The following is a 57,671-nucleotide window of genomic DNA, read 5'->3' as shown; positions in this document are numbered from 1 at the left end:
AAGGGAACGATCGCTATGTCCAAGGCGCATCACGAGGCGACGATTTCAAACGCGAGCGCCAGGTTTTAGTCGATGGGCAAAATCCATATGCGGCGGTGCTGAGCTGCGCCGATTCACGTGTGGCGCCTGAACTTGTCTTCGACAGCGGACTTGGTGATCTGTTTGTCTGCCGCCTCGCCGGCAACTTCGCCAACGATGACACGCTCGCCAGTATGGAATATGCGGTCGCCGTGCTGAACACGCCATTGATCCTGGTACTTGGCCACGATCATTGCGGTGCGGTAGACGCCACGATCAAGTCGCTCCACGACGGTAAGCCGCCGCCGGGTCACATTTCATCCCTCGTCGCTGCGCTTGCGCCTGCGGTAAAAGGATCTCGTCAGCAAACCGGCGACACGTTCGCCGATGCGACCCGGCAAAATGTAATCGATAATGTCAACAAACTCAAATCGACGGGACCGATTCTGAACGCGGCAGTTGAGCAGAACAGACTGAAGGTGGTCGGGGGCCTGTATCGGCTCGACACCGGCAGGGTCGATCTGCTGAGCTGACGCTGGCGCCTTCACGCACCCGGCTGATCGTTTGCTGCCTCACACATGGCTTCGGTCGAGTTCCGCGTAATTGGCTCGGCCATCGGCTGCATCAAATGCACCGAATGCAATCCGCTCCACAATTGTCATAGCTTCGGGAAGACCCTTTGGTATGCGCGGCCTCTTAATTCTCCTTCTATTCTACGTACTCATGTTGGCAACGCGAGGCCAGCACCAAGAAACACTCATACCGCGGCCGACAGCATTCATGCCTCCACGTTGATGCGCCAGGCCAACAGAGGTGGTTCAAGCGGCAGATTGCGGTGCCAGGCATGCTTGGCCTGAGCTTTCGGCCTCCAAAACACGCGAGAACACCGGGCGATCCGGTAAGCCACCTATGGTCCTGCTTATGATCTCACCCGGCTCAGCCAGGGCCGAAGATCACATATAGCGGGATTACGACCACGGCGACTGCCCAGCCAACCGATGTAAAGAAAAATGCTACTCGCGCGTCGGCATCGGACGGTCCCTCCTGCACCTGCCATTTGGGAGACCGCCAGTGTCGGAAAAGCAGCCTCGTTGTATCTGTCTTGGGCCTGTAGCTTGGATCAGCATAAACAGAAACCTGTCGCGCGTACGACAACTGCGACCACCGGTTTGAGTCGCGTTTGTTGAACGCCTGCCGTCTGACGTCTCCGCTTCTGACCAACAGTTCACCGACAGTCGCGACAACGGCAAATTGCGCTGCTGGCAATGTCAGGGAGCGGGCCTGAAACTCCACTAGGCAAGCCGAGTCCCACTGGTCCGCGGTCGAGGTCCACTTCAGTCGTTCTGCTCCGGCCGTGTTCGGTTGATGACGTCTTGTGCCTGGAACCAGACACGGGGGCGCGAGCATCCTGCTGGCGCGGCACGGTCCATGTGATCTCGCTCGATTCAGACAAGGCCGGCAGACCATGTTTGATGGCACGTCGATTGCTGGGAGATGGAAGAGGAGCCGCAGGCTTGGGCGACCTCGCAGCAACTCAGGAATTCACAACGTGGGCCGAGGCGGCCCGGCCCCAAGTGTAACAAATTGTCCGTTGGAGAAGACATGACACGAGATGCGCTGCCGTCGACCGTCGGAGATATAGTGCAGCAGAGCCGGAGCGATCTCGCCGCTGCATATGGACTGCTTTGCCTATTCAGCTTCAATGACAACATCGACAGCGATATCTCGCTCAGCCTTGCCGGCTGCCCTCAAGACCTTTTCTTTGAGCCAACCCGTTCGGGATGCGGGTTGGAGCGGCAACCGCCTGCAATCTCATCACAGTCGATATCAACTGCGACAGTTTCGACGATCTCCTCCGGCTGGGTATCACTCGGCCGGCTTCGCCCTGCGCGCGCATTCCATATCAATGACGCGCGGCGTCGATCGGCTCAAGACAACGAGGACAGTTTATGAATGCTCCACCAGAGAAGATCACTCCAGACCCCGACGCCACGGCTGCGACTTGGGATAATCTGTCGCCGCTACTGGCCGATATCCGCGCGCGTCGAAACGAGTTCGCCCGCGCGCAGAAGATTCCAGACGAGATCATCGAGGGCTTCAAGCGCGTTGGCGTCTATCGGGCTATGGCCGCCAGGCGATTCGGCGGCGAGGAGCGAACGCCCGCCGATTTTTGTCGCCTGATCGAGCGCATTTCCGAAGCCGACGGCTCCGCCGGTTGGGTCGCCAGCTTCGGCGATGGGGCTCGCTACCTCGCTGCTCTTCCGGACGACACGCTTCGCAAGGTATACGCGAATGGACCTGACGTGGTGTTGGCAGGTGCGGTTTTCCCGCTCCAGCCCGCAAGGCGAAGCGCCGACGGATTTGTCGTGAACGGCGTGTGGCCATTCGCCAGCGGCTCACCAGGCGCGGATCTGATAGGCGTTGGCATCACTGTGGAAGACGATCCGACCGGTGGCCTTGCGCGTGTAGCCGTGATGCCGGCCGAGAAGGTGACAATCCGCCCCAATTGGGACGTCATCGGCCTGCAAGGCACCGGCAGCCACGACGTCGTTGTCAACGATGTCATTGTGCCGGAGGAATGGACCTTGATCCGCGGAGGCCCGCCGACACTTGACGGGCCGATCTATCGTTATCCGTCCGTGGCTTTCGCTGCGCAGGTGCATGCGATTGTCGGCATCGGTATTGCGCGCTCCGCGCTAGACGAGGTGATCGCCATGGCCGGAAGCCGCGCCTCGATCACTGGAGCGCCCGTGATGGCAGAGCGCGGCTATATCCAGCTGGAGGTGGCCAGAGCGGAAGCCACGCTGCGTTCCGCCCGTTCCTTCTTCTATGAGGCCACCGATGAGCTGTGGAAGGAAGCGCTCAAGGGTGCGGTAATCCCGAGCACGACGACGCTGATGCGACTCGCCGCGACGAACGCCGCGCGGCAGAGCGCTGAGGTCTGCAAGATTGCGAGCGGTCTCGCGGGAACTGCGTCGCTCAATACCACCAGCAATTTGGCGCGCGCCATGTGCGACAGCTTCGTGATTGCCCAGCACGCAGCTTTAAACGAGGGAACGCTCCAGAGCGCCGGCTGCCTCCTGCTCGGAAGTGCAGCACAGCCGGGCTTTCCATGAAGTGGTCCATCCACGAGCAATACCGCGCCCCGCAGCAACGGACTGCCGGACCCGCGTCATGATGCGGTCTGCCGCTGGAGGACCAGGCGGCCTGCCAGCCTTGTTTAAAGGACAAGAGAGCCTTGAGCTCAGCCGCCTCTCGAAAGCACCACTGCATATCCGTGGAGCATCCCTTCTCAGTCGCAACATAGCGAGCCCTCTCATAAGCCTCTACGCCCCTGCCCTGATCATTATCGTGTCGCGCACGATCCACTTGCATTTCAGCGCAACGGCTCGCAGTTCAACTCACGAACCTTGCAGGCAATCGTCACTGAAAGAGACGAGCGACGTCCGCCCGCCATGTCGGTACAGGGACAGACACGCCCTTTTCAAGCACCATGGCAGCAAGACGGGACCGTCAATTGGAACACATTGACCTATCCGGCGCGATCATGCCCGCACCTCGCAAATGTTGCTTCCTTCGCGGTTGGGCCGCGCTTACCCTAACAGGTTCAAAGAATCATGATCACCGTAGATAGGCACTAGCCAGCTTCTCGAAAGCCAAGCTTGGTAGCTGTCGGCGCCACAGGGATTTCAAGGTCCATCGTATCTCCACCCGCGCTTACCGTCGCTCATCGATCGTCTTCCAATGCGGCGTGCAGCGCCGCCGCTGCTTCCGCGCGGTAGGCGCCGCGAAGTTTCGCGCAAGCCGCCCATGCTTTCCCCGGCGCCGGATCCCGAACGATAGCGGCGACTTCGTTCGATCTGAAGTCGACGAACTCGGTCCTCGATCGCGACACACAGCGGTGCATCATCGACTATGGCTACCGCCAGCAGGGGGCGATGATGATTGAAGGCGCGCGGGCGCTCGGCATTCCGGGGGCACCATTCACGCTGCTTTGGGTCGAGAGCAAGCGTCCCCACTGCGTCCGCGCGCAGACGCGCAAGGACGAGCATTTGGCGCGCGGCCTCCCCTGAATGAACTCGCCGCGAACACGTTCTGGCAATGCTTTCAGACCGGCGTCTGGCCTGGCCCGGGCGACGATAGCGCCGACGCCGAGTATGTCGATTTGCTCGACTGGTATCGCCAGTCAGTTGAGACTTGAACTTTATGCGGATCAGCTCAAAAGGCCTTGAATCGGACGTAACGTCACGTTGTACCATTTTGAAGTAGCTGACGAGGTTGCTCGGCAAGCCGGACCGGCCCGCTGTTTGCTGATATCGGTGAGACGAAGATGCCAATGCGGTCGATGTGTGTACAGCAGAGGGCGACGCAGGTGCGACAATCGCCGCCTGCGGGATCGCTCGAACGGGCTCCGAGTGCTCGCATGCGAACAACAAGATACTTCTTCCAAGCCCCAGGGGGATGCTGGCGATCATTGATCATTTCTTAATTAGAATTTGCGGTGAACGTTTTGCCGCAAATAACCGTCGGCAGCTCTCCCTCTGTCGACGACTGACTTCCGCCCGGCCATCGCAATGAGGCCGGGCTTTTTTTTACCACCAATGAACGACAGTTTGGAGTGTACTGGCCCTGTGGCGGATGAAGGCTTGGGGAGACAGAGACAAACGTAAGCCATCAATCAGGAGGATAGTTCGTCACATGCTGAAATCGATCGATCCGATCCTTACGCCCGACCTGCTCTGGCTGTTCGCCTGCATGGCCATGGGGACTGCCGCTACCCGCATTGCCGCGGCGCCCCTCCTCGCATCGCCTGATCCAGCTGCCGGGCATGAGCCATGCAGAGGACCGTCCGCGCTGTCATGATGCTCTATCCGCTCGACGATTACGATCCCGATCTCGTGTGCGCGATGATGCCGGTCGACGACCCCGAATGTGTGACCGAAGTGCTGCTGGCAGAGATCGAGCGCTGGTCGGCCGTTCATCAGTCCCGGCAAGCTCTCGTGGCCGGATTTCTATCGCGCGGCGGCCTCGAGCTTCGGCGTCGTGCAGGTGGGGACAGCAGTGGATATGGGTGCTTTCTGATCAGGAAGGGCGTCATCAGCTAGAGAGATTCTGCGCAAGATTGCGCAGAACTATGCACCCGAATTTGAATTGCCTCTGCGCAACCGACCGACTATCGTCGATCCATGTCTCGCCTTCTGTGTCTATCTGTTTCTATCATCATGTCGCTGCTGCCGGTCGTCGCGCACGCTGCGCCAATTCAAAAGCGATCTAAGCCGGTCTGGCAGGGATATGGCTTTCTGCCTGGCTATCGGCAGCCGCTGAGCAACAGCATTCCGCTCTACAAACAGAAGGACGCGATGCGTCGGCTCTCGCGCGCCGACCGGCGCCACTGGTATATTGACCCGGTTCCTCAGTATTACGGTTGGGATGGCGAGTGGCACTATTTCGGCGACCCCGGCTTCCGCGGCGGCCGCTACAATGGCGGCAGTTTCGGGCCGTGCTGGACGCGGACGCCGATCGGGCCGATCTGGAATTGCGGGTGATCGGACGGCGCGGCTAGGGGAAACTCCGGACAACCTCGATGTGGCGAACAGTTCGGCATTGAAGGCATCGAGGTCTTCGGCGGGAATCCAGTACTCCAGATGTGAGCGACCGCCAGCCTCTTGCACGTCGTACTTCGCGGGGAAGTCACGCGATCTCAAAGCGCATCACCAAGGCCGAGCCTCGCTGGGAGATTTCAGTGGTGCGCGACCTTGATGGCCTAGTCTCCGGTTAGCACGGGATACAAGGTCGGCCGCCAAGCGCCGCGGCAAAGCGCGCATGCCGCGTGGATCAGTTCTTTCGGACCGACGGGATGACAGAGGGTCGGTGGGGACATGGTTGTCTGGTCGGGCTCTGGTCTCTACATACACTGACGCGTTGCTCGCTGCACCACCGCAACAACGTAAGCGCTTACCCGAAAACCCTATTGATGCTGGGCTGACGTTTTGCGGAATCTGCGTGACATAAGGGTCGTCGATTCCGCTTTGGCGATGGCTAGCGTTGATCGCCTCGAGTTCTTGGACGATGTAGGCGAGGGGGTTCAAGTCTTGAGCTTGCAGGTGGCAACGATCGACCGAATGAAAGCCCAATTTTGACTTCAACCTCATGATTGGCCAAGAGCCATTTTTTGGTCAAACAGATCGGCCGGACCGCGCTTTCAATCGGATTGGTGTCGAGCTCGAGACGCCCGTGACCGAGAAAGCGCGTCAGTCCCAGCCAATGATTGAGCGCGTAACGGATGTCCTCGGCGAGCGTCGAGCCGCTCGAGATCATCGACAGCTGCTTCTCGAACCATGGCTTCAACGCAGCCACGATGGTCAGCGAATGCGCCCTGCGCGCAGACAGCCAGACGTCCGGCGATGGGTCGTGGACGGTGGCTTCCATCGTGTAAACCGGCGCGATCTGCCGTACCGCAACCTCGGCGACCGGCGACTTGCTGTTGCAAAGCGCGAATCCGCCCATCTCAAGGAGCTACGAGAACTGATGCAATTGCTTTGGCATTTGTTCGAAGCAGTACACCAGCTTCCCAGAGGGCCAGACCATACAGCAGCCGTTCAGACGATTAAACGCTTCGAGCGCCGGCTGGCACCGTTGGTTCAAGCATCTGAAACGGCTCGGGCTGCTGACCGCGAAGTCGTCGGTCGTGGCGGCTAGCTAAATAAGTGATTGCCAGAAACCCATCACCCGCCCGACGCGGATGTCGAGCGTGGGGTCTGCAATGGAGAAACCGGAGTCCCCGTCCGGCTACCGATATCCCCTCGCCTAAATCAGCAGTTGTGCAGCTTTGGGTCGCATAGAGCGCGCTGGTCAGGTCTGCCAGCGATGAATGAGGCGCTCGATATGAGTAGAACTAGAAGCGCGTATTTTTGAGCAATACATCACCTTCCACTGCGCGTGGATAGTGGGCCGCCACTTCAAATGATGGTAACAGGTCCAGAATGGCTTGCAGGGACAACTGCCCTTCGTAGAGCTCGCGGTCGCTATATTCCGTGTAGATGAAGCGCGTGTTGCTCAAGGTCCGCACGCCGCCGGCGATAACATCGGCTTCGGCTCCCTGGACATCCATCCAGATGAAATCGACCGTGTTCAGCTTGGCTTCGCTGCACCAGTCGTCCAGCCGCCGCGTTTCAACCGAGACAGGGCGATCGAACCGAACCCAATCATACTCGGTAAGATGATTCTTCGGGCGGCGTATTGAGCCGGAGAGGTCCCATTCCTTCGCATCACCATCTGCATTGCTTGGATGGAAGTCGATCATCCCGTTTCGATCACTGATGGCGATTTCAAGCAGCTTCACCCTATTGAGGGATGGGCCCAGTTTCTTCTTGAAGCGCGCGATCGCTCTGGGGTCCGGCTCAAAGCAGTAGAGCTGAGCTTGCGGGCACAGGTTGAGAAACTGTTGCGTATCGGTCCCGTCATTGCAGCCAATATCCAGGATGACGGGATTCGGCTTCTGAAGAAGTGAGACGATGTACTGGTGTACTTCTACAGACGACACAGGTTCTTTTTCCATTGGGCGCGGGGATCGGGTGAATTTCGACTTCGAAGCCGCAATCACACGCCGGACGCGCCGGCACAACGTATATCAAGGTATACAATTCATATGTCCGTCAGTCCTCTTGATCCATGACGGCTATTTGGATGCCATCGACATCAAAAGGGAAGCCTGTCGGACCGAGAGGTGCAGCGACTGCCGTCGGCAGATGCGCCCTCTATGAGCCAAATCGTCGCCTGCGGTTCTTTTTCGGGGCTGCCGAAAGATCGGCTTCGCTCGACTGTCACCTGTCGGCTATTCTCCCTGGCGTGCCGGGCAGAGTGATCTCTCGTGCGCAGCAATAGCCAATGCGACATCGAGCGCGGCAAACAGCGTGGTTGTACCATACCGCACATAGCTGTGCGTGCGACGTTCCGGTATGCCAGGCATCATCGGCAAGACCGGTTGCTCGCGATCGAGTGCCTGGATCTGACTTTTCTCATCGACGCTGAGGACAATGGGCTCGGTTCGGTGGGGACAGGTAAAGCCCGACAATATCGCGCACCTTATCAACGAATAGCGGATCGCTCGGCAGTTTAAATGTCTGAATGCGGTGCGGCTGCAAGCCGAACACCGTCCACGTTCGGCGGATCGTGGTGTGAGAAAAGCTAGTTTCCGCAGCCATCGAGCGGATCGACCAGTGCGTCGCGTCGGGCGACGTCCTACGCATTGTCCGCTCGATTACCTCAGCAACCTGATCGTCGTCGATGGTTCGATGGCGGCCAGGGCGGGCTTCGTCAAGCAGGCCATCACAGCGATCCTTCAAGAATCGGTGGCGCCACTTGCCAACGGTGTGTTCATGGATGCCAAGTTCGGCAGCCACAGACTTGCTTGGCAGACCATCTGCACACCGCAGGATCGCGCGGCACCGCTCAGATGGCGATCGGGCTACACGATGACGACGAACTTGCCTCTCCAAGTACGCCCGCTCCTGCGGAGTCAGCACCAACGGCGCGATCGGCCGGCCTCTCACACCTGCATTCGCCACAAGCGCTCTCCTATCTAGAGATTCGAGCAATCAACTAATGCGACGAATTTGCGTTCCAGATGACTAGATGCTGCCGTCAGACGAAGCAATCATGTTCAGCCCGGCCGCCCTCGTCGAAACACGCGGCGCTTCGATCGGTGTAACGGCCGCCCGTTCAATGTTGAGGAACGATGGGCTCAATCCGGGCGTTTCGACGAGGCAATGTCATTTTCGCAACAGCTTGGCGGGCTGTGTACCTGAAGGCGTTTGCTTCCAGACAAAGACACGCGCAGGACAGGCAGCGATTCAGCAGAACTGCAGGGATGGATCGTTCAGCTCATTTGGCCTGACTCTTGCTATGATTGGGCTGGTCACAATGTGCCTATCTCGAACTTGTTCAAACGCTCAGGAGACCTGTATGACTTTCCGTCCGCTTCACGACCGCGTCGTGGTCAAGCGCATCGAGGCCGATGAGAAAACCGCTGGTGGCATCATCATTCCCGACACTGCCAAAGAAAAGCCCTCGCAAGGCGAAGTCATTGCAGTTGGTCCGGGCGGCCGCGATGAGACCGGCAAGCTGATTCCGATCGACATTGAGGTCGGCGACCGCGTGCTGTTCGGCAAGTGGTCCGGCACCGAGGTCAAGATCGACGGGCAGGACCTATTGATCATGAAGGAGAGCGACATCATGGGCGTTCTCACCGATGTGTTTTCCAATAAGAAAGCCGCGTAACCCAGCGCTCGCACAGCTCACTCCCTGACGAGCGCCCACCGGGCGCGCTGAAGGATGAGAGAATAAGGACTGAGGGAATTCTTTATGACAGCCAAAGACGTCAAATTCGGAGTAGACGCGCGGGATCGCATGCTGCGCGGCGTCGACATCCTCGCCAATGCCGTGCAGGTCACGCTCGGTCCGAAGGGCCGCAACGTGGTGCTCGACAAGTCGTTCGGCGCACCTCGCATCACCAAGGACGGCGTTGCCGTCGCCAAGGACATCGAACTCGACGACAAGTTCGAGAACATGGGCGCCCAGATGGTGCGCGAAGTGGCTTCGAAGGCGGCGGATGCTGCCGGCGACGGCACCACCACCGCGACCGTGCTAGCCGCCGCGATCGTCCGTGAAGGCGCCAAGTCGGTTGCCGCCGGTATGAACCCAATGGACCTGAAGCGGGGGATCGACCTCGCGGTCGAGGCCGTGGTGGCAGACCTCCGGAAGAACTCGAAGAAGGTCACTTCGAATGAGGAGATCGCCCAGGTCGGCACCATTTCGGCCAACGGCGATGCCGAGATCGGCAAATTTCTTGCCGACGCCGTCAAGAAGGTCGGCAACGAAGGCGTGATCACGGTCGAGGAGGCCAAGTCGCTCGAGACCGAGCTCGACGTCGTCGAGGGCATGCAGTTCGACCGCGGCTACATCTCGCCCTACTTCGTCACCAACGCCGAGAAGATGCGCGTTGAGATGGACGACGCCTACATCCTCATCAACGAGAAGAAGCTCTCCTCGCTGAACGAGCTGCTGCCGCTGCTCGAGGCCGTGGTGCAGAGTGGCAAGCCGCTGGTCATCGTCGCCGAGGACGTCGAAGGCGAAGCCCTCGCGACCCTGGTCGTGAACCGCCTGCGCGGCGGGCTGAAGGTCGCGGCCGTCAAGGCTCCGGGCTTCGGCGATCGCCGCAAGGCCATGCTGCAGGACATCGCGATCCTGACCGGCGGCCAGGCGATCTCGGAAGATCTCGGCATCAAGCTCGAGAACGTCACGCTCAACATGCTCGGTCGCGCCAAGAAGGTGATGATCGACAAGGAGAATACCACGATCGTCAACGGCGCCGGCAAGAAGGCCGACATCGACGCTCGCGTGGCCCAGATCAAGGCGCAGATCGAGGAGACCACCTCGGACTACGACCGTGAGAAGCTCCAGGAGCGTCAGGCCAAGCTCGCCGGCGGCGTCGCGGTGATCCGCGTCGGCGGTGCGACCGAGGTCGAAGTAAAGGAGCGCAAGGATCGCGTGGATGACGCGATGCACGCGACCCGCGCGGCCATCGAAGAAGGCATCCTGCCGGGCGGCGGCGTCGCCCTGCTCCGTGCCTCCGAGCAGCTCAAGGGCCTGCGCACCAAGAACGACGACCAGAAGACCGGCGTCGAGATCGTGCGCAAGGCGCTCTCCTGGCCGGCCCGCCAGATCGCGATCAACGCCGGTGAAGACGGTTCGATTGTGGTCGGCAAAGTCCTCGACAACGAGCAGTACTCTTATGGCTTCGATGCGCAGACAGGCGAGTACAGCAACCTTGTCTCCAAGGGCATCATTGACCCGACCAAGGTTGTGCGCATCGCGGTCCAGAACGCCTCCTCGGTGGCGGCGCTGCTGATCACGACGGAAGCGATGGTTGCCGAGCTGCCGAAGAAGGCCGCGGCTGGTCCAGCAATGCCTCCGGGCGCCGGCATGGGCGGTATGGACTTCTGATCCACCCGCTCAAAGTGTCGATGACATGCAAAACCCTGGCAGGAATGCCCAGGGTTTTTTGCTTCAGGATGCAACGTAGCGTACGCCGCCCCCAAAGGCCCGCCCCATCGGCCTATCCAGATGAGCGGCGGTAGAGCCCAGGCCTGATTTGCTTGTGACTTTTCTTCGGGCGGCGACAGGTCATCGGCCAAGGTAAAACGGGCTCAGCACTGCGATGGAACCGGGCCTGTCACTATTTGACTCTCACGAAGCTTGCCTCTGCTCATCCGAGTGTTCGAACCCTTCGTCTGGGGCAATCCGGTGCCGCTCTACCCGCTTTCGACCTTCTTGCCTACTTTCCTGTCCTGACGCGTAGTCCCAAGCGCCCAAATGCCCTTTCCTGGAGTTTCGCACTTACATCTCATGGCTACAGGGCTTGTTTGAAATCCTCAGCGAGAATGCTCCTTGTCAAAAACCACAAGGTATCCCGCGGAAGTGCCATGATGAATGTACGCTTCATTTTGTCCTCGCGGACGGGCTCCGCTTCGCCTACGGGCCCCCTCAACTCCGCCGCAGCGTTCTACCATGGATATCTGTTCCGCGGTTTGGACCGCCCAGGAATGGAGTTTTACGACTCTGAACACGTTGGCGGGCTTGTTACGCTGACGTGGTTTTGCAGCAAAATCGGCCGTCTGTTGCCGATTGCCGCCCAGGGGCGTTCTTCATTGTGGTATTTGCGCCAAGTCTCCACCTTTCCTGGGCGTCTGCAAGGCTGAGGAAGCAATCGGTGTTGAGGCATTCGGCCCTGAAGCGACCGTCGAACACCTCGCATCGGCGTTTGGCTTGCCGGGTTGCGAGAAGTCCAGCGTGACGCCGCGCTGGTTAGGCCGCAGGTCAAGGTTTGCGCGACAATCACTCAATAGATGCGGATCGGCTTCATGGAGCTCTCTCCGTGCAAACGGCACGAATCTTGATTCGTTTCTCGCACAGCAGCAGCCACCTTGTAACTGTCATCAGCCCCAGGCCACCCGAGAAGGACATGAGGAAAGCCAAAGTTCTGATCGACCGCGACTTCACCATTGGTTACACCGACCCGCGTCTTTTTGGTGCTTTCATCGAACATCTGGGCCGATGCGTCTATGGCGGCATCTACGAGCCCAGCCATCGGACCGCAGACGAGAGGGGTTTTCGGAAGGACGTGCTGGCGCTGGTGAAGGAGCTCGGCCCGACCCTCGTTCGATATCCTGGCGGCAATTTTGTCTCGGGGTACAATTGGGAGGACGGCGTTGGGCCACTGGAGACGAGGCCGGCGCGCCTCGACTTGGCCTGGTTCAGCACCGAGCCGAACAGCTTCGGCACCAATGAATTCATTGACTGGTGCAGGGCCGCCGATGTCGCGCCGATGATGGCCGTCAATCTGGGGACTCGCAGCGGTGATGCCGCTCGCAATCTGGTCGAATACTGCAACCATCCCGGAGGAACTGCGTGGTCGGAGCTCCGCCGCAAGCACGGCTGGCAGACGCCGCATGGGATCAAGCTGTGGTGCCTCGGCAACGAGATGGACGGGCCCTGGCAGATAGAACAAAAGAGCGCCGCCGCTTACGGGGCAGCTGCAAGAGAGGCGGCCAAGATGATGCGGCGGGTGGATCATAGCATCGAGCTTGCGGTGTGCGGTTCATCGTTGCGCAACATGCCTAGTTTTGGCCAATGGGAAGAAACGGTCCTCGAACATACCTTCGATTACGTCGACTACATTTCAATCCATACTTATCTCGAGAATTACAGTCAGGACACTGCATCGTTTCTCGCGAGCACCGACCTGATGGACAGCTTCATCGATGAGGTCGTCGTCCTAGCTGATGCGGTTGCGGCCAAGCGGCGCTCCAAAAAGCGTCTCATGCTGAGCTTCGACGAATGGAACGTCTGGTATCGAACGCGCAGCGAGGCTGCCCCGGCAGACCGCTGGCCAGTGGCACCACCCATCCTTGAGGAAATCTATACGATGGAGGACGCGCTCGCCTTCGGCGGCGCCTGCATTTCCCTGCTGAATCACGCCGATCGGGTGAGAGTTGCCTGCCTGGCGCAACTCGTGAACGTCATCGCGCCGATCATGACCAGGACGGGCGGAGGTGCGTGGCGGCAAACCATCTTCTTTCCTTTTGCGCATATGAGCCACTTTGGCCGCGGCAGGATTTTGCGCGCGCAAGTCGAGTCGGAGGCCTACTATGCGTCATACAACAATCCTGACGGTAGACCGGCCGTGCCTGACGTGCCGTATCTCAAGATAGCGGCAGTCGCCGAACAAGGCGGCGGCTTGTCGCTCTTTCTGCTCAACCGTGATCTGAAGCAGGAGATGGAGGTGAGCGTCGAGGCCAGAAGCTTCGGTCCCCTGACAGTTCACAAGCGTTTCGAGCTCCGGCACGATGATCTGATGGCGGCAAATACCGAGAATACGCCGGATAAGGTCAAGCCGACGCCGTTGCAAAGCGTGGCCTTTGACCGCGGGAGGTTGCGGGCGAGGCTCAAGCCGGCGTCTTGGAATGTGATCTACCTGGCGGCAGACTGAGAAGATGAAGCGCCCGCCAAAGGCAGCGCCAAAGGATAAATCACCATCGTGGTTTAAGGTTCTTGCTTGAGCACGACTTCCGCGAAAGCTATTAGGCCGAGAGCGTGAGCACATCGCAAAAGCTGTGGCCGCTGCCGGTCGTACCAGGGCCGATGATCGCGGCCAACGGCATGGTGATGGGTGGTAGCCCCTGCCGGGATCAGCACGTCCGCCCCAGCCGGCGCCTCACTCGGCCCAGCCTTACCTGCATGGTGTACGACCAAATTTCAGGCCGCCGTATTCCGCCGCTGCACCACGTCATACCATGATCGTCGGTCCCTGCCCGAAGCAATCGGCCCGTTCGAGAGCGACCCGCCCCCGCGTGAGCGAGGTCGCAGCGTTTATCTAGGTCCACGCCACTCTCGTCGACACCGCTCCAGCCGTGGATGATCTTGGCAGGCCGAAGCACGTACATTTACGAGCCATCTGCCTTGCCATCTCCCGGCGCAAGCATGACGTGGCACCCCATCGCGAATTTCAGCGCTGCGGAGGACGTCCTGCTGAAACTTAGGGTGGTCATCGAGGCCACTCTTGAAAACGGATGCGCAGTGGTGTCCGCGAGCATAAGCTGAACCGCACAAATGACGATCATGGGTCCTGCACCAAGGAGCCAGCCCAGCGATCGAACCGCGGTGTCGGTTCACATCGAACTGCCTTCCTGCCTTGACCATTGTCCGACATCACCGTTCGAAGTCCCGGGTGCCCGTCGCGAGAGATCAAGTTCGGCGGCCGTGAACACGATGCGAGCGATCTGCTTGCAGTCTTGAGCGACAGATCATTCGCTTCGTTGGTGCTGCGTGTATGTCCGCGCTATGCCGAGCAGCCACGGAGTGGCGGTGAACATGATTTGAATGCCATATGTCAGGTATGCCTCGCTATGCTGGCGATCGGTGCACGACGGATCTCTCCCCAGGAGGCTCTCTTTGGGACGAAACACCGATCGACAACGCTGAGTGAGTCTTGAGGAGAATGGAAGGTCACTGAAACGAGCGTGCCCTCTGGTAGGTCATATCGACAAGGCGCATCTTGATGGGAGCCCGCGCGGCGGCCGCAATAAATCCGGGTCCCGGACAACGTGCTTATACTGCGCTTGCGTCCACACTATACCAACGTGTGGCCGAGCTAGCCACGGGGATGAATTGGCGCGAAGCGCGGCCGGGATCATTGTGGGCCTTATGGCTATGAACACTCATGTTTACGCTCAATTCAGGGAGCCGCAGGAACGCACAGCTCAAGGCCGTGCAGATGCACTATACTCCGGTTTGATCGCTGACCTCAGTCAGCTGAATTTCGCAGACGCGGATGACCGCCGAGCATTCCCGCCGACCCTACACAGCATATTGGCAAGGCATGGACTCTTCGGGCTCACCACACCAGGAGAGCACGGCGGATTAGCTCTTCCCTTGCAAGAGGCCATCGAACTCATCTCCGCCACTGCATCCTTCGATGTCTCCGCTGCCTCGACCCTCGTCATCCATAACTTCCTGGCATTGCCCTGCATCGAAGCGGCACCGCACATCCCCGAACAAAAGCATATCATTTGGGGTGCAACACGCGGCGATCTCTGCGCTTTCGCGTTGACGGAGCCTGGAGCTGGCTCTGCCCCGAGGCATATAGAGGCTTCGGCTCTCATGCACGAAGATAAAGTTCGTATCTCTGGCCGCAAGATCTGGATCGGCCTCGCTGACTGGGCTCGCTGGATCGTTTGCTTTGCGCGCGCGTCTGGTCCCGATGCGAAAGGTCGGCTGGTTGGTGTACTCGTTGACAGGCAGGCTCCAGGCCTAAAGGTCACGCACGAGCATCGCACACTCGGTCTACGTGGCATTATTCAGAATACTCTGGAGTTTCAGGATGTCGAGGTGCCGCGTGCTTACGTGCTCTCTCGCGATCAAGACGGGTGGGGCGCGGCGGCGTCTAGTATGAACCGCGGCCGAATCGGTGTGGCTGCTATGGGTCTTGGAGCGCTTGAGCGCGCTATCCAGCTCGCAGCCTCTTATGCAAGCCATCGTCGACTCGGTAAAATGCGCATGATCGAGAACAGCTACATCGAGCAGTTATTTGGGCAGATGGTGCTGCGGCGGGAAGTAGTAAAGGCGATGCTGGCTGCATCCTGCCGACTTGTTTCGGCGCAGGGCGCGCCCAACGTCCACCTTGCATCGGCAACGAAGGTTTTGTCCTCTGAGTGGTGCGGCCTTGTCGCTGATCAATGCGTCCAGCTGTTAGGTGGCCGTGGTTACGATGAGGGAACGCCTTTAGCCAAAATCTATCGAGACGCTCGCATCCTCCGCATCTTCGAAGGTCCGACCGAGGCGCTCCTATCACATCTCGGCCGCTGCCTCCTCTCTAAAGCTACGCGTGACGAGATAGCCGATCTCTTTCGGTCAGTTGGTGCGGCATCAGTCCATGCTGCTGCAATTGAGGAACTCTCTGCGCTCAATGAGACAGACGGTGCCGTGCTGATCTATGCGGGTTGGCTCACCACACTGGGACTGGCACAGGCTGTCATGTCTGCTGGTTGCTTCTCTGGCTCAGATTGCGCCGGAGCAGCCGCTGACCTGGTCAGTTCCGAACTAGCAACTCTCCGTACTCGCGCGCCGGCACGGCAATCTTTCGAAGGCCGCAATCTGGCGAGTCGGACTCTAACCACCTTCCTTCAAGACGCGGCTTGTTCCATTCGCTCACCCGTCCTCACAGATGACTACCTCAAATTGGTGCAGTATGTCTGACATCTAGCGGATGCCGGACCTCTTTCGGCGCGGTCCGCGCGACGACGCAGCTTTGGAAAGCCGAGGCCTCCCTGAGCACCGCCACCTCTGAATCCGGCAGCCTCTGCTATGAGGCCCTAACCCAAGCTAGCTCCCCGGGCAGCGCGTGGCCGCAGCAAAGGCTTGCGCGTTCAGGAGGAGCCGGCACCGCCTCCTCGACCGGCTGCGGCTCGACAACGGTGGGCCGCCTCGGCGTCCTGCAAGCCGACTCCAGCCCGGCTGATCGAGGGCGGGTCGAGCTCGCCTTCCGCTGGATGCACATGCGGCGCAACTTCTACGAACTCGCGACAGCCGGCGCCGCTCCAATCGCGAGCGAAACGCTGAAGCACGTGCCGCATTCTACGCGATCGAGAACGAGATCCGCGGCCGCAGCGCGGAGGAGCATCGCCTCGTGCGGCAAGCCGACCACTGTCCGATATCTTCGAGGTATGGCTGCGCGCCAAGCTGGCTCTTATCAGCCAGAAGATCAAGCTCGCCGAGGTCATCCCCTACGCCCTCGCGCTGGCAAGCTTAACGCGCTTCATCGATAACGACCGCATCGAGCTCGACAACAATACGGTCGTCAGTCGCAAGAACGCGCTGTTTGCCGGATCCGACGGGGGCGCCCAACATTGGGCCGTCCTCGCAACCTTCGTCGAGACTTGCAAGTCAACGACGTCGATCCACTCGCCTATCTCACGAACGTCCCGACAAGGATCGTCAACGGGCATCCAAACCGCGAGATCGACCAGCTACTGCCGTGGGCCTACCGAGTTCAAGCCTTCAAAGCCGTGGCCTGAGAACGACGCTCTGATGTCCACTGTCAAGGATTAGAACGCAGACCATCGTCCGATCGTCGATCGGCGGTTCATAGAGATGGTCGTGCATAGGTAGAGGCGGAACCGTAGGACGTCGGTGATCAAGCTCTGATGCGCGGATTGGCTACCGCATTCCCGATTGTGCGTCCGAGGTCTGCTCCTATCTTACTGCGGGCGTCGGCGCTCTTGCCGGCCACAAAGCGTCTGACGGGCATTTCCTCTGCCGTGGTCCCGCCTCCGCCCATGCACGATGATGAGAAGTACGCCCAATCAGGCTGTCGTTCTGCCTCAATGTGCGCTCCGTCTTTAAGGGCGCCAACTCGGGTGGGTTCCAGATACAGAGCACCGACCCACACCGGCCGCTTTTCGTTGGGTGAATCGCGTCGGGTTCGTCAGCTTTCGGAAAGCTAGTGCGCGTACAACTCCGTTGAAGCTAGCGGCGCGTGGTAGGGACAGCGCTTGCCCCGTGTATGCGTGGGGCTTTTGGGGCGCCGAGTCACGTCTCTGCTAACTTCAATCAGTAGTGCGGGCGTGGCAGGGACAGCGTCTGATCCATTCCAGCCCGACCAGCGCCGAGTCGCGCCCGCGCTGCTTCCGGTGTGAGACTGGGATCATATCCAAGCCACCGGGCGACGTCTTCCAGATCAAGCTCAATAGCCACCTTACGCCCGCACCGCGGCGAGGGGCTACGGGCCGTAAATTCAGAATGTCACCCCGCATTATTCGGGAAGTAAACTGGCAAATGACCTTGTAGTCCAGCTGGTGGCAAAGCTGGACCAATTCCAAAGAGTTATGGATCAGGCTGGCGACATCGCTGCCGGTCTGCTTGAACCGTGAGGCTTAGAACGAACACAGTGCATAGCCTTATCACTGTCCTTCGGGGTTTTGAGGTCTTCGCCAGAGCCGGACGTCAGCGGAAGTGCAGGGACGAGTACAAGGCGCGGATTGTTGCGGAGCTCGTAGCGAGCGTCGACTCGGTTTGTTCGATAGTGCGACGGCATGCATTGGCGCCGCAGCAGCTGTTTGGCTGGTGACGTCGGTACAAAAGAGGGCGGCGATGATTCCGAAGCAGACGAACTACAGCTTTGCCGGCTGTGGTGAATGCCTGGTGCCCGCTCTTTAGCCCTGAGCGCAAAGGGGCGCGTAAGGCATCGAAACCCACGCGAGGAGCTTAACCTTCTTTCAGGCAAGCTCTAATGGGTCGTCGGTCCCGCTTGAATGCAAGCGCAGATCATTCAGACTTTGACGCGCGATGGCACATCAACCTGAGTGATCGGCAGCCTCTATCTCTGAACATTCGACCCCGCTGCACTGCTTTCGAGAGTTTCCGTCGACCGTACCGCTCCAACATTTGAAGGGCCGCGGTGAGCTCCGGCATCACGTCGGGCGCACGTTGAGAGCGGCAGAATCCGTGTTCCCGGCCGTGGTGCTGCACTGTCGGAGGCGATGCGGCTGTCCGGTATCGATCACGAAAGGATCCGCGCCTGGGATCGGCAAGGTCCGTCGGAACCTCCGAAACACTCACGTCATCCTTTGTGTGACGACCGTCGATATATCAAGTCCGTTCGGCGGGTTGCTGTAACGGTCGGCAAGACTTTTGAACAAGTCACCCATCTGATCCGACCGAACAGTAAATTCTCCATAGTTAGGATCAAAGAGGGTCGTCATTCCATTCGATGTCGACGTTGCGATCATGTGGGCGCCACCTGCGGCGAAACGCAAGCTGACCAAGTAGATCGATGGATCGTGGGTGACCTCGTTCACGATCTTGTCAATGCGCGAAGATGTACCAAACCTATATGGCGTTTGTTCGGCGGACGGCTCTAGGCCGGCTTCGCGTAAAATCGTGCTTCTTGCCTGAGGATTGTGAGAACCTTCCGCCGTCTTGAGGTCTTCATACCGCTGCTGCAGCCCTGCCGCCGAGCTGTGAGTCTCAGTACCCGGGCGCAGCGCCCTCATCCGGGATGAAGGGCTGCTTGGGAGATTGCGGATCCACTCCGCTGCCAATCCAACGCAGATGCCGTTGACATTGGCCTCGGGCAATTCAGCAGTCCTGTAATCGAACAGAGGAGGGATCGGCCTTGCTGGAGAGGATGGAGTTGAGCTGGAGGACAGAGAGGATATGCTGAGATCTGAGGTGCTTGGACTGTAAATGTTTGCATCGGAGGTCTGTGGCTTGCTGCAGCAGAGCCCCATTTTGTCGGGCAATTCCCCAGGTGGCAAGCTCTCCCGTCGAGCGAGATCCGTCAGTGTTTGTGCAAATTCGCTGCTGTCTGCCGGCTGACTCGGTTCGTTAGTTTGATTGAGGCGTGTGAATAGGCCACTAACTCGATTATACATGGCGGTTCGCCTGCCTCTTCAGCGTACGTTTCCTCAGAGCGAGGGCGGGCTGCTTACGCCCTGCCTGCGAATGCTATTGCGGCAAGCTGACGACGAGCTGACAACCAAATAGGCTTGGAGAAGCTACGGCCCCAGTTGGCTATTTGGTGACTCGACCGTCTCTGCTCATCAGCACCGCTCCAGATGGGTAGTAGCCGACGAGCTACCGGCTCTTGCAAAGCGACCGGTAGGCCTAGCTCGAGCAATTCCGGATGCAGTCAGGGTGACACCGACCCCGGCTCGTGGCCTAGGCGGCGCCTGGACAGCGCCTTTCAAACTTGAATTCGGCCGTCGCTTTGGCTTCGATCTCGCCATTTCGCGTTATGCCGTTCGATCGGCACATGCTTTTCGTTCCAAAGAGTGCGCAACCGCTTCGTCGGATCGTCCAGTGATTGCCTTGTGACCGGTCGCCGGCCCGGTGAGACGTCGTTGTTGCTGCCGAACCGACGTTCAGCACGGATCCGCAAACACTGATTTGAATGCCGTCAAGACGCCAACTCCAATTCGTTCCTTCGACAATGATTGATCCCAAGTGTATACGAGACCTCTCTTGAACCGGATCAGTGCACTGTCTGCAGCTCCTCTGAAAGCAGTGCACAGTGCAACAGGTGACCGGTCCTGACGTTTATCCGCTTGTGACGCCTCATTCCGGCGGCGCCGAACCGGTGCTTCTGCACCCGCTCGGCCTCATCTTCCGCTCGGATATCGTTAACTCAGCTCATCATGCTGTCGCGCTCATCTGGGCAAACAACATTGCCGCTTCTGATGGCCCTAACCCAACGATGCCTACAAAGCTCGGCGGCGGCATTGGGATGTCCCGATGAGTGGGTCTCCACAGGTGCAGGCAATATCGGCTGTTATTGACATACTGCGAATGTGGTGGATGCAACTGCATGACGCACTCCTCTTCATCCCAGAACAGGTCTTTGACAAAGCACATCTCTTCCCAATTCGGACAGCGCCGCGGCGTCGAGACAGCGACATTCTCCCAGCCAGGACGGACTAATCCACTTATCTTGAGTTCACACCCGCAAGGACCCTGCAAAAAGAACAGGCCGCAAGGACCGGATCCAGGAAAGGTAGCGAACTGGCCGTATTGCACGCGGCCGGCCTCCAGCTTCTCTATGATTCGCGCTCGCACGCCCCCTCCTTTGCCTCTCGGATGGCCTTAAAGTCGACGTAGATGACGTTGTCTCGCAACTCATCAACCGGCTCGGTCCTCGGCCCAGCGCTCCTATACCAGTCTTCAGCGAACCATTCGAGAAAGCCGCAGATGTCCATCATCACTCGTTCTCCTCTTCTTAGCCTTTTAACGCCCGCATTGTGGCCGACTAGCGCTCTCAAGGGCCGCTGCTTGTCTGACTACGAGCCGTGCACGATTTGCGCGACGGCGACTCAGCCCGCAGATTGCACCTTCCCGCTCTTGGTGGTCCGACGGGCTCGCTCACCGGACAACTCCATCATCAAGCCCCTCTCCTGCGAGGCATCTTGCTTGCCAGCCAGTACTGGCCGCACATCGGCTAACAGAGCGAGCGCATCAGCAGCGGTAATATCTACGATCGAACTTTCGCGCTTCAAGCAAGCGTTCCGGGCCGTGCCGATTCATGTCTTATGACGACCTGCTTGAGCACATGAAATCGGCGGCTCGTGGCCCGTCACCTCGTCTTCAATGAATCGATCGTCATCATGTCATGCTCCCTATAATGGCCTTTGACCTCTACATTCCATGATGCCCCGCAAAACCAGTGGCGGCACCAGGTGACGCTGCGCGGCGATCTTGATGCTTTGTGAGGTCGTACTTGATCATTTGCAAGCCTTCTCGCCGAGTCTGAAACAGTGCCAATGCGCCATCTATGTGACCGCGATTGAGTCGCATGAGGTCAAATCGAACGGGCTCCCACCAGAGCCGCGGAGCCCTGGCATGAACTGTCTTCGAGCTGATAACATCGAGCGGATCGACTGCCTGTAAGCTAGCGATCAGAAACAATGATTGGTCGATTCTCATTGACTGCAACTGCGACCGTCGGCCGACCTTCGTCACTACGATGCAACTCCTAACGCATTGTTTCTGGTATGGCGCTCGCGACGCGCTCACCCTTTTGCTGCTGATGCGGGTGTTCTCTTTCAGACGTCGACGTCGCGAATCCGACCACGGGCAGCGACGCCGTGTCGTCAACGCCGACAGACGCGCTTTTTTTTGCATCAAGGCGGTACCGGCACTTCTCCGTCGTGGCACGTAGATTGCTGTGGTGACGGAACGCGACCTCCCTGTACCGACGATGCGCAAGCATATCATCGGCCGGATGCTCGCCGCGCAACAAACAAGAATTCTGATACTCGCGCTCTGAAAGAGGACTGCGAACTTATGAGTGATACGAGGCATGCAAAGCCTGGCATTTTTCCGTGGACCGGCGCGGCGCGTGATGAAATGACACATTGGCGCGCACCAAAACACCCAACGATCAAGCATTACAGCGCCGATTGTCGCTCCTGGCAGGCGCAGAGGAGGTGGAACGTGGGGCTTCTGGCCGTACTCCTCATAAATGCGCTGCTTTGGGCCGCTATCTGCTGGATCATCGCAGCTTTCTTTTGAAGTAATCTCTCGCGGATGGCAAAGGCACGAGGGGCTTTCCGACGCCTCTCGCATGCCGCGGCCGCAACGTATGCGCACCATCAATCGGGACGTGGAGACCTCTTTCACAGAAACCGAGGCGCCGGCGGCATCTCGCGCCGGCGCGACCCCACGGTCGATGTAAAATGTCCTGTTCTGATTGATGCGATCCAGCTTTGGCGGTCGCTTGCCACGATCTCATCGATTACCTTCTGCGGCAGGCGCATCCGGAAGCGCTCGTCGCTCCCTTCGCTCCAGCCGGCGCCCACGGTAATGTCCGGCACGCCCTCATCGTGGAACAGAGAGACGATGCCGTGCCGCATCTGCACAAACGATTGCAGAAGATCGACGACGTTGGCCAGCGTGACTTCTAGCCGGTAGGGTGCGGTGAGTACTTTCGATATTTCGAAGATCACGATAATCGCGCTCTCGTGCAATGGCACATTAGGGACCGCGTCGTCCGTCTCGGAGTTTGCATTAGGCTTTTCTCGCTCGGAAGCGATATGTAGCATCACGACGTCTCTGTTGTTATGACCATCCTCCCTTTCATCCTGTTCGGATTTGCGAATGTTGTGTTGCATGTCATCCTCGATCTCGCCCCATTTTTGGATGATGCAAGAGATAACTTCATATTATGGCACGATGGTAAAATTTAGGATTTTGGCTCCAGTGCAATGCAGAGGAACGCTCCACGTTTTGCGGCCCAATGTCGCGTTCGCGACAGCTTGGCTGCTTCCCCACATCATGCGCGTTTGCTTTCGGACAGAAGCAAGAGCTGGTGCACAAGCCGATCTTCGAGTCGCGCATGTACGGCACTGCCGCTCGAGTGGCATTCCAGGCGAAACATTGATCACAATCCTTAGTATCCCGCGCCTTTGTGAAGGTGACGCGAGCAGCAACGGTACGAACCGCACCTTGCCGCCTTGGGTCAAGCTACGGCTACCGCCATTTGCTTTGCGGCGGAGCTGCCCGGCTGGCGGGTCTCATCGCGATCGCTCAATCGAGCAGCGGCGGCCGAGTGGAAATAGCGATTGACCCTCGCATGAACGGCCACTTTACAGTTCCAGGCCATACGGTTTGAGCACCTCGCGCGTCACCGCACCCCTGATGTCGCGGGCGATGTCGCTGCGGATCTGGGATCCGAGCTCCCGCTCGGCATCGGGGTCGCCTGTCAGGCCGTGCTCGGCGAGAGCTCGGTCCAGGCGAGTTTGAAACTCCTCGCCCATCGCATGGACGAGTTGCTGCTCCAGTTCGGGCCTGATGCGCACCAGCACCGTTTCCCAAGGCTGCCAACGCGTTAGCAGATAGTTCCGGAATCCCGTCGCCTCTTGGTCCCGCACCGACATCGCGGCCCTGGCAACATCGTCTTCTGTCACGTGAGAGATGTTCAAGAAGCGCATGTCAGGGGCAACGTGCCGCAGCTCCAGGGGCTCGCGCAGTTGGGTCTGATAGGCAAGATAGACCTCGATCTCGTCGATGTCGGCGTCCGGGTCGGTGTCCGTGTCGGTGTCGCTATCGGCGTCCGCGCCGGCCTCGATATCGGCGTCCGCGTTAGCGGCGCGGAGCGAGTTGACCGTCTCGCGCGCGATCCCGTCCAGCGCCTGCAAGCGGAACATCACACGGCCGTGTTGGAGCAGTTCGTCGAGCCGCCCGTCATAGGCTCCGTTTTCTATATCAGCGTTCAGGCGTGCGGTCTGCATGCCGTTCCAAGTCAAAGTGATGCGATCCTCGCAGCTCGCGGTCGCTTCGCTGGCCAGCGTGAAAAATTGCTCACGCAGTCGCGGGCTTGCCGCCGCCTGCCGCAGATCTTCCGCGACCCTCAGCCGGAACGCGTCATTACCATAGTTCACCGTGCCCCGCAGCCTGTCGAGGAATCGTGCGTAGTCCTGGGCTCCCTGCTCATGGGCAAAACCTCGCCAGGCAGCCACCGTCTCCGGATCGTTCTCAAGCCAGTCCGCGACAACTTCATGCAACGGCCGCGGCTCGATTGCCACCGCTCCTTCGGCCATAGGCAAAAAGATCTGCGGGCCGGCATAGTCCCCGGCTTGCATGGCTGTCAGCAGATTGGTCTGCAACAACTCGGGCAGTGGATTATTCTCCAGATCAACGCTGGAGCCGCGACCCATCTGCGTCAGCAGGGTCTGGGGCACGCTGGTCAGCTGATTGTTGCTCGCGCCGAGCCATAGCAGGGCTGCGGGCACTGGGTCGGGCAGCCCGGTCAGCTGGTTGTTGATGGCGCTGAACCATTCGAGCTGCGCCGGGAGGGGCTCGGGCAGATTGGTCAGCTGATTGTGATCGACGTTCAGGCGCTGGAGCCCAGCTGGAAGGTCGGGCAGATCGGTCAGCCGGTTGCGGCTCGCGTCGAGCTCCTGAAGCGTTGCCGGAAGAGTATCGGGCAGACTGATCAGCTGATTGTTGTCGACCCTCAAGCGCCGGAGCCCGAGCGGCAGGTCTGCGGGCAGGCTGGTCAGCCCGTTGCCGACGGCGTAGAGCCGCCGAAGCCCGGCCGGAAGGTCGGGCAAGCTGGTCAGCCGATTGTTGCTCGCGTTGAGCCGCTGCAGATCGGCTGGCAGCTCGGGCAGGCTGGTCAGCTGATTGTTCTCGACATTCAGCCGCCGGAGCTCGGGCGGGAGGGGGACGGACAAGGCGGTCAGGGAGAGGGACGACAGATCGAGCGGCTCATCGACGTCGCCCGTCTGCCCCCAAGCCCGCGCTCGACTTGCGGCCTCTTGCCGATTCCCGCCTCCGCCCTGCCCCTCTTCGGCAGCCCGGCCCGCCAGGACCTGGTCCTGCGACGAGGCGGGATCAGCAGCGGACGCGTCTGCCTCCGTGAGGGCTTCGGCCCACTGAGCCGCAGCCGAGGACCCCGGTTGGGAGGTTTCGGATTCGGAAGTCTCGGCAGGAGTGCCAGCGCCAAGCTGAGCCCGTTCTGTATTCATCGATGTCTTCTCTTCTCAGCTAAATAAAAGGAACGCACCGAGCGGCGCTTCTCGAATCCGGTAGCTCTCACCGACGATGAATCACTGACTAATGACGATGCAGGCGATCACAGAGCGCGGTTGCCACCAGAACCGACAAACACGCTGCGCTATTCGCCCACAGGTGTTGCGGCCAGACGTACTGTGTCCGGACGGAATCTGCGGTTATCGAGAGGCTATTTTGTTAGAACAATCCATCCCATTCTCGTCCAGCAGATTAAGCTATCTCTCAGTCCGGCTAGACAGTACCCATGCTATAAGACTTAGCTGTCGATAAACTGACGAGTCTCGGAAGACTCATAATGCGCTGATGGAAACCAACCTGCAGCGTCAGTAGTCCGCTGAAGAAGAACTGGCCAAGGCCAACAGGCCCTCAAGCTAGGCAAGCTGGTTCTGAAGGCGCGCCGGCGTATCACTTCGGACGCGTGCGGCACGATCTTGCGCTTGAATAGTACGGCACAACGCAGCTAGGACTATGTATGTAAGGCGCATGCTCCCTGCCTGTGCCTGGTCCGGGGCCATGCTTATCGGCTGACGCAGATCTTCATCCGCCGCGAGGGTCAAGCCCGCGCGCCTTGCGGGGTGCGGCGCCCGTCTGGCTTTGCCCTTTCGGTCGCAAGCAAGTCCGAGTGGCTCGCCACTGAAGCGAGAGACGATAATGAGCAAGGAACGCTTTATTCACCAGTACCTCACCGAGGGCATCGAGATCCGCGATTTACGTCGGTGCTGGATTAGTGGTCAGACGCCGTGGCATCGCCAGCAGTGGCGGGACTCCCCTTCGACTAGACGAACGCTTCTCGTCGTAACTCCAGCGGGGCATTCGGCGCCTGATACCTTGCAGCATTCGCGATTAAGATCACATCCTCAGAAACACGACCGAACTTTTTAGACCATCGAGACCCCGAACGCATGATACAGACTCATTCAGCGCGTGGATGCATTCCATCAAAACAATCGATTTTGAAGAAAACGGACAGCTCACAGACTTGATTCCAGTGCACACCTCGCGCGACTACCTGGAAATCCGTCCCTCCGACGAACGCAAAGGAAACATTGAGGCATGCCGCAGATATCTCGAATTGGCGAAACTGATATGCCATTGCAGCCGCAACGAAGTGCCAAACACTGACCTTTAACAGCTCGACATGTCCCCGCGCGCACGTCATCCGGGCTTCCGCATTAACGCGACGCATTGACTGCAAATTGAGATCTAGGATTCCGCATTTTCGTGATATGGAAATTAGCTTTCGAGAAGCTGACTAACCAAGTAGATCTGAAGGAGCGTTGGGCAGGCCGCCTGCTCCGCCTTCACCTACGTGTCGCGATCTGGAGCGCGCCACAGGAGCGTCAGGATGCCTCGCCCTACGGTGCCCCTCGACGTCCCTTCCAGGCACTGACTTGCTTGCTCAGCGACATCTGCGCGGGCCATAGGGTCGGGTAGCGATCAACAGGCTGGGGGCCTTTTTGATGATCCGCAGCGACGCTTTACAGCTCTTCCTCAGGCCACGTATCGTCCTCGTTTTTGCGCATCTGCCACACGTGGGCACGCCGAGCCAGCCTGTCGTATTCCTCGGCAATTTTAAGCAGCCTGTCTTTGGCTTTTCCGTCAGCGAGCGCTTCCGCTTTCTTTCGCGTTGCTTCCGCACGGCCTCGCCAGTGGTCGGGCTGGTAGAGTTTACTTTTCGGATTCATGCCGAGAGCATGCAATTGGCAGATCAAAGAAATGCGACACCGGCGCTCCGTATAATCACGTAACAGCGACGCTCGTGGCCTCGGTTGCCGAAGCGGACGGTCGCCATGCACAGCCGAAACACCAAAGTGCGCCTTGCAGCCAAGGCTCGTACGAAGAATGCACAGCCCCGACATCCTCAGACGATGGGATGCACAAGGGGCTTGAATCGGACCTAGCGTTAGATTGTACGATCCTGGACAAGTGGGAACCACGTCCGACAATCCAGCGGTCCGGACACGTCATGAGAATTGCGAATGTTTCAAAGATCTAAACTCACCTGGCGCGACTCGATTAGGACGATAAGATCCTCCAGGCGCATCCTTGTCCGCGCTTCGTCGGAGCTGTTCCTGTCGCGGCTGGACGAAATCGCACGTTTCGAGATCTGCACGGCAGGCGCTTCCATCACCGTAGCCTCACCGGAACGGACGCAAGACGGAGGCTCCGCCCTAGATACGCCACCCAACGAACACAGGCGCGACTACACCAAACACAGTCTCGGCCCGCGCCATCATGGTTCGCTCTGAACGATCGAATGCATCATCAACCGTGGCTTGAGCGCACCTGGCTTTTGTCTGATCTCTCTGCCTCGCGATAGTTGGCCCGGGCCCTTCAACCCGTCGCCGGCTACGGCGTCATTAGTCGCTTAGCGGATAGGCTCACCCAGAATACCTAAGCACATGTCCGCCCAAGCAATGCCTCGCGACATCCAAGCATGAACAACCGCACAATCACCGGAAGCTCCGAAATGATCACTTGCTGGGCCAGCTCAGCCGCGAGCGCTTCGCCTCTTCGCGGGGCTCCGCCAGCACGGCAGGTTTCGCTTCTGTCATGCCGGACAGATGACCAGCACCGTACAGCCAGACCGCAAAAGTGGAAGAACGAGCTTGCCGGCACCGCACTTAAGCAGCTCCGGCCTGCCTCGCGGTTGACAGGTCATGTTGGCGCTTCGCGCAGGAAGAAAAATATCGCAGCCTCACCGACTTGAAGGGATATCATGACTCAAACTCAACAAACTCAGCTGCCTTCGCGCCTCAAACTCTACTACTGCGCCATCGCTGTTGCCGTGGCAGTGACGGCTGCAATGCCCGGGCTTGTCAAGGCGCGCGATCAAGCGCCGACCGCAGAAGAGAAAGAGGCTTGCATGGAGGACGTGTTCCGCCTTTGTAGCAGCCACATACCAGATCGCACCGCTATCACTGCCTGCCTCAGATCCAAGCAAGCGAGCCTCAGTCAGCAATGTCGCTACGTGATCTTCGTGCGAGACACTACCAAGAAAAGCAGCGACTCGAAGTGAAGATGTGGCGGCCGGTTCGTTTGCCTCATCCACAGAAGTGGTCCAAGCTTGACCTGCAGGACGGTCACCCGAGGTCAGGTGACGAGCATGGCCGCCTACAATTGACCGACGCTCTGGTTCAATCGCGCTTGTCCGGATAGGCGAATGCATAAATTACCTTTCGATACCGTTCTGATCGCCAATAGGGGTGAGATAGCCGCACGTATCATCAAAACCTTGAACAAGCTTGGGCTTCGTTCTGCCATTGCCTACCATGACGTTGACGCGGGAACCCCGGCCGTCTCAATGGCCGACCTGGCTGTTCCGATTAGCGGCCGCACGCCAATCGCAAGCTATTTGGACATCGCGCAGATCATCGCTGCCGCCCACAAGGCGAACGCCGGCGCGATACATCCGGGTTATGGAATGCTTTCCGAGAATGCGGAATTCGCCAGCACAGTGATAAAGGCCGGTATTGCGTTCATCGGACCCGCTCCAGAAACCATCGAACTAATGGGCGATAAGATTCGCGCCCGTAATTTCGTTCAGCGCAACGGCTTTCCAGTGGCACCCTGCGCCATCGAGGAAGATGATCCGGCCACATTCGTTTCAAGAGCGCGGGCTATTGGAGTTCCTTTGCTCGTGAAGCCATCAGGGGGCGGTGGCGGCAAGGGAATGCGGATTGTACGGGACCTTGCTACGTTGGAGGCAGCCATTGAGCAGGCGCGCAGCGAAGCGCGTCGCTACTTTGGAGATGGCCGACTTTATGTTGAACGATATATCGAAAGCCCGCGACATATTGAAGTACAGGTGCTCGGTGACTCCTTCGGTAACCTGGTCCATCTCTTCGAGCGCGAATGTTCGGTGCAGCGCCGTTTCCAGAAGATCATCGAGGAAACGCCCTCGCCAGCTCTATCACCAGAATTGCGGACCCGGATTTGCGAAGCCGCCGTCGGCATCGCCCGTGCAGCGAATTATCAGAATGCAGGAACGGTCGAGTTCATTTTCAGCGGCGGAGAGTTCTACTTTCTGGAAATGAATACACGTCTTCAGGTCGAACATCCGGTGACCGAGATGATCACCGGCGTCGATCTGATCGCCGAACAAGTCTATGCGGCAGCGGGCCGAAAACTTGCACTTTCGCAGTCCGACATTGTTTCAAATGGGCATGCAATCGAGCTCAGGCTTTGCGCGGAGGCTCCCGGACGCGGATACGTCCCGACCACCGGCAAAGTACTTCTTCTCGAGTATCCGGATGGCGTACGAATCGACAGCGGCATCATGCAAGGCCAGCACATCACGGCGGCATTCGATCCCATGCTCGCCAAGATCATCGTGCATTCACCGAGCCGCATAGAGGCTGCTCTCAAAGCCCATCGCGCCGTTCGCGAACTGGTTCTACTCGGGTGCGAGACCAACGCGAGCTTGCTCGCCCGGATTCTTTGCGACGAGGCATTTCTTGGCGGTCAGTTCCATACGGGATACCTAGAAGAAAATCCACATCTCGCAACCGGCAACTTTGCTGCCGAAATGTCTGCGTTCCTGGCATCTGCGGCTCTCCTGACAAGACCGGTCCGCGAGTCGGCCGACGCCGTGCCTGAGCTTCACGCGGCGCTCGGTAGTTGGAGAAATTGACGTGTATCACTCATTCGAGGTCGACGGCGTATATCATGAATTGTGGCTTTCACCCAACCAGCAAGACTACCGGCTCCATCTCCGAGACCAGGTCATTGCCCCTGTCGCGTTCACTCGCTGCAATGACAGTAGCGGCATCTTGACCATTGCGGGCCAGAGCGAACCGATCAGGTTCGCCATCGAGGGGGAGCTAATTCACCTTCACATCCGCGGCAGGACGCGCATTTTGCGCTACAATGACCCGTTGCGAGCGTGCGCATCCGGCAATAACGAGACTCACGCTCTGGTGGCCCGGGCGCCGATGCCTGGCTTTGTTGTTGCGATCACGGTTTCGTCCGGTCAATCGGTCTCGTCGGGAATGGCACTGATGCTGATTGAAAGCATGAAGCTGGAAACGATCATACGATCACCACAGGATGGCATCGTCCATCGAATTCACGTCAAGGAAGGTGAGAGCTTCGAGCACGACGCTGTGCTGGTCACGCTCTCTAAAGAAGGGCGCTGAAATGCAGCGGATCGGTTCCGTGGCGAACGTGAACTCGCAGGAATTTCGTCGCAACGACCTGCACAACAGACAACTTGCCGCCGAATTGAAGGAGCGCCAACGCGTTGCCCGCTTCCACAGGCCTGCGCGGGACTTCGAGCGGCTGCGTCGGCAGAATAAACTGTTTGTTCGTGAGCGGCTCGCGGCCTTGCTCGATCCGGAAACTCCGTTCCTAGAGCTTTCGACACTGGCGGCTAACAAGGCATACGACGGCGAGGTGCCCGGCGCCGCCCAGGTTGTCGGCATCGGCATTGTGGCGGGGCGAGAGGTTATTGTTCATGCCGACGATGCCAGCGTGAAGAGCGGCGCATGGTATCCACTCTCGGTCAAGAAGATCGTGCGGACATTGGATATAGCCATCGAAAACCGTCTGCCTGTGGTTCACCTGTGCGACTGCGCCGGCGGATTCCTGCCTTTGCAGGCGGAATTCTTTGCTGATCGCTACCATGCCGGTCGAATTCTCCGCAATCAATCCGTTCTCTCGAAGATGGGGGTGCCGCAGGTCGCCATCGTCATGGGCCACTGCACCGCCGCAGGGGCCTACGTCCCAGCGCTTAGTGAATACAACATTATCGTCGAAGGTACTGGAGCGATTTTTCTCGGCGGCCCTCCGGTCGTGAAGGCTGCCACCGGCGAACAAGTGTCCGCCGACGAACTTGGCGGCGCCCTCATGCATACCAGCGTGTCGGGCACCTGTGACTACTTCGCACACTCCGAACTCCATGCGATTGCGATTGCCCGCGACGTCGTTGCTCGCTTCCACCGACCGGCGAAGACCTCGATCGATCGAGTGGCCCCCGAGCCGCCAGCCTATAGTGCGTCCGAACTCTACGGTATCCTTCCAAAGGACGCGCGCGCGGAGTTCGACATGCGAGAGATCATCGCTCGTCTGGTCGATGGCAGCCGATTTCAAGAATACCAGGCGCGCTTTGCGACATCACTCGTGTGCGGCTTTGCCCGGCTTCACGGATATCAAATCGGGATCCTTGCCAATAATGGCGTGCTGTTCGGCGATAGCGCGCAAAAGGGGGCTCATTTCATTCAACTGTGCGACAAGAACCGGACGCCCCTGCTCTTCCTGCAGAACGTAACGGGCTTTATGGTTGGCCGCGAATATGAACGGCGCGGGGTCACCAAGGACGGCGCTAAGTTGATCATGGCGGTGTCCGGAGCGTCCGTGCCGAAGTTTACGGTCATTTGTAACAGCTCGCACGGCGCAGGAACTTACGCTATGTCGGGACGCGCGTTTGATCCTCGATTCGTGTTCAGCTGGCCAAATTCTCAGATATCTGCGATGGGCGCCGAGCAGGCGGCCGGAGTTCTCACCCACGTCAAGGCGAGACAATTGGCTCGCGCCGGAGGGCGCCTCTCGGAGCAGGAATTGGCAGCCATTCGAGCACCAATTCTTGAAGAATATCGCGAGCGGTCAAGTGCCTATTATGCGACCTCAGAAATCTGGGACGACGGCATCCTTGATCCCGTCGATACCAGAACTGCCCTCGCAATCGCATTGAGCGCTTCGCTCAATGCTCCGATCGATGCGCCGCAGTATAGCGTATTCCGACTGTAAGGCAGGACCGAACACGGGTGGCTCACCGCCTCATGCGGGCGGATCAACGCGTCGATTGCTCTATGAAGGCTGTCCTGCGCACCTTCATTTGCAATCAGTTGGGGTTAATTTGTAGAGCCAGCTGAGATCGGCTCGATCTACCCAGCACCGATGGCGTCAAAGCAGGTAGAGGAAGCCGCTTCAATGCTGCACGCCGGCGGCGCCGGAATGCTGATCCGGCCGGAACACCGCGTAACGAGGCCGCTGCGGACGGGGCAAGCGGGCGCGAAACAGTGCTCGTCGGTCGTGGCGTCAAGCAACTAGAGTGTTCCAACTGGTCGACGATCTCCTCTCGACGCCGCTACGAAATAGAGCGCTTGACCCTCACGTAGCGTCAGGTTGTAGCCTTGCCAACGGCGCCCACACTCAACCGACTGCCGCCGCAAGCGTCAATGAGGCCATGCCGGGTGCGGATGGGTCGGGCAGCTGTATCAAGGCAACCGGGCCAGGTCTCTTCAACGATGCCTCGTTAAACGGAAGAGCCCTAGGTTTGGACAAGGAACGTGTAAAGTTCGATGGAAGAGCTTAGATCGATCATCGGCAAAGTTGCCACCGGCGCCACTCTGACGCGCGAGGAAACTGCGTCAGCCTTCGACAGCATGATGTCGGGTTACGCGACTCCCTCACAAATCGGCGGCTTGTTGATGGGGATGCGCGTCCGAGGCGAGACGATCGAAGAAGTCACCGGCGCCGCCTCCGCGATGCGGAATAGAATGCCGCGGGTCGAGGCGGCATGCGACCCCGTCGGTATCGGTGGCACGAGCGACACCCTTATGTATTCGGTCAACGTGTCGACGTGTGCTTCCTTCATCGTCGCCGGGGCCGGCATTCCTGTCGCCAAGCATGCAAACCGGGCTGCGTCTTCGGGTTCACCCGCTGCAGACGTGTTGGCGCGCCTCGGCGTTAAGGTCGATCTCAAGCCTGAGGTCATTGCACGTTGTATGCAGGAAGCCGACATCGGCTTCATGTTTGCGTCAGCCTATTATCCGGCGATGCAGCGCGTCGGCCAGATCCGGAGCGCACTTGGAGCCTACACGATGTTTAATCTGATCGAGCCTCTGTCCAATCCGGCTAGGGTCAAACGGCAGATCGTTGGAGTATTCTCGTCCGAATGGGTCCAGCCTCTCGCGTACGTCTTGAAGAACCTCGGTGCCGAATCGGTATGGGTTGTTCATGGCTCGGACGGGCTCGGCGAAATAACTCTCACCGGCCCAACATTTGTTGCTGCGCTTGAGGCGGGTATAGTCCGCACCTTCGAAGTGACGCCGGAAGAAGCCGGGCTCCCCCGCTGCCGCAACGACGCGCTGGAGAGCAGCGATGCCGAGGCTAATGCCGTTGCTCTGCAAAATGTGCTTGATGGCGAACCAGGTCGATTTCGCGATGCCGCGCTTTTGAACGCGGCGGCGACATTGGTCGTGGCCGGGCGGGCCTCGACCCTGCAAGAAGGCGTATCACTTGGACAAGAATCACTTGATGGCGGCGCCGCAGCCGCTCGACTGAAGCGCCTGATCGCGGTTTCGAACGCGTGACAGCCGAGCTGGCCGATGTTCCGGTTTTCCGACCAAGACTGCAGCTCACGAGCGCGAAAGTATTGCAGCCGCGAATGCGCGTCACTTCTGCGGGATTTCAAGGAGCGTGCGCCGCCTGCGCTCGCCCTGATCAAAGCAAGTCGCGCTGAGCACGCGGCCCGAGAGCCAACTTTTTTATCGACGAGAGCCTGTTGCGGCCCGGGTTGCCAAGGTGAGGACGTGCTGCGCGCTGAAGGAGAGAATCGATGATGTCCTGGCAGGAGGTTGAAACACTCGGATCAATTGCAGTGACAGAACACATCATTCGGAAGTTCCGGGAATTGATCGATACAGATAGCTCGATCCCACCGGAGCTGCGGGGGGCGCTGCACGCGACGCTCGATGAGCATCTTCTCGAGGCAAAAAGACGTATTCTCTTAAAGCATTAAGTGCGCCGATGCCGTCTACATGCGGAGAAACTCTGGCAGGCGCGCGCCGGTACCGCAATCGGCATCAATCCCCTCCGCACGGCCGGTCCAGCGAGGTTCCAGCCGAGCTGGTGGGATCGCGACCACAACTCCATGTGCATTGGCGCGTCGGCGGCCGCTCAGCGTGGTTTCCTGCTTGAGGAGGGTCCTATTGAACTCGTGGCGGTGGCAATTCTCAGTTGTGCCGCTGCAATCACCGATCCGGCGTAACGCGGCGCGATACTGCAGGTCCGTCTGGCCATGATTGTACCAGAGGACATCGAAGTCATACCCGATCTCGATCTGAGCTTGCTCGTCACGTAATTCCGACACCAGGGTACCTCATTACAGGCCGCCCAATACGGATCAAAGTCGGAATCGGGTACAACTCCAGAAGATCATGAGCCACCAGTTTGAAATGCCGTCTATCAACCGGCAGAGTTCCGTCAGGCCTTGGCCGCGTCGAGACGCGTGGGGGTCACCTTGTCAAGACAACGCGATTTGCGCGGATCTCGCAGGAAGGTCCTGATCAGAATAATTGCAGCTCACCAGAACGCCAACTCCAATTCGGCCTCCTTGGGGCTGCATAATCGCGTCGTAAACTACCAGCTTTGGTAGCTCAGTTAAAATCGACAGGCACGTATATCGTTGCCGCAGCAAGATCGAATCCAGAGGCACGCCTGGGTCACAACGGTTGGCGACTCTCTAGATCTTCGGACTCGATTCTGATGTGAGTACATGGGTGATGTCATTGATCTTGCAGCAGCGATGACAATCGAATTCAAAGGCGTTAGACAACTATGTCCAGCAACGCGTTCGAAATCGCCCCGATTCTCGAGGGCATTCGCCGCTGGGTCGTGATCGAATCTCCGACGGAGCGTCCGGATCAGATCAACAAACTGGCTGATGTCGTTGCCGCAGGCTATCGCGACCTGCCGGCCAGCGTCGAGCGCGTTGCGGGGCGTGACGGCTGCGGCGATCATTTGCTCACCCGCTCTTCTTGGGGGCAGGGCGTACCGGGCATTCTGGTCTTGAGCCATCTCGACACCGTTCATCCGATGGGATCCATCGAACGGCTACCATTCAAGATCGACGGCGACAGTGCGTTCGGCCCCGGTATCTACGACATGAAGGGCGGCGCCTACCTCGCCTATCACGCCTTCCGGCAGATCTGCGCCGATGACGCACGCCCGCCGCTCGGCATCACCCAGCTCTACGTCTCGGACGAAGAGATCGGCAGCCCAACCTCGCGCGCGCTAATCGAGGCCGAGGGCCGCAAGGCCAAATACGTGCTGGTGACCGAGCCAGCGTGCGACGGCGGCAAGGTCGTCACCGCGCGCAAGGGCGTTGCGCGCTTCGACGTATTCATCAAGGGCGCGCCTGCGCATGCCGGCACGCGCCCCGAGGACGGCCGCAGCGCGATTCGGGAACTCGGCCATGTGATCCAGACGCTGGAGGCGATGAACGATCTCACGCGCGGTATCACCGTCAATGTAGGCGTCGTCCGCGGCGGCACCAGGTCAAACGTGATCGCGGAACTGGCCTATGCGCAGGTCGACATGCGCGTGCCGACCATGGCCCATGCCGACGAGCTGGTGCCGAAGATTCTCGGCATCAGCCCGCGCACCGAGGGCGTCAGGGTGAAGGTATTAGGCGAATTGAACCGTCAGCCATATGAGAAGACCAGCGCCGGCGCGGCGCTTTACGCACACGCCAAAAAGCTTGCTGCCGAGCTTGGATTCGAGCTGCTCGACGCGTTCAGCGGCGGCGGCTCCGATAGCAATTTCACCGCGCCGCATACCGCGACGCTTGACGGCCTTGGCGTCGATGGCAAGGGCGCGCATACGCATTATGAGCAACTCTACATCTCATCGATTGAACCTCGCGCGCGGCTGCTGTACCGCCTCTATCAGACGCTGCGATAATGCCGGCACCAGTCGAAGTCAGTGCCCGCGACGTGCGTCGGATGACGGCCGCCGCCACATTCGCGGGATCGCTTCTCGAACGCCGCTACAGGCTGCGCCCCTATCAGGCCGACCTCATCGAAAACTATCGGTCGACCGCATTTGGCATCGCACGGTCGGCGCCAGATAGAAGTGACTGAGCTATTCAATGACGGGGCAGCGGACTTTAGGCGCGCAATCGGCTGCAAGGGCAGCGAACACCTGGTCGCGGAAGGGCGAGCGTTCCGACAATGGGCTCATCGGCAGCGACCCTGATCTCAATGGGAAACGAACTTTCTTGACTCAAATCGCAGCACTGAATGCTTGCGACAGCACACCGGCCGGCGGTCCTTTTCCGGCAGCCTGAGAGCTTGGCCATGTTGTCACAGGCTGCCAAAAAGGGCTTGAACCTGACGTAACGTTAAATTGTACGGTCTTGAGGTTGGCACCTATCTTGGTTTGCCGCCGGGATTGTGAAGGATTGAGAATGTCTCAGCTGGTCAGATTCACGCTCCGATGGTCGGTCATGATCCTCATCCCCGATGGCGGGTCCGTCGGTAGGGCTATGCAGCGAGCGCCGGTCGCGGCGCTACCGCTCGCACGTAGCTTTGAATGGTTCGGCATTCCGGGACCGAGACTATGTAGCTGTCCTGGGCCGGGCCACCAGAGAGCCGCTGAGATCAGAATTGATCGACCTAGACCCCCATCCGAAGCCCCGGCGGGGGGGCGCAGCTTCCTGAATCTGAACCAAACCCCTCCTCTGGCGCGACACCGCGCCAAAATCAGTTGGCCGAACCGGCTTTCCGCTCTGTTCAAACTGCTTTCCCGTGGCTGGCAAGGCATTTCCAGCGCGCAAAGGTGCGACAGACGGTGGGCCTGCGCAGGCTTTCAAAGAGCCTGAGCTGCAAATGCCGCTCCGCGAAACCACGCGGCATCGGAGATATTGCTTGGCATTCTGGAGCAGCAAGTTGAAAGAGCCCGACGGCGTCAAGAAGGTCCTGTTGATCGACCATATTGAAGGCCAATGCCGTTGCATCATCGGCTTCAAAGATGGAGATGCTAGATCGGCCTATATGTGCGGCGAGCCTATATATCAAAGACACGGCAAGAAACTGTCTTCGTGGTGTGCCTATCACTACCGACAGATGCACACGACCGCCGCCGAGCAGAACAGAGTGAGTGATCAATCGCCCGAGATATCTCAAGCAATATCCATTGTTCGCAACCCATGACATCCATTAAGAACCGGGCCCGGCCAAGGCCCTCTGATCATAGCCTGTACAAGGGCCAACCGAAGCAAGTGATCGGAGCCTCGCCAAGTAATTCCCGATTTCGGCTGAAGCGCATCGGGACAAACGTATCGTGCGGGCCTGAGGCGCATGGATAACAAGTTGGATCTCTGCACACTGATCGAGCGAAACGCTGCGTATACTCCCGGCAAAGCCGCGATCCATTTCGAAGGGCAGAGTCTCTGCTACGCAAGCCTCAATCGACGGATTGAGCGGATCGCTCGCGCCTTCAAGAGCCAGCTCGGCGTCCAGAGGGGAGACAGGATCGCGATCCTCAGCCTCAACAGGCCTGATTATCTGGCGCTGCTCTATGCCTGCGCGAGGCTCGGCGCAATCCTCGTACCATTGAATTGGCGCCTTGCGGCCGCCGAGCACCTTTTCATTTTGTCGGACTCCGGGGCAAAAGTGCTCGTTCTTGAGCAGTGCTTCGGCGCAGCTTTGCCTGTCCTGACGAAGCAAGTGCCCCATGCCTCTCTTGTCGGGTTGGACTTTACGCCTCTCGGCGGCAGCAAGTTGGACGATCTTCTGGACGGAGACTGTGGTGACGGACGCAATCCACGCGCGGAGCCGTCTTGCCCGCTTCTGATCGTCTATACTTCGGGCACCACAGGGCGACCAAAAGGCGCCGTTCTGCGTCAGGATGCGTTGCTGTGGAACGGCATCATGAGTCAGCACATGCATGACCTCACCTCGGCCGATCACACGCTGGCTGTTTTGCCGTTCTTCCACGTCGGTGGTTTGAACATCCAGACGACGCCGAGTTTGCATCACGGCGCGACGGTGACTATCCACACCCGCTTTACGGCGGAGACCATGCTTGATGCGTTCGAGCGTGACCGGCCGACCCTGGCGACTCTGGTCCCAGCCATGATGCAAGCCCTGACCAGCAATGGTCGATGGGAAAGCACCGACCTATCCTCGCTTAGAGCAATCTGTACCGGATCGACGATGGTGCCTCAGCACCTTGTCGAGCGCTTTGTCGCGCGCGGCGTACCAGTCCTGCAGGTTTACGGTTCGACGGAGACCTGCCCGATCGCTGTGTATACGAAGCTCGGCGGAAATCTCGTGCCTGAGGGCTCAAGCGGCCTGGCAGGTCTCTGCTGCGAAGCGGCGATCATCGATGATTCGGGCAGCAAGTTGCCGCCCGGTACCCCAGGCGAGATCGCAGTCCGTGGGCCCAACGTCTTCTGCGGATATTGGGACAATCAACAGGCAACGCGTGAGGCTCTGAGCAATGGTTGGTATCGCACTGGGGACATTGGCCGCTGCGACGCAGACGGATATTTTTGGGTCCACGACCGCAAGAAAAACCTGATCATTTCAGGCGGAGAGAATATTTATCCGGCAGAAGTAGAGCGTGTGCTTACGGACCATCCGGATGTCGCGGAATGCGCCGTGGTCGGTCGACCCGATGCGCGCTGGGAAGAAGTACCGGTCGCTTACGTGATCAAGCGACCGGGGGCCCGCATCGAGGCCGAAACGCTGATAGCACATGTCCAGTCGCAGCTTGCCCGTTTTAAGGTGCCGCACGAAATCATTTTCATCCAAGAACTACCGAAGACCGCGCTGGGCAAGATTCAGCATTTTTTGCTGAAGGAAATCGCCGCGCGATCAGCCCGAAAGGAGCTATCAATTGAGATCGGCAGATTGGAGGTGAGCCGTGCTCTCCCACTACATCGCAGGTGACATTGAGACGGCGCAAAATCAAGCCTCACCACGGCGCCGCAAGTTCATCATTGTTGGCATGACGATCCCTGTCTGATCGCGTCCAGATGCCCGGAGGTCGCGATGCCGCGGATCCTAATCATGAATGCCGGTACGGCTCAAATGTCGGGCGCCAATCTGACACCAGCTCAACTTTCGCTGGCCGCCAACTCGGCATACCGTTCAGCATGGTTTGCCCAGGAGGGCGACCTGATAGTCTCCCCGGTAGTCATCCCGGCCGATCTGCTATCCTTCATTGGCGCGACACTCGACTTCGACGCATCGAGTCTTTTTCTGCTCGTACCTGAAGGCGGCCGCCAATCGCCGGTCCTTGATGACTGCACATTGCTGTCCAAGACTGTCGTTGAGCGGATCAACAGTCATATTCGTCAGAAATCAACCTGGCGATTGTATCCCTGCTACTCTACTGAAGGCGTCGCACGCCTGGCGGCCATGCTGGGCATAGCGCAGACGGGCGACGACTTCGCTCTGCAGCGAGGGCCTGATCTGTTGAACCGCAAGAGCCACTTCCGTCAATTGGCGACAAGCGTCGCACTTCCGCTGCCCAATGGATCTGTCACGACGGATTCAAACGAACTATTCAGGGCGGTCACTTTCCTCAGATCCGAGACCGGCAGAGTCATTGTAAAGCTGGACAATGGAGCCGGTGGAGTCGGAAATGTCATCCTGACCGGCAAGGAAAGCGATCCACTACCTGGGGCAAGAGATACCCGGCGAATTTCATGGCGGTCGTTTGATCCTGACGCGCTTTGGTCTGAGATGACAACAGCGTCTTGTAAGACGCTAGTCGTGGAATCGTACCACTTGGCGAGGTCTTTGTTCTATCTCGAGTATGACATCGAGGATGATGGTTCAATCGTTTTCATCAACAGTGGAAACATACGTCTTCGTAAAAGCACAGATCGATCCGAAAGAGCTCTGATCTGGACAGGACTTGAGCTTCCAAGCGATCTGAGGAACGAGCAATGGTTGAGCGCCCAGGCGCATGCCTACCGATTTGTGGCGCTTGCGCGAGACCTGGGATATCGCGGAATGGTCAACATTGACGCCATCTTCGCGAATGACGGACGGTTGCTGTTTAATGAAGCGAACGGCCGCTGGGGTGGCGGCTCGGTGTTACACAGTATTGCCGTCCGGCTGCTGGGCTTCGACTATTCCGGTTGCAAGGTTATTTTATCCGTGAGAAATGTTCGATCACGATCCCTCCGAGCAGCGCATGATCATTTCGGCAAGGAAGGATTTCTGTTCGACCGCACACGCAAGGAGGGCGTGATCCCGCTTGCCGCCGACGAACAGGCTGGCACGGTGGAGTGCCTTGTGATTGCGCGTGACAGGCCCGCGGCCCGCGATCTGCAGCACCGGCTACTGAGAATGGCTTGATTGAGATCCCATCGACCATATCTTGGACCGTTCAATTCATCCGAACTTGCCCCCGCTTTCGATCGCGCGCTTGAAACCCATACCTGAGGACGTGACGTGAATGTCTGCTTCGTCTCGCTCTAGCTCTGTCAGCCCCAATCGCGACTACCCTTAGGTCGCTCCTGAGTGCCTGCCGATCGGCGATGAAGTGCTCGGTGTGCAGTGGCTCATCGTCTGGCCGCTCGCCCTGCGACAATCGTCTAATCAGCGCTCGCTTCGCGTCTACCACAAAGACTCCGCAATCATGGCCGTTCTGCTGCCGGGCCATGCGGGCCGCTTGCAGGCGGGAGCCGAGACGTGCTGCGAGCTGTTCTGCAACGGTGCTGTTGTGAGACCCGGCGGAGCCATAGTGATAGGCAACGCGGGCGGCGGGCACGCGCCATCAACCCGCAGCGGCGACCACTCGGCGCCGCCGCCAGTAAGTAACACCACCATCGTTCACAGGCACGAACAGGGAGTCGGCGGTATCGTTGTCATCCTGATCACTGACGATCTGCCGGAAGGTCTGTGCGCGGTCGCTCTGGCTCCGGATTAAGCGCAGCGGCTGGGCTTGCGCGGGTTGAAGGAATCGGGTCTGGGTCCGGATCGTTCCTGTGCAACTCTTCTTCCACGAGCGCGTAGTCGGCCGGGCGTCTGCCGACGGGGAAACCGACAAGTTCTCTTGCGGGCCGGCGCGGCCCGACTGCTGGAGCCCCCGGCGAGTTGAGGTAAAGTCCCTCGTTCTCACTTTCAAAATGCATACTTAGGACTCGGCTGATGCAGGACGATCGAGCAAAATACTGCGCGCGATCCGGGGCTTCAGATGAGGCTTCTCTTCTAATTGACCCTGCAAAGCCCCAGTTGGCGCACATGCCGTCCCAAATCACCCTGAGCATTCAGCTGTTTTGCCAGGTGTGGTAGCTGTCGAGAACATGACGACAACAAGGGCTTCCTTCGCGCAGCGCAAGTACACCATCGCGTACGCGCCGACACGCCTGCGGTTCGAGGCAACGACGATGAATTGTCACAACTATCCTGAGCAACCTTTGCTCGGATTACGCGTGGTGGCCTTTACAGGGATCAAAGCCAGCCGTGGCTTCCGACCAGCACTGTGGCAGCCTTCGCGAGGGACAGTCTGACCACAACATGGCCGAGCTGAGCAACCTCTCCCGAGAGCTCACCCGTTACGCAAGTCATTCGAAAGCCATTTCAGCCACCTCAATCAAAGGCCCCCGGTAGAGCTTTCGATGATTCGGCGGTTCGCGCCGCTGCGCTTTGAACAGAAGTAGACCAGCGATCGGCGCTCCCCGGTCAGCACAGGCTTCACCTCATGCCGGAGCTTACATGTGGTGACAAGCACCGCACCGAGTGGCGGTCGGAATACCTGCTGCTCGTACCCGCTTGGATACACCACGAACTCACCCCCCTCGAAGTCTCTCGCGAGCTGCACAATCACCGAGTACTCGAAATCCGGGTCGCTCGCAGCATCCAGATGGATGCCAACAAATGAACCAGGAGGCATCCGATGCATCTGGCATCGGCGAATCACGTAATCTGACGTGGCTCCCAAGATCTTTTTTAGCGCGAAGCTGCGGTCTTTCCTTTCAAGTAGTTCCATGATCTGCCCTGGAGCTGCACCACTCACGTTCCTAGGAGCGCGGCCGGGCGGGTCTACCCTCACCCGTTTGACAAAGACATTGTGCGAGTCGCCGGCATCTCCCTCCCGCACTTCTTCTTCGGGAATCTCAGCCTGCAGCTGATCGATCTTGGCCAAGTCGGCTTGGGTGAACAATATCTGGGGGTCGATCACGACCGTCCCCTTCACCAACAGCTCTATGCGGTACTTTGTCAGAGCTTCTTCTGAAAGCAGACGGGATCTATCACTCATTGCTCGCACCATTCGAATTCACTCCAACGTTTTGATCTTCGACGCAGCACTCCAGGTCCTGGTGCATCGAGCGGAATGCTTGCTCCCAATGCTCGCCATCGAACTCGCTTATTCTTATGCCTTCGATGGTTCTTTTATCCAGGCACCGAATATTTACGCTGAATCCGGAGGGATTCGATCGCGGCCTATAGAATGGCTTTACGCCACACAGCCGGCAAAACGTGTGCCGAGCGATATTCTTGTTGAATTGGTACGCGGTGAGGAATTCTTCGCCGCACTCAATGCCGAGCTTATCCCCAGGTACGAGCAAGTGCAGAAATCCAGACATTTGGCAGATTGAGCAATTGCATCGAACTGCAGAGAGCTCTCGCGGCGCTCGGACATAGAACTTGACAGAACCACAATGACAACGGCCATGGTGTTCGATCTCCGATTGACCATCTCTCCCAAGTGAGACAATTCGGAGCAGATCGCAGCACCACTGTAAGCTAAGCCGATAGGCTCGATCGAATTCATCCAAAAACCGACCATTACGGTTCGCCGGGACAAGTTCGCCAATCAGCCGGCTTGTCATTTCTCCGTGATACCTCTCCGCGGGATCTTCTCCGCCGACGTGGCTGCGGAAGTAATCAAGATCGTCAGACCGCGCCTTAAAGGTTTTGACCAGAGTGGTCCATAGCGACTGGATCATGTCCGCAGCATGTAGCTCAAAAGCGACCATGTAGGCGCAACGCACTAAGGGGTCTTTCGATGACAATCCGGCATAGAGAGAATGCAGGTAACGCTTCGTCGTGGCGCTGTAGTTGGGCCGTATTGCTCTGCCGAGTAGTCGCGAAGCATCCTTTCTCAACATGTTTGAGTGGAAGTTTTCAGTCACCAGAATATCGGGTAGCGCCGCCTTGCCGCCCTGGAGAACGCGGCCATAACCACCCGTCTCATCCCAACAGATGAAATTTGCGACCACGCTGGTCAGTTCAATATCCTTCGCAAGATCTCGATTGTGATGCATTGCATCGAAGATGAGATCCCTTTGCGCCCCTGCCTGCAGGTACGGAAACGCCTGTGACATAGCCAGGTATTCAGGCAGCAGGCTCGCGACCTGGCCTTCGGACATCTCTGCAGCGAAGGGGTGCGGGCCGAACAGGGCTCGCGCTTGCTCAGTCAAATACTCGCAGCATATCTGCGGAGGCTGATCGGGTGTAAATCGAGACGCTTGAGATGTCATTTGAGCCGTGGCGATGAGGAGAGGAGCGGTCCTTGACGAAGCAACTTCGTGTCCGGGCCAACTATTGGCCGCCGCGAGATCGGCGAGTTCGTTGGTTCGATGGGTCTATGATCGCGTTCACCATCCGGGCGACATTCTTCGTGACCACTTCGCGGTGGCAGACAGCGGCATCTCAGTCCTGCTCACGTGCATCGAAGGGAACGCCTTCATTAATTCAGCGCCGGCGATCCAGCCGGATTCCGGTCCACGAGCAGTCCGGTGCCGCGAATGCCCGGCACGGCCAACATTCGCTCGCAGAGTCATGGTGAGATATTGCGCCGCGCATGCCATCGGGACGTTAACGTCACATGCCCGATTGGCGTGTCCGGGCGCTTCCAGCTTTCGCGATCTGTCGTGAATGGATCAAGCCTCCGCGGTTGCTGCTCCTGCCGTTTCATCGAACTGCTGTGAGCTTGGTACAGCATTGCAAGAACCAATCCGCATCTACCGGGCTGTTGAGGCCTTGCCGCAAGCTGCGCGAAATGCCGGCTGCTGGCCAGCACGAGCGTCTCAACGAGACCGCAGTTTTTCGCGTTCGCGAGCACCGCCACCACCACGCTGTGTTCTTGCACACTTACAGCAATCACCGTGCCAACGCGTGCACTCACTCCTTAACATTCTGAATACGTTCACAAAGTGCTCGCGACCGACTCCTCATTGCAAGTGTATTGAACCTGACAGCCCATGCACCGCCGTCAGAAACCAAACACTGAGTAGCCAGCCGCCGCTCACAATGCGTATAGGGCTGTTGAATTGCGGAGATCGGTCCAAAGGTGCCACATAGGTGGGCTTCGCGCCCTGAACTGCGCGCTTTGGACCTGCAAGCGGCATCGCGCTAGCAGAGCGATCCCTGTTGACGATCGTTGCCAGGACGTTCCAGATCAAGCGTCACGGACAAGGGCCGCAAGATCGGTTTCGAGCTTCGGCTGATGCTTGAAAATAGCGTCTATCAACGCCTGTGCCGGTTGCTCGGCGGCCTCAACCAGCGCCGCCTTCTCAGCCCGCGCAGAGGGAGCGAACACTCGCTTGACGACGGTCGGCGAGCCCTTGAGGCCACATTTGGAGACGTCTTCGACGCCGGCATCGTGCGCGCTCCATTTCACGATTTGGGCACGCGCGGCACGCAAGGCATCCGCCATCGCGCCGCGCCGAATCTGATTCGTTGCCTCCAGCATGGTGATGAGACAGGGCAGCCTGGTGCGCAGCACCTGGACACCACCTTCGGAGCGTCGTTCCGCTTCAATTGTATGGGCGGCGAGATCTAAGGATCTGACCTTGGCAACGTAGGTTAGCTGCAGTACCCCGAGCCGCTTTGCGATGCCGGGCCCAACCTGCGCCGTATCGCCGTCGATAGTCTGCTTTCCCGTGAAGATGAGGTTTGTCGGGCCGTATTCCTTACCAATTTTTCGGATGGCTGTTGCAAGTGCATATGTTGTGGCCAGGGTGTCGGAGCCCGCAAAGCAGCGATCGGTGAGTAGTACGGCGCGATCGGCGCCATAAGTCAGCGCTTTTCGCAAGGAATCTTCCGCCGATGGCGGTCCCATTGTAAGCACGGTAATTTCGCCTCCAAACCGATCGCGTAGCTCCAGCGCGGCCTCGAGTGCGAAGAGGTCATATGGGTTGATGATGGTCGGCACTCCCTGACGCATGATTGTATTGGTCACCGGGTGAACGCGGATCTGCGCCGAGTCCGGAACCTGTTTGATGCAGACGACATTGTGCACGGTTTTGCTCCAAAAGTTGCGACAGCTGCGAAGAGAACAGCAAGTGTTGTACCATCGGCGCCCTTTTGGAATCGGCTTGCACAGAGGTTTAGTCCGGTGATGCCGCCCCTCTAGCCCGCCCTTCCTGACGAACGAATCCCGACACACGTCGGGGCTGCGACAGCGCTGTTCCGCAGGACGCGCCAGCTGAGTGATGCCAGGACAGCTTGCGACAGATTACCGCCCCTAATCACGAGGCATGAAAGCTCGTTAGATGTCGAACAACGGACGGTTCGCGCTTGCCTGGCCCGCAGGTGAGGCTCTGTATGTCACGGCGCGCAAGTCCATCTCTCACCGAACCAGGTTAGCCCGCCCTGCAACAGCAGGCTCGCAAGCCTCGTGGCCAAGTCGGCGCCGAGGCGGACCCATGATTGCCCACCGAAGATCGTCCTCATTCGGCTCAAGTGTGACAGGAGCAGTTCCCGCCAATTTTGGTCGTTCAGAACCGCTTTATCTCGATGCCGTATTTCCTCAGCGCGTAGCCGATCTGGCGCGGCGTTAGTCCGAGCAGGCGCGCTGCCTTTGCCTGCACCCAGCCAGATTTTTCCATGGCCGCAATGACCCGTTCGCGATCGGCCATCTTCGCGCCACTTACGAGCACTGTGCCGGGAGGCGCCAATGGGGGCAGTTCGCCGCCCATGGTCGGGACAGGCGGGGTCGCTTCAGCTGGCGGAATGATGGACGTTGCAGGCACCGGCGGCATGAGTGCCGGCCGGTCTGTCCTCTCGTCCGATGTACTTTTCCACAGCATCGCGGAAAGACACTGGCCATGGCAGCATGCAAAATCACTTCTCACGATCGATGATCCGGTGCACAGCGTCGCGGTCCGCTCGATGCAGTTTTCGAGTTCGCGGACATTTCCCGGAAAGCCGCAGTTCATCAGTACATCGATCGCACTCGCCTCCAAGGTTAGCGTACGGCCGTTCTCGTTGTTGAAATTTCTGAGAAACTCGCTGGCAAGCAGCGGAATATCACTGCGTCTTTCGCGCAGTGGCGGCAACAGCAACGGAACTACGCTGATGCGATAGTAGAGGTCCGCGCGGAACTCGCTCCTTGCCACGGCCTCTTCAAGGTTCCTGTTGGTCGCAGCTATGACTCGAACGTCGACCTTAATAGTCTGGTTGCTGCCGACGCGCTCGAACTCCTGCTCTTGCAGGACGCGCAGCAACTTTGCCTGGAATGGAGCTGAGATCTCGCCGATCTCGTCAAGAAATAGCGTTCCTTTGTCAGCAAGTTCGAAGCGTCCCTTGCGCGAGCTGAACGCACCGGTAAAGGCACCTTTCTCATGGCCAAATAATTCCGATTCCAGCACGGTCTCAGGAAGCGCCGCGCAATTCAGCTTAACGAACGGCCGCTTGGCGCGGGAGGACGATTCGTGAATGGCCTTGGCTACGAGTTCCTTGCCGGTACCGGATTCGCCACGCAGCAGAACCGTGCTGTTCGATTTAGCTACAACCGCAATCTTCTCGAGAAGCCCGCGCAGCGCCGGGCTGTCGCCAATGATCCCATGGACGTTCAGCTTCTTGCGCTCCCGAGGGGGCTGCCTGAGCTCAAATATCTGCTTTTGTAGACGGTCTTTCTCCGCCATCAGCCGTTCGCGATCGCACGCGAACAAGCGATGCAACTTCACTGTTTGTCCCACCAGGTTGGCGATCATGGCGAGCAGCCGCGCATCGTAATCGAGCCGGAGGCTTGAGCTATCGTCCCGGACACGGTCGATCGTCAGCGTACCCACGACCTTCGGATCAATGCGGATCGGAACCCCGATGAACGACACTGGCATACTATCGGAGGCGCCGAGCACTTCCCGGTCGGCAGCGCTGAATGCCGGCTCGGCGGCCACGTTCTCGGCGACAAGAGGTCTATCTGTCGCGACGATCTGGTCGATTGCCTTCCGCGGCAGGCGCATCCGGTAAAGTTCGTCGCTACCTTCGCTCCAGCCGGCGCCCACTGTAATGTCCGGCATGCCGTCATCATCGAGCAGTGAGACGATGCCGTGTCGCATCTGCACAAACGATTGCAGAAGACCGACAACGTTTGCCAACGTGACTTCGAGCGGACAAGGGGCGGCGAGTATTTTCGATATTTCGAAGATGCCGGTCAGCGCGCTCTCACGCAACGGCTCGTCCGAGAGCTTACGCTCCGGCTCAGGTTGCGAGACAGGTCTTTCGCGTGAGGAAGGGATATCCAGCATGAAGCGGTCTCCGTTGTCTTGATCATCCTCCCTGGTACCTTGTTCGGGTTGGCGACCTTCGTTTTGCATGTCACTCTCGATCTAGCGCCAAGTGTGATCTAGCGCCAAGTGTTGACGAGATGACATAGAACCGTGACACCTTTTCATGGCACGACGGTAAACTTACAGTGTGCCTTCATTTCATTTTTTGCGGATCGTAGCGCGTCGTCAGCGGAGAACATAAGTTCCGCTGCTACGGCTCAAGTCAGCTGCGTCGCCAAGGCTGGCCCATTCAAAGATGTTGCCCACCATTGATCGGCACCTCGGCCCCCGTGACATAGCTCGCCGCGTCCGAGCACAGGAAGAAGATGACCTTGGCCACTTCGTCCGGGGTTCCCACTCTGCGCAGCGGGATACTTGGCACGACACGCGCTTCTGTGTCGGGCGACAACATGTCCGTCCTGATTTCGCCGGGCGCGATCGCATTCACGCGAACGCCATGCGGCGCATAATCATGCGCCATTTCGCGTGTGAGGCTCGCAAGCGCAGCTTTCGAGGTCGCATATGCGCTGCCGGCAAACGGGTGCACCCGCGAGCCCGCGATCGAAGTCACATTCACGATCGATCCTGACGCGGCTCTTAGCTCGTCAAACAAACCCTGCGCCAGCAGGATCGGGGCCACCAGATTGAGATGGAACACCCTCATCCAGGTCTCGGTTGATGTCGTCAACGATGTCATCCGATCGCCGGTGGGCGTTTTCGGCGAGACACCGGCATTATTCACCAGCGCGTGCAAGGGTGCACCGGCCAAGCGTTTCTTGACCTCGGTGATCGCGCGCGGCAGCATTCGATGATCGCTGAGGTCGACCTGGACATGATCCTCGTATCCTGCCTCCCAGGGGCAGCGCTCGCCGTCGAACGGTTGGCGCGCGCAAGAAATGATGCGCCAGCCCGCCTCCGAGAACAGCTTGGCAGTGGCATGACCAATTCCGCGCGATGCCCCGGTCAGCAACAAGGTCTTCTGTTTTCCGCGATGAACAGGGGCTTTATCGTCGTGAAAGAGGCAACCCAAGTGCGGTTCGGGCAGCGGCCCTCTGATCAGATCGTCATTTGGCAGATCGAGACCCACGCCCGCCTCCTCTCCTGTTGCGCAAGCGTACGCGTAGCAGGATTTGCGCCGCTGCGATGCACGGAAATCCGCTCCGTTTTGCGTCCTAATGTCGCGCGCGCGAAATGCTTGGCGGGTTCAAGACACGGTGCGTGTGCTTTGTGACAGCGATGGTGCGTCACCCACGTCATGTCGCGAGCACATTCGCCCTGCGTCAAGACAAGGCGACAAGCAGCGCTCTCTTGCTGATCGCACAACCGGAAGAGCCTGAGGATGGCCAGCGGATTAGGATAGCGGCGGCGGTCAGTAACCGCGCCAACCCAAAAACTGACGTTACTGCTTCGTACGTTAGATTCGTCGGCAACTGATGCTGACTTCATCGCGGCCTGCTCTGCTGTGTCCAGCAGTGGCACTTCCCCGCGGATTGATTGCGGACCACGACCTGGCGGACTGATTAAGCCCAAAATAGTCGATATCGAGAGGGCCCGTCCGCACCAACGAGTGCCCGACCGCCACGAGGAACTCGCTGGCTGAATGGAGAACCTTTGGATATCTTCATCCGCGATCGACCACCGGTTAGCTTCGACTTGCGGTCCGTCCGAGGCGAAGACGAAGGCGTTTCCACCTGTTTAGCGCGGCGGCAGCACGTTAAGGCCATTGTTGTCGACGTCGAGCTTTAGCGGAAGGCATTCGGCCGCCGCATCCTTCTGTTCTCCGGTGGAAGTTCGCGGCAGAGCATCACTTTTGGCAGACAATTGCCGTCCCGAAAAAAACTGCCAGTACTGCTGGATGCAAAGAGCGGCAATCAGATCGATCAGGCGGGCTACGACTTTCATGAAACCACGAGCTCTTGCGAGGTTTCTTCAATCATGATCAATCGGCTCGGATCATTCAAATCGAATTCGATAACGCGTGGGGCAAAGAGACGCGCATAGCGCGTGAAGGCGCTCGTCGGGGGAAAACGGATCACGGTGTCGCAGCGCGCAAGGAGATACATTTCGATAAGGGCGGAAAAGCCGCCCTCGGCTCCGAGCGCGGCGCTATGCAATGGGCCGGCCTGAGGCGCCTGGAACCGTTTGGGGATCGTGAAAACATCGGGAAATATAGTCGAAACCTTCTCAAGCACGAGCGCGCTGTCTGTGCACAGGAAAGCCCTCACGGGTTTCGCGTGGGGTAAACCCCTGGCCTTCTCAATGGCATTACAGACCTGTCGCAAGGCGCGCTCCGGGTCTGCCCAGTAGGGAGCATGCCCCATAATGTCCTCGCCGTTGCCATGCCGGACATGAATGCCGATTACGCTGTACGGCTCAAAGCGCTCGCGGTAGATGGCATCAATTCGAGCCTGAATTTCTGGGCGTGGCTTGATGCTCCGAAAGATTTCTCGCTCGGCCTCCTGATCGCAGCGCCACATCAGGCACGCGTCACACACGACCGTGTTAGCGTCACTATCTTGCTGACTTTGGAACAGTTGATCGAGTTCGTCGCGTTCCCGGAAAATCTGCTCGTCCGGGCGATAGACGCAATCGATGGATGGCTTGTTCCACCATGCCGGGAAGAACGGTCCCGGAAATGAACACTGATTGATCTCGTCGTCGCAAATCACCCGCACGCCAGCGATGTCTTGCACCGGTTCAAAGAAGACTGGAAAGGCATTGGTGAATGGCTCATTGAGGTAACAAGATCCCCGCCAATCAATGGCCAGCGTCCGTCCTGTCAGCTTTGCAAAACGCCAGGCTGCCGCCAGTGACCACAGGCAGTCGCCGAACCCCGTACGTCGCCGAGAAACTACGAACCGATCATTCCTCGACTCTCTAAGCATCTGCATTGCCTCTTCCCGGGCTCCTGGTTGGACAAGAGACGTCATTGCGGACATCTCACGTATCGTCGCGTCCGACATCATGGTCGGAAATCGCGGTGCCGGCGAGCTGCGTCGGTAGAACTTCATAGCAACGCTATCCTGATGTGAGCGGGTTCTCTCGACGATTTCGCCTTTTCTTCTATTCAGTAACGTTTCGTCGACATACGTGATTTCAATCGGATGTATATTGCGCCCTCCTCTACGCCGGATGCCCTGCCCCCGTACATGCAGGCATATACATGCTCATCACCTCGGTTATGCTTGGCCTTGCACTCCATTACAGTCGCAAGCCGCGCGCGGCGGATGCAACCGAACGCCCCGCAGCTCCCACACGAGCCGCAACTCCTTCACGACATCTTCACGCTTGGCCTGGCCCAGCATGGTTGCTTCGAGAAGCCGACCGAGCGACGCCTCGCCCTCGATCCGCATCAAGATCTCGAAAAGCTCGTGTGAGATACGCATACTGTCGCGGCCGGAATGTCCCGTGCGGATCTCGCAGACCGTTTCCTGACGGTCTGGCGCCGTGTGGGAGCGAACACGATGAAGGGATGCATACGGCGGCAATGAAATGCCCAGTGCGCTCCAATCCTGCAGTGTTGCTGACCGCTTCCGGACGAGGAAAGGTCCAACAACAAGTCCGTCCAGGTCAGTCGTCAAGAACGTGGTGATCGCATCTGAAACGGACTCCACGATCGGCTCGGCATTGTTGTTAAATGACGTATTTAAAAGAACCGGGATGCCGGTTCGCTTTTTGAACGCATTAATTACATCCCAATAGGTGGGGTTTGTCTTGCGCGATACTGTCTGCAGCCGAGCGGTCCCATCAACGTGCGTGATCGCACCGAGCACGTCACACTTGGCTTCACGCACACGAACCACGAAGTTCATGAAGGGGAGCTGCCGCGTGCCGTCGGGAAGCTCAAAGAACTCGCTCGCATCCTCCTCCAGTACAGATGGCGCAAACGGACGATAGCCCTCACGCTTCTTGACCATCGCGTTGATACGATCCTTGTTTTCCGCAGGCCGCGGGTCCGCAAGAATGCTGCGGTTACCAAGCGCACGTGGGCCGAACTCAGACCGGCCCTGAACCCAGCCGATTACAGCGCCATTTGCCATCCAGTCTGCCGCACTGGATGCTATGTCATCACTTCGTTGAATGTCGAGGTGGCCTGACCATGCGTTGAGCTCATGCTTAATGGTTTGCTCGTTCCCGAGATCGGGCCCCCAATAAACGTCCGGCAGTCGCTCGCGCGGCGCTGGCCTGCCCAGCTCGTTGGACATCATCAATGCAGCGCCGAGTGCGCAACCGGCGTCGTGCGCCGCGGGTTGGACAAAGATGTCGTCAAATAGCCCGGAATAAAGCAGCTTACCGTTCAGCGTACAATTATGGGCTACACCCCCAGCCAGGCACAAGCGCGTCATGCCCGTCGCTTCGCGATAGTGCCGCAGGATGTGGAACACGATCCGCTCCAGCGCTTCCTGCAGCGAAGCGCTGACATCTCGATGCTGTTGGGTGAATGGCATTCCTTTTCGCCGAACATCGATGTTGCGGACCAGGGCCGGACCGATTCGATCCAGGTGAACGCGATAGCCACCGTTGTCCAACAATTCGTAGAATTGCGCGAAGAGTTCGCGATAGGGAGTGGGATCACCGTATGGGGCAAGTCCCATTACTTTGTACTCGTCGAACAACCCGTAGCCGAGATATCGAATCGTCTCGAGATAGAACAGCCCCAGGGAGTTATGTTCGGGGAAGCTTGCAAGTTGCGCAATTTCGGTGCCAGATCCCACCGCCAATAAGCCCGAGAGAAAATCGCCACCGCCGTCGATCGTAAAAACGAGACTTTGCTCGAACCCGGACATGGCAAACGCGCTCACGGCATGCGCCTCGTGGTGATTCACGAAGGAAAGCCGAGACGGATCGATCTCGGCGCCGAACTCCCGTGCCAGCAGCTGCCGCAGCAACAGTTTGGCGTCCAACGGAACGGGATGAGAAACAGAAAGACGCTCGAGCATGGTATTGCAGTAGGCTTCGCTCGCGTAGAACGCGATGCGGTCGATCTCGCCGAGCGAGACCCCTGCGGTGGAAAGGCAGTATTGGATCGAATTGCTCGGGAACTTGTTGGAGTGCTTGACGCGATTGAGGCGCTCCTCTTCGACAGCAGCGATCACGCGGCCATCCTGCACAAGAACCGCAGCGCCATCGTGAAGAAATGTATTCGGCAGCTCCGGCGAGCTTTCATAGATTCGGTCAAGACCGCCACTCACTCCCAGGCACAACATCTCATTCTCCATTCGATGATGACGGGAAGGCCAACTGCCGTTCCATCTATCTAATCTGTACAGTCACGCTCCGTCGGCTGCGCGGGCCAGACAGCACAACCAGGATCTTCCAAAGTCCGTCTCGGCGCCTAGCGACAGGCGCTCAGAAAATAGGTGCTGGCGTCCGCACCAATCGACTGAACAGGCGGCCGTAGACCTGGCTCGATCGCGGCCGTCTTAAGGCCATTCAGCAACTGCTGTGACAGACCAGGTCTTCCCGAGCTACCGCAGAAAGCATCGTGACCCTGCATCGATTTGACTTTTTCCGTTATCGCTCAACTCACGTCACCGCAGCAGGCGGCGCCGAAATAGCGCTGTCGACACGAAAAAGGGCAATACCGCGTAAACGCAAAGCGCACCGACGTGGAGGGCAACACTGTCGGCGCCGCGCTCAAGCATCGCCGGGCGAATAAGGTCGACCGAATGTGCGAGCGGCAACAAGCCGGCGAAGTGCTGAAATGAGCCGGGCAGTTGGCTCATCGGAAAGACCGCACCACACAGAAACACCATAGGAGTGAGGATAAGTGTCTGGTAAAATACGAAGTAATCGTAACTTGGGGCAAGAGATATGACGACCATCGCCAGGCTGGCGAAGACAAGGCCAGTAAGGGCGATTGTTGGCATCGCATACAGAATGGATGGCCAGGATGCATAACCCAGCGTGGCAGCGACGATCCCGATCGTTGTTCCCGCCAGAACGGACTTACTGGCCGCCCACACCAGTTCGCCCAGAACGATATCGCCGAGCGTGAGCTGAGTAGAGAGGATCGCTTCCCAGGTGCGCTTGGCATCCATGCGCGCAAAGGCTGCATACATGGTTTCAAAGGTCGCAGACGTCATGGCGCTGGTCGCGACCATGCCCGCCGCCAGAAACGCGATGTACGACGTCCCCTCAACGCGCCCCACGATCAGCCCAAGGCCAAAGCCGAGGCCAAGCAGATTGGTTATAGGATCTGCGAGGTTGCCGAGAATCGATGCAAGTGCGGCTTTCTTCCATGCTAGAAAGTTCCGACGCCATACCGCGATCCAGTTGTACGCGTTAGCGGGCATTACCGCCGCATAGCTTTCACCCATCGCTCACTTCTCCATCTCGCGCCCGGTGAGCCGCAAAAACACGTCTTCGAGATTCGGCGGGCGCTGCAGAATACGAAGGCCCGCTCGCCCTAGCAGTTTCACGCGTACCTGCTCCGGATATGGCGCATAACAAAAGAGAGTCTCTCCACTCACTTCGATGTGCCGCGCATACGGCCTGACCAGCTCGCAGAGCTGATGTGGATCCCCCCCATAGATTTCAATGACGTTGCAGCCAATATACTCATCGATCAGAGCGTCTGGCTTGCCTTCGGCGATCTTGCGTCCATGCTCGAGGACACACAGCCGATCGCACAGGCGTTCGGCCTCTTCCATGAAGTGAGTGGTCAAGAGAATCGTCTTGCCCCGCCCAAGCAGAACTCGCAGACGTTCCCAAATCAGATGACGGGCGTGCGGATCCAAACCAGTCGTCGGCTCGTCCATGACGAGCAGATGCGGGTCATTGATTAGCGCCCGCGCCAGCGTCAGCCGCCGTTTCATGCCACCGGACAGCTCGGCAACGCGCGTGTCCGCCTTGCTTTCGAGGCGTGCAAACTCGAGCAGCGAGGGGGCGACCGCCTCGATCTTGCGAGCGCTCATGCCGAAATAGCGGCCAAACACCAGCAGATTCTCTCGTACGGTGAACTCGAGTTCAAGATTATCGAACTGCGGCACCACGCCGATACGCACACGTGCGACACGAGCGCGTGCAGGCACAGGCTCATTGAGGACCGTAATCTTTCCTCCGTCCGGCGAAATCATGCCGAGAAGCATACGCGCAATCGTACTCTTGCCAGCTCCATTTGGCCCAAGCAGGCCGAAGCATTCTCCGTGCGCAACCGAGAACGACAGTTCATTGACGATGATCTTGTCGCCAAATGACTTTTTCACGCCGGCAAGGTCGATCGCTACCGTGGACATGTTCATCCTAGGCTGACAGAAGTCGTTCCGCAGACGATGGCTTCTTAACGACCGTTTTGGTCCAGAGCAGGCCGTCGCACCATACATGCTCGACACGCCCCCATTGGCAGGCCGCCGCAGCATCCGGGAAGAATCCCCGTCCGTGGAGGTTGGCGCTCGTGTTGCAGAGCAGTGGAATGCCCGTGAGTTGCTCAAATTCCACGAGAAGCGCGGCGATTTTGTGCGGAGAGTTGCGGGAGATTGTCTGCAGCCGCGCCGAGCCGTCAAGATGGACCACAGCGGGGACCTTGTCGCGCCAATTCGCCCGGGTCTGGTGATCGAACAGCATGTAGGGATCTGGCGTACCTGGGCTGAAGATCTCCGGCGCCCGATCCTCCAGACAGATCGGCGCCACCGGTCGGAAGTGCTCGCGACGCTTGATGTCGTTGAGATGATCCTTCATTGCCGGGGAGGTCGGGCTCGCAAGAATGCTTCTGCCGCCCAACGCCCGCGGCCCAAGCTCGGCGCGCCCGGAAAGGAAGATGATCGGCTTGTTGTCGGCTAGAATCGCCGCAAGTTCACGCAGACTGCACGGCGCGGCTTCCCAGTCCGACGGAAGTTCGCTGTCCCGCAGGGACGGACCACTGTAGACTGACCATTCCAACGGCCCGAAGCCATTTTGCGCCGCCATCGCGCCGCAAGCAGCGCCGATTGCCGAGCCGCTGTCATTTGGAAATGGCGGCACCCAGACATCATCGAACAATCCCGTCGCACGAAGCGCGCTGTTCCACTTGATATTGAGACCGCAACCTCCGGCGACACATAGATTTCGCGCTCCCGGAAGCGACGAGTGCCGCAGCAGAATCATCGCGATTTCCTTGACAAGGAGACGTTCCAGGAACACATGAAACGACGCAAGGACGTCCTCCGCTCGCTTGGCCGTCAGGCGCACTGCGCTTGCCTCGAAGAAATCGTGCATAGCTGCAAGAGAGGATTCCGCATTGTTTATGTCCGCGCGGTAGCGACGAGCCTGCTCCGTGTCGGCTGCGAAGCGCTTTTCGTAGAGCTCCTGAAACACTGTCACGATGCTTTCGTCGACAGCGCCAAGCGCGATGTAAGCCATCAGCTTGCCGGCGATGCCCAAATCCCAACTGGAGCGGTTCGGCTGCCGGTAAGGCCCGAAGTGAAGGCCCGCGGCAGCATAGGCATGGCCGATCATCGGAAACAGGGATCCAATGAGCCGTGCCCCACCAGGTTCGACATAGTAAAGACGTGGAAAGATGCAGCCGTCCCATACCAGACAGAACGCGGGTTTTCCCGCGCTGGCAAAGGGACTCGTGCAATATGCTGAAGCGACGTGGCCCGTGACGTGCGGGTAGCTCTTATATGGAAACACCTTGCCGCCGAGGATCAGGCCAAAGCCGTCGACGGAATCAAGAAGGCCCTCAGCATGGCGCTCGACATATGGCGCCCCTTTCAGCGCGATCGGCACAGCTCCACTGAGGACCTGGAACTGCGACTCGATCTCCCCATCCCAGCCGTCGATGACGAACTGATCGATATCTCGCGGATCCAGGCCATGCTCCGCCAAGGCGAGCACGACTGCCTCGAGATTCTCGACGGATTGATAGCGTGGACTGTTGTCGCGCTTCTCTTGCTCGGTGCAAAAGAGAAGCCGCCCGTCCTCGACGACAGCAATTGCGCCGTCATGTGTTAACTTGATGCCGCAGATGCGCATATGATCCCCTATCCTAGTGACCGACGTTTGATTGTTCTGACGAGTGACTCTGCTTCCGGAACCGGACGATCAAGCAGTCTTCGTTGAGCGACCCGGTATGGCAGTGCAGACGCTCGACCTCCGATAGACTCTCGTCGAAGAGAGCGATCACCGTCTCGGCACCAGCAGCATGACCCCAGCGTTGACACGTAGCATCACGTGCCGACCCGAAAATCAGAGCCCCATTTGGCGCAAGCATACTCACCAGGTTGCGGATAGCCGCATGCATCTCGACAATGTCCTTGAGGTAGTAAAGAACCTCAGCCACGACGATCAAATCGAACTGTTCAGTGGTCGAGAACCGCTGAATGTCGCAGGTCACCCACGTGATATGTGACCACTTCCTGGTCCGTAGTCGCGCTCGCTCGATCGCCTGCGGCATGACATCGACAACGGTGAGCCGTTCGCATAGCGGAGCCAGCATGTCCGTGAATGCACCGGCTGCACATCCTACTTCGAGGGCATGCGCAACATCTCCGTTGCAACGCGACATCCGGAGCATCTGCGCGTACCGCTCCCGCTCGAACGCACTACTGTAGAGGCGCCATGGATCGTCGACAGCCAACTCTCGCTCTAATAGCTGACGGTTTTTGTCCAGGGTCATGAGCCAACCACCTATTTGTAGGCAGTCGAACGATCGCGAGCGCAAACACTCTCAGTCGCCGCAAGGCTTGATGGACGGTGTGAAAACTCCGCCTTACAAATTGTGCCAGATATTCCCCCTATACTTGCAGGACCTCGTCCAGCGCTCGGGTGCAGGATGACAGGCTGCTTTTCCCCTACGGTCGGCACATTGGCGACCTTGCGCGATAGCCAATCGCTGTTGCCCAATGTGCAAAGCGCATAGGCCTTCAAAGGCAGTAAGAGAAAGATATTGATCGGTGTATGGAGCGAGAAGCCGAGAAACCGCACTTCGCGAGCACGAACGGCTGCCACACTACACCGCACCATCGTCATCGCTGCAATCGTCAATCCCGTCCACCAGGGTACGGAGCCGCCTATTACGAGCTGCGCGAGCGCAGCCAGTGATGAAAGGGCGAGAAGCAACGGGCCGAGATTTTGCCCGATAACGTCTAGCGTCAGATAGCCATCGAGCCCTGGCAGCAGACGTAATGCAAGAAACGTGTCCCGAAAGGTACTGCGCGCCCAGCGGAGTTGCTGACGCAGATATGGCCCAAGGCTGTCCGGGACGACTGTTGCTGCGATCGCATCCGGGACATATTCGGTTCGAAACCCCGCCTTGAGCATGAGGATCGTTAGATGGCGATCCTCGCCGAAATCGCTTGGC

Annotated in this window: 43 protein-coding genes and 4 pseudogenes (2 of these 47 running past the window's edge); 23 read left to right on the top strand and 24 right to left on the bottom strand. The window is 58.7% G+C overall.

Going from position 1 to position 57,671, the window contains the following annotated elements; all coding sequences use genetic code 11:
- From ACNJX8_RS11005 to ACNJX8_RS10985, 5 genes are all read left to right on the top strand, one after another.
- On the top strand, positions 1-551 hold the 3' portion of the coding sequence (locus ACNJX8_RS11005) for a carbonic anhydrase (protein ID WP_439360621.1). Its footprint begins 169 nt before the window's first position; only the last 551 of its 720 coding nucleotides appear in the window; its start codon lies off the left edge, out of view; it ends in the stop codon at positions 549-551.
- 1,416 nt (positions 552-1,967) lie between these two features.
- On the top strand, positions 1,968-3,134 hold the full coding sequence (locus tag ACNJX8_RS11000) for an acyl-CoA dehydrogenase family protein (RefSeq protein ID WP_439360620.1): 1,167 nt from the start codon (positions 1,968-1,970) through the stop codon (positions 3,132-3,134).
- Positions 3,135-3,956: 822 nt separating this feature from the next.
- Complete coding sequence (locus ACNJX8_RS10995; RefSeq protein ID WP_439360619.1) at positions 3,957-4,091, top strand: hypothetical protein; 135 nt, start codon at positions 3,957-3,959, stop codon at positions 4,089-4,091.
- Positions 4,092-4,877: 786 nt separating this feature from the next.
- Complete coding sequence (locus tag ACNJX8_RS10990; RefSeq protein ID WP_439360618.1) at positions 4,878-5,123, top strand: hypothetical protein; 246 nt, start codon at positions 4,878-4,880, stop codon at positions 5,121-5,123.
- Positions 5,124-5,204: 81 nt separating this feature from the next.
- On the top strand, positions 5,205-5,564 hold the full coding sequence (locus tag ACNJX8_RS10985) for a hypothetical protein (RefSeq protein ID WP_164939553.1): 360 nt from the start codon (positions 5,205-5,207) through the stop codon (positions 5,562-5,564).
- A gap of 493 nt (positions 5,565-6,057) precedes the next feature.
- Here ACNJX8_RS10985 and ACNJX8_RS10980 read toward each other — a convergent pair whose 3' ends face one another.
- From ACNJX8_RS10980 to ACNJX8_RS10970, 3 genes and pseudogenes are all read right to left on the bottom strand, one after another.
- A complete protein-coding gene (locus tag ACNJX8_RS10980; protein ID WP_439360616.1) occupies positions 6,058-6,525 on the bottom strand; it encodes an IS66 family transposase in 468 nt (155 codons plus the stop codon).
- 388 nt (positions 6,526-6,913) lie between these two features.
- The gene (locus ACNJX8_RS10975; RefSeq protein WP_439361881.1) at positions 6,914-7,561 is read right to left on the bottom strand and encodes an FkbM family methyltransferase; all 648 of its coding nucleotides are present in this window, start codon (positions 7,559-7,561) and stop codon (positions 6,914-6,916) included.
- 345 nt (positions 7,562-7,906) lie between these two features.
- Positions 7,907-8,585, bottom strand: a pseudogene (locus ACNJX8_RS10970) (IS630 family transposase); the annotation flags it as partial.
- Between the two features lie 397 nt (positions 8,586-8,982).
- Here ACNJX8_RS10970 and ACNJX8_RS10965 point away from each other — a divergent pair.
- Positions 8,983-9,297, top strand: a complete 315-nt coding sequence (locus ACNJX8_RS10965; RefSeq protein WP_128946081.1) for a co-chaperone GroES — start codon at positions 8,983-8,985, stop codon at positions 9,295-9,297.
- A gap of 84 nt (positions 9,298-9,381) precedes the next feature.
- A complete protein-coding gene (groL, locus tag ACNJX8_RS10960) occupies positions 9,382-11,022 on the top strand; it encodes a chaperonin GroEL (protein ID WP_439360614.1) in 1,641 nt (546 codons plus the stop codon).
- A gap of 607 nt (positions 11,023-11,629) precedes the next feature.
- Here groL and ACNJX8_RS10955 read toward each other — a convergent pair.
- Positions 11,630-11,903, bottom strand: a pseudogene (locus ACNJX8_RS10955) (integrase core domain-containing protein); the annotation flags it as partial.
- Positions 11,904-12,040: 137 nt separating this feature from the next.
- On the opposite strand from ACNJX8_RS10955, the gene arfA reads away from it, so the two are divergent.
- The 3 genes and pseudogenes from arfA to ACNJX8_RS10940 form a co-directional block, all read left to right on the top strand.
- Positions 12,041-13,567, top strand: a complete 1,527-nt coding sequence (gene arfA, locus ACNJX8_RS10950) for an arabinosylfuranosidase ArfA (RefSeq protein ID WP_439360613.1) — start codon at positions 12,041-12,043, stop codon at positions 13,565-13,567.
- A 1,214-nt stretch (positions 13,568-14,781) separates the two neighbouring features.
- Positions 14,782-16,332, top strand: a complete 1,551-nt coding sequence (locus ACNJX8_RS10945; RefSeq protein WP_439360611.1) for an acyl-CoA dehydrogenase family protein — start codon at positions 14,782-14,784, stop codon at positions 16,330-16,332.
- Between the two features lie 221 nt (positions 16,333-16,553).
- Positions 16,554-17,150: pseudogene (locus tag ACNJX8_RS10940) on the top strand (IS66 family transposase); the annotation flags it as partial.
- Positions 17,151-18,689: 1,539 nt separating this feature from the next.
- On the opposite strand, the gene ACNJX8_RS10935 reads toward ACNJX8_RS10940, so the two are convergent.
- On the bottom strand, positions 18,690-19,508 hold the full coding sequence (locus ACNJX8_RS10935; protein WP_439360610.1) for a YopT-type cysteine protease domain-containing protein: 819 nt from the start codon (positions 19,506-19,508) through the stop codon (positions 18,690-18,692).
- A gap of 638 nt (positions 19,509-20,146) precedes the next feature.
- Here ACNJX8_RS10935 and ACNJX8_RS10930 point away from each other — a divergent pair.
- On the top strand, positions 20,147-20,371 hold the full coding sequence (locus ACNJX8_RS10930) for a hypothetical protein (protein WP_439362071.1): 225 nt from the start codon (positions 20,147-20,149) through the stop codon (positions 20,369-20,371).
- On the opposite strand, the gene ACNJX8_RS10925 is transcribed toward ACNJX8_RS10930, so the two are convergent.
- From ACNJX8_RS10925 to ACNJX8_RS10910, 4 genes and pseudogenes are all read right to left on the bottom strand, one after another.
- On the bottom strand, positions 20,269-20,649 hold the full coding sequence (locus tag ACNJX8_RS10925; RefSeq protein WP_430640509.1) for a DUF7694 domain-containing protein: 381 nt from the start codon (positions 20,647-20,649) through the stop codon (positions 20,269-20,271). The genes ACNJX8_RS10930 and ACNJX8_RS10925 overlap by 103 nt on opposite strands.
- Positions 20,650-20,669: 20 nt before the next feature.
- Positions 20,670-20,831 carry a hypothetical protein gene (locus ACNJX8_RS10920; RefSeq protein ID WP_439360608.1) on the bottom strand — a complete coding sequence of 54 codons (162 nt, stop codon included), beginning with the start codon at positions 20,829-20,831 and terminating at the stop codon, positions 20,670-20,672.
- A gap of 1,512 nt (positions 20,832-22,343) precedes the next feature.
- Positions 22,344-22,670 (bottom strand): annotated as a pseudogene (locus ACNJX8_RS10915) (nif-specific transcriptional activator NifA); the annotation flags it as partial.
- A 543-nt stretch (positions 22,671-23,213) separates the two neighbouring features.
- Positions 23,214-25,097 (bottom strand): NEL-type E3 ubiquitin ligase domain-containing protein, encoded by a 1,884-nt coding sequence (locus tag ACNJX8_RS10910; protein ID WP_439360607.1) that lies wholly within the window; start codon positions 25,095-25,097, stop codon positions 23,214-23,216.
- A 1,506-nt stretch (positions 25,098-26,603) separates the two neighbouring features.
- Here ACNJX8_RS10910 and ACNJX8_RS10905 point away from each other — a divergent pair.
- The 7 genes from ACNJX8_RS10905 to ACNJX8_RS10875 all read left to right on the top strand — a co-directional run bounded on the left by ACNJX8_RS10905 (position 26,604) and on the right by ACNJX8_RS10875 (position 33,886).
- Positions 26,604-26,891 carry a hypothetical protein gene (locus ACNJX8_RS10905; protein ID WP_439360606.1) on the top strand — a complete coding sequence of 96 codons (288 nt, stop codon included), beginning with the start codon at positions 26,604-26,606 and terminating at the stop codon, positions 26,889-26,891.
- A gap of 971 nt (positions 26,892-27,862) precedes the next feature.
- A complete protein-coding gene (locus tag ACNJX8_RS10900; protein WP_439360605.1) occupies positions 27,863-28,162 on the top strand; it encodes a hypothetical protein in 300 nt (99 codons plus the stop codon).
- Positions 28,163-28,306: 144 nt separating this feature from the next.
- Positions 28,307-29,776 carry an acetyl-CoA carboxylase biotin carboxylase subunit gene (locus ACNJX8_RS10895; RefSeq protein WP_439360603.1) on the top strand — a complete coding sequence of 490 codons (1,470 nt, stop codon included), beginning with the start codon at positions 28,307-28,309 and terminating at the stop codon, positions 29,774-29,776.
- A 1-nt stretch (position 29,777) separates the two neighbouring features.
- The gene (locus tag ACNJX8_RS10890; RefSeq protein WP_439360602.1) at positions 29,778-30,281 is read left to right on the top strand and encodes an acetyl-CoA carboxylase biotin carboxyl carrier protein subunit; all 504 of its coding nucleotides are present in this window, start codon (positions 29,778-29,780) and stop codon (positions 30,279-30,281) included.
- A gap of 1 nt (position 30,282) precedes the next feature.
- Positions 30,283-31,890, top strand: a complete 1,608-nt coding sequence (locus ACNJX8_RS10885) for an acyl-CoA carboxylase subunit beta (protein WP_439360601.1) — start codon at positions 30,283-30,285, stop codon at positions 31,888-31,890.
- A gap of 554 nt (positions 31,891-32,444) precedes the next feature.
- The gene (trpD, locus tag ACNJX8_RS10880; protein ID WP_439360599.1) at positions 32,445-33,458 is read left to right on the top strand and encodes an anthranilate phosphoribosyltransferase; all 1,014 of its coding nucleotides are present in this window, start codon (positions 32,445-32,447) and stop codon (positions 33,456-33,458) included.
- Positions 33,459-33,703: 245 nt separating this feature from the next.
- A complete protein-coding gene (locus ACNJX8_RS10875; RefSeq protein WP_439360598.1) occupies positions 33,704-33,886 on the top strand; it encodes a hypothetical protein in 183 nt (60 codons plus the stop codon).
- A gap of 15 nt (positions 33,887-33,901) precedes the next feature.
- Here ACNJX8_RS10875 and ACNJX8_RS10870 read toward each other — a convergent pair whose 3' ends face one another.
- Positions 33,902-34,237 (bottom strand): hypothetical protein, encoded by a 336-nt coding sequence (locus tag ACNJX8_RS10870; RefSeq protein WP_439360597.1) that lies wholly within the window; start codon positions 34,235-34,237, stop codon positions 33,902-33,904.
- A gap of 467 nt (positions 34,238-34,704) precedes the next feature.
- On the opposite strand from ACNJX8_RS10870, the gene ACNJX8_RS10865 reads away from it, so the two are divergent.
- The 5 genes from ACNJX8_RS10865 to ACNJX8_RS10845 all read left to right on the top strand — a co-directional run bounded on the left by ACNJX8_RS10865 (position 34,705) and on the right by ACNJX8_RS10845 (position 40,815).
- Positions 34,705-35,829: a M20 family metallopeptidase gene (locus tag ACNJX8_RS10865; RefSeq protein WP_439360595.1), complete on the top strand. Its 1,125-nt coding sequence runs from the start codon at positions 34,705-34,707 to the stop codon at positions 35,827-35,829.
- Between the two features lie 986 nt (positions 35,830-36,815).
- Positions 36,816-37,079 carry a hypothetical protein gene (locus ACNJX8_RS10860; RefSeq protein WP_439360594.1) on the top strand — a complete coding sequence of 88 codons (264 nt, stop codon included), beginning with the start codon at positions 36,816-36,818 and terminating at the stop codon, positions 37,077-37,079.
- A gap of 159 nt (positions 37,080-37,238) precedes the next feature.
- The gene (locus ACNJX8_RS10855) at positions 37,239-38,822 is read left to right on the top strand and encodes a class I adenylate-forming enzyme family protein (protein WP_439361880.1); all 1,584 of its coding nucleotides are present in this window, start codon (positions 37,239-37,241) and stop codon (positions 38,820-38,822) included.
- Between the two features lie 120 nt (positions 38,823-38,942).
- Positions 38,943-40,241 (top strand): peptide ligase PGM1-related protein, encoded by a 1,299-nt coding sequence (locus ACNJX8_RS10850; RefSeq protein WP_439360592.1) that lies wholly within the window; start codon positions 38,943-38,945, stop codon positions 40,239-40,241.
- Between the two features lie 283 nt (positions 40,242-40,524).
- A complete protein-coding gene (locus ACNJX8_RS10845) occupies positions 40,525-40,815 on the top strand; it encodes a hypothetical protein (protein ID WP_439360590.1) in 291 nt (96 codons plus the stop codon).
- A gap of 666 nt (positions 40,816-41,481) precedes the next feature.
- On the opposite strand, the gene ACNJX8_RS10840 is transcribed toward ACNJX8_RS10845, so the two are convergent.
- The 14 genes from ACNJX8_RS10840 to nodC all read right to left on the bottom strand — a co-directional run.
- Positions 41,482-42,147 carry a 2OG-Fe(II) oxygenase gene (locus ACNJX8_RS10840; RefSeq protein ID WP_439360588.1) on the bottom strand — a complete coding sequence of 222 codons (666 nt, stop codon included), beginning with the start codon at positions 42,145-42,147 and terminating at the stop codon, positions 41,482-41,484.
- Positions 42,140-43,261, bottom strand: a complete 1,122-nt coding sequence (locus ACNJX8_RS10835; protein WP_439410330.1) for a GFA family protein — start codon at positions 43,259-43,261, stop codon at positions 42,140-42,142. Before ACNJX8_RS10835 ends, ACNJX8_RS10840 begins: the two co-directional genes overlap by 8 nt.
- Positions 43,262-43,671: 410 nt before the next feature.
- Complete coding sequence (locus ACNJX8_RS10830; RefSeq protein ID WP_439360585.1) at positions 43,672-44,019, bottom strand: hypothetical protein; 348 nt, start codon at positions 44,017-44,019, stop codon at positions 43,672-43,674.
- A 273-nt stretch (positions 44,020-44,292) separates the two neighbouring features.
- A complete protein-coding gene (locus ACNJX8_RS10825; protein WP_128946022.1) occupies positions 44,293-45,135 on the bottom strand; it encodes an electron transfer flavoprotein subunit beta/FixA family protein in 843 nt (280 codons plus the stop codon).
- Positions 45,136-45,613: 478 nt separating this feature from the next.
- Positions 45,614-47,437, bottom strand: coding sequence for a nif-specific transcriptional activator NifA (nifA, locus tag ACNJX8_RS10820; protein WP_439360583.1), 1,824 nt, complete (start codon positions 47,435-47,437; stop codon positions 45,614-45,616).
- 202 nt (positions 47,438-47,639) lie between these two features.
- A complete protein-coding gene (locus ACNJX8_RS10815) occupies positions 47,640-48,476 on the bottom strand; it encodes an SDR family NAD(P)-dependent oxidoreductase (RefSeq protein WP_439360582.1) in 837 nt (278 codons plus the stop codon).
- Positions 48,477-49,084: 608 nt separating this feature from the next.
- On the bottom strand, positions 49,085-49,291 hold the full coding sequence (locus ACNJX8_RS10810) for a hypothetical protein (RefSeq protein ID WP_439360581.1): 207 nt from the start codon (positions 49,289-49,291) through the stop codon (positions 49,085-49,087).
- Complete coding sequence (locus ACNJX8_RS10805) at positions 49,288-50,400, bottom strand: nodulation protein NodZ (protein WP_439360580.1); 1,113 nt, start codon at positions 50,398-50,400, stop codon at positions 49,288-49,290. Before ACNJX8_RS10805 ends, ACNJX8_RS10810 begins: the two co-directional genes overlap by 4 nt.
- A 168-nt stretch (positions 50,401-50,568) precedes the next feature.
- Positions 50,569-52,596, bottom strand: a complete 2,028-nt coding sequence (locus tag ACNJX8_RS10800) for a carbamoyltransferase family protein (RefSeq protein WP_439360579.1) — start codon at positions 52,594-52,596, stop codon at positions 50,569-50,571.
- A 324-nt stretch (positions 52,597-52,920) separates the two neighbouring features.
- Positions 52,921-53,709 carry an ABC transporter permease gene (locus ACNJX8_RS10795; RefSeq protein ID WP_128946016.1) on the bottom strand — a complete coding sequence of 263 codons (789 nt, stop codon included), beginning with the start codon at positions 53,707-53,709 and terminating at the stop codon, positions 52,921-52,923.
- Positions 53,710-53,712: 3 nt separating this feature from the next.
- Positions 53,713-54,633 carry a nodulation factor ABC transporter ATP-binding protein NodI gene (gene nodI, locus ACNJX8_RS10790; RefSeq protein WP_439360578.1) on the bottom strand — a complete coding sequence of 307 codons (921 nt, stop codon included), beginning with the start codon at positions 54,631-54,633 and terminating at the stop codon, positions 53,713-53,715.
- A gap of 1 nt (position 54,634) precedes the next feature.
- Complete coding sequence (gene nodU / locus ACNJX8_RS10785) at positions 54,635-56,344, bottom strand: nodulation protein NodU (RefSeq protein WP_439360577.1); 1,710 nt, start codon at positions 56,342-56,344, stop codon at positions 54,635-54,637.
- A gap of 13 nt (positions 56,345-56,357) precedes the next feature.
- Positions 56,358-56,987: a nodulation methyltransferase NodS gene (gene nodS, locus ACNJX8_RS10780; protein ID WP_439360576.1), complete on the bottom strand. Its 630-nt coding sequence runs from the start codon at positions 56,985-56,987 to the stop codon at positions 56,358-56,360.
- 11 nt (positions 56,988-56,998) lie between these two features.
- Positions 56,999-57,671: the 3' end of a chitooligosaccharide synthase NodC gene (gene nodC / locus ACNJX8_RS10775; RefSeq protein WP_439360575.1), read on the bottom strand. 704 nt of this gene lie beyond the right edge of the window; only the last 673 of its 1,377 coding nucleotides appear in the window; its start codon lies beyond the right edge, outside the window; its stop codon occupies positions 56,999-57,001.

It is taken from the genome of Bradyrhizobium sp. SPXBL-04, assembly GCF_051853035.1.
Taxonomy (GTDB): Bacteria; Pseudomonadota; Alphaproteobacteria; order Rhizobiales; family Xanthobacteraceae; genus Bradyrhizobium; species Bradyrhizobium zhanjiangense.
This window is presented reverse-complemented; position numbering and strand designations above follow the sequence as displayed.

Coding starts and splice junctions, on each gene's coding strand:
- ACNJX8_RS11000 (WP_439360620.1), top strand. CDS start 1,968: ATGAATGCTCCACCAGAGAAGATCACTCCAGACCCCGACGCCACGGCT.
- ACNJX8_RS10995 (WP_439360619.1), top strand. CDS start 3,957: ATGATGATTGAAGGCGCGCGGGCGCTCGGCATTCCGGGGGCACCATTC.
- ACNJX8_RS10990 (WP_439360618.1), top strand. CDS start 4,878: ATGATGCTCTATCCGCTCGACGATTACGATCCCGATCTCGTGTGCGCG.
- ACNJX8_RS10985 (WP_164939553.1), top strand. CDS start 5,205: ATGTCTCGCCTTCTGTGTCTATCTGTTTCTATCATCATGTCGCTGCTG.
- ACNJX8_RS10980 (WP_439360616.1), bottom strand. CDS start 6,525: ATGGGCGGATTCGCGCTTTGCAACAGCAAGTCGCCGGTCGCCGAGGTT.
- ACNJX8_RS10965 (WP_128946081.1), top strand. CDS start 8,983: ATGACTTTCCGTCCGCTTCACGACCGCGTCGTGGTCAAGCGCATCGAG.
- groL (WP_439360614.1), top strand. CDS start 9,382: ATGACAGCCAAAGACGTCAAATTCGGAGTAGACGCGCGGGATCGCATG.
- arfA (WP_439360613.1), top strand. CDS start 12,041: ATGAGGAAAGCCAAAGTTCTGATCGACCGCGACTTCACCATTGGTTAC.
- ACNJX8_RS10945 (WP_439360611.1), top strand. CDS start 14,782: ATGGCTATGAACACTCATGTTTACGCTCAATTCAGGGAGCCGCAGGAA.
- ACNJX8_RS10935 (WP_439360610.1), bottom strand. CDS start 19,508: ATGTATAATCGAGTTAGTGGCCTATTCACACGCCTCAATCAAACTAAC.
- ACNJX8_RS10920 (WP_439360608.1), bottom strand. CDS start 20,831: ATGATGGACATCTGCGGCTTTCTCGAATGGTTCGCTGAAGACTGGTAT.
- ACNJX8_RS10910 (WP_439360607.1), bottom strand. CDS start 25,097: ATGAATACAGAACGGGCTCAGCTTGGCGCTGGCACTCCTGCCGAGACT.
- ACNJX8_RS10905 (WP_439360606.1), top strand. CDS start 26,604: ATGATCCGCAGCGACGCTTTACAGCTCTTCCTCAGGCCACGTATCGTC.
- ACNJX8_RS10900 (WP_439360605.1), top strand. CDS start 27,863: ATGACTCAAACTCAACAAACTCAGCTGCCTTCGCGCCTCAAACTCTAC.
- ACNJX8_RS10895 (WP_439360603.1), top strand. CDS start 28,307: ATGCATAAATTACCTTTCGATACCGTTCTGATCGCCAATAGGGGTGAG.
- ACNJX8_RS10885 (WP_439360601.1), top strand. CDS start 30,283: ATGCAGCGGATCGGTTCCGTGGCGAACGTGAACTCGCAGGAATTTCGT.
- trpD (WP_439360599.1), top strand. CDS start 32,445: ATGGAAGAGCTTAGATCGATCATCGGCAAAGTTGCCACCGGCGCCACT.
- ACNJX8_RS10875 (WP_439360598.1), top strand. CDS start 33,704: ATGATGTCCTGGCAGGAGGTTGAAACACTCGGATCAATTGCAGTGACA.
- ACNJX8_RS10865 (WP_439360595.1), top strand. CDS start 34,705: ATGTCCAGCAACGCGTTCGAAATCGCCCCGATTCTCGAGGGCATTCGC.
- ACNJX8_RS10850 (WP_439360592.1), top strand. CDS start 38,943: ATGAATGCCGGTACGGCTCAAATGTCGGGCGCCAATCTGACACCAGCT.
- ACNJX8_RS10845 (WP_439360590.1), top strand. CDS start 40,525: ATGGCCGTTCTGCTGCCGGGCCATGCGGGCCGCTTGCAGGCGGGAGCC.
- ACNJX8_RS10840 (WP_439360588.1), bottom strand. CDS start 42,147: ATGAGTGATAGATCCCGTCTGCTTTCAGAAGAAGCTCTGACAAAGTAC.
- ACNJX8_RS10835 (WP_439410330.1), bottom strand. CDS start 43,261: ATGTCCGAAGGCCAGGTCGCGAGCCTGCTGCCTGAATACCTGGCTATG.
- nifA (WP_439360583.1), bottom strand. CDS start 47,437: ATGCAAAACGAAGGTCGCCAACCCGAACAAGGTACCAGGGAGGATGAT.
- ACNJX8_RS10810 (WP_439360581.1), bottom strand. CDS start 49,291: ATGAAAGTCGTAGCCCGCCTGATCGATCTGATTGCCGCTCTTTGCATC.
- ACNJX8_RS10805 (WP_439360580.1), bottom strand. CDS start 50,400: ATGAAGTTCTACCGACGCAGCTCGCCGGCACCGCGATTTCCGACCATG.
- ACNJX8_RS10800 (WP_439360579.1), bottom strand. CDS start 52,596: ATGTTGTGCCTGGGAGTGAGTGGCGGTCTTGACCGAATCTATGAAAGC.
- ACNJX8_RS10795 (WP_128946016.1), bottom strand. CDS start 53,709: ATGGGTGAAAGCTATGCGGCGGTAATGCCCGCTAACGCGTACAACTGG.
- nodI (WP_439360578.1), bottom strand. CDS start 54,633: ATGAACATGTCCACGGTAGCGATCGACCTTGCCGGCGTGAAAAAGTCA.
- nodU (WP_439360577.1), bottom strand. CDS start 56,344: ATGCGCATCTGCGGCATCAAGTTAACACATGACGGCGCAATTGCTGTC.
- nodS (WP_439360576.1), bottom strand. CDS start 56,987: ATGACCCTGGACAAAAACCGTCAGCTATTAGAGCGAGAGTTGGCTGTC.